The 55,308-nt window shown below is 75.1% G+C and carries 48 protein-coding genes and 1 pseudogene; 18 read left to right on the top strand and 31 right to left on the bottom strand.

Annotated features, from left to right (window positions below):
- Positions 1 to 362: 362 nt before the first annotated feature.
- Together OP18_RS51650 and OP18_RS43380 are read right to left on the bottom strand one after the other, a co-directional pair.
- A complete protein-coding gene (locus OP18_RS51650) occupies positions 363 to 3,251 on the bottom strand; it encodes a glycosyl hydrolase (RefSeq protein ID WP_245635734.1) in 2,889 nt (962 codons plus the stop codon).
- Positions 3,252 to 3,428: 177 nt separating this feature from the next.
- The gene (locus OP18_RS43380; protein ID WP_033365160.1) at positions 3,429 to 4,007 is read right to left on the bottom strand and encodes a TetR/AcrR family transcriptional regulator; all 579 of its coding nucleotides are present in this window, start codon (positions 4,005 to 4,007) and stop codon (positions 3,429 to 3,431) included.
- A 55-nt stretch (positions 4,008 to 4,062) separates the two neighbouring features.
- Between OP18_RS43380 and OP18_RS43375 the strand changes: the two genes are divergently transcribed.
- Positions 4,063 to 4,581, top strand: a complete 519-nt coding sequence (locus OP18_RS43375) for an FBP domain-containing protein (RefSeq protein ID WP_033365159.1) — start codon at positions 4,063 to 4,065, stop codon at positions 4,579 to 4,581.
- A gap of 4 nt (positions 4,582 to 4,585) precedes the next feature.
- Here OP18_RS43375 and OP18_RS43370 read toward each other — a convergent pair whose 3' ends face one another.
- From OP18_RS43370 to OP18_RS43340, 7 genes are read right to left on the bottom strand one after another with little or no spacing between them, the layout of a single operon-like run.
- Entirely contained in the window at positions 4,586 to 6,511 is a 1,926-nt protein-coding gene (locus OP18_RS43370; protein WP_033365158.1) for a response regulator, read from the bottom strand.
- Positions 6,493 to 7,539 carry a chemotaxis-specific protein-glutamate methyltransferase CheB gene (gene cheB, locus OP18_RS43365; protein WP_033365157.1) on the bottom strand — a complete coding sequence of 349 codons (1,047 nt, stop codon included), beginning with the start codon at positions 7,537 to 7,539 and terminating at the stop codon, positions 6,493 to 6,495. The genes OP18_RS43370 and cheB overlap by 19 nt, the downstream gene beginning before the upstream one ends.
- Positions 7,536 to 9,659, bottom strand: a complete 2,124-nt coding sequence (locus tag OP18_RS43360; protein WP_245635733.1) for a hybrid sensor histidine kinase/response regulator — start codon at positions 9,657 to 9,659, stop codon at positions 7,536 to 7,538. Before OP18_RS43360 ends, cheB begins: the two co-directional genes overlap by 4 nt.
- A complete protein-coding gene (locus OP18_RS43355; protein WP_033365155.1) occupies positions 9,656 to 11,134 on the bottom strand; it encodes a HAMP domain-containing methyl-accepting chemotaxis protein in 1,479 nt (492 codons plus the stop codon). The genes OP18_RS43360 and OP18_RS43355 overlap by 4 nt, the downstream gene beginning before the upstream one ends.
- Positions 11,131 to 11,724, bottom strand: coding sequence for a chemotaxis protein CheW (locus OP18_RS43350; protein ID WP_081971606.1), 594 nt, complete (start codon positions 11,722 to 11,724; stop codon positions 11,131 to 11,133). Before OP18_RS43350 ends, OP18_RS43355 begins: the two co-directional genes overlap by 4 nt.
- Positions 11,721 to 13,088: a CheR family methyltransferase gene (locus OP18_RS43345; RefSeq protein ID WP_033365154.1), complete on the bottom strand. Its 1,368-nt coding sequence runs from the start codon at positions 13,086 to 13,088 to the stop codon at positions 11,721 to 11,723. Before OP18_RS43345 ends, OP18_RS43350 begins: the two co-directional genes overlap by 4 nt.
- Complete coding sequence (locus OP18_RS43340; RefSeq protein ID WP_052388205.1) at positions 13,078 to 13,527, bottom strand: chemotaxis protein CheW; 450 nt, start codon at positions 13,525 to 13,527, stop codon at positions 13,078 to 13,080. Before OP18_RS43340 ends, OP18_RS43345 begins: the two co-directional genes overlap by 11 nt.
- A gap of 87 nt (positions 13,528 to 13,614) precedes the next feature.
- Between OP18_RS43340 and OP18_RS43335 the strand changes: the two genes are divergently transcribed.
- A complete protein-coding gene (locus tag OP18_RS43335) occupies positions 13,615 to 14,748 on the top strand; it encodes a DNA polymerase III subunit beta (protein WP_033365153.1) in 1,134 nt (377 codons plus the stop codon).
- A gap of 1,379 nt (positions 14,749 to 16,127) precedes the next feature.
- Here OP18_RS43335 and OP18_RS43330 read toward each other — a convergent pair.
- From OP18_RS43330 to OP18_RS43315, 4 genes are all read right to left on the bottom strand, one after another.
- Positions 16,128 to 16,589: a DUF4279 domain-containing protein gene (locus tag OP18_RS43330; RefSeq protein WP_033365152.1), complete on the bottom strand. Its 462-nt coding sequence runs from the start codon at positions 16,587 to 16,589 to the stop codon at positions 16,128 to 16,130.
- Between the two features lie 77 nt (positions 16,590 to 16,666).
- Positions 16,667 to 16,936, bottom strand: coding sequence for a hypothetical protein (locus OP18_RS43325; RefSeq protein ID WP_033365151.1), 270 nt, complete (start codon positions 16,934 to 16,936; stop codon positions 16,667 to 16,669).
- Between the two features lie 50 nt (positions 16,937 to 16,986).
- The gene (locus OP18_RS43320; protein WP_033365150.1) at positions 16,987 to 17,406 is read right to left on the bottom strand and encodes a CBS domain-containing protein; all 420 of its coding nucleotides are present in this window, start codon (positions 17,404 to 17,406) and stop codon (positions 16,987 to 16,989) included.
- 73 nt (positions 17,407 to 17,479) lie between these two features.
- Positions 17,480 to 18,241, bottom strand: coding sequence for a D-Ala-D-Ala carboxypeptidase family metallohydrolase (locus OP18_RS43315; RefSeq protein ID WP_052388208.1), 762 nt, complete (start codon positions 18,239 to 18,241; stop codon positions 17,480 to 17,482).
- 137 nt (positions 18,242 to 18,378) lie between these two features.
- Here OP18_RS43315 and OP18_RS43310 point away from each other — a divergent pair, with 137 nt between their 5' ends.
- The gene (locus tag OP18_RS43310) at positions 18,379 to 19,347 is read left to right on the top strand and encodes an aminoglycoside phosphotransferase family protein (protein ID WP_063745748.1); all 969 of its coding nucleotides are present in this window, start codon (positions 18,379 to 18,381) and stop codon (positions 19,345 to 19,347) included.
- Between the two features lie 3 nt (positions 19,348 to 19,350).
- Here the strand turns inward: OP18_RS43310 and OP18_RS43305 are convergent, their stop codons facing one another.
- Together OP18_RS43305 and OP18_RS43300 are read right to left on the bottom strand one after the other, a co-directional pair.
- A complete protein-coding gene (locus OP18_RS43305; RefSeq protein ID WP_033365149.1) occupies positions 19,351 to 19,923 on the bottom strand; it encodes a GNAT family N-acetyltransferase in 573 nt (190 codons plus the stop codon).
- Positions 19,923 to 20,429: a MarR family winged helix-turn-helix transcriptional regulator gene (locus OP18_RS43300; RefSeq protein WP_033365148.1), complete on the bottom strand. Its 507-nt coding sequence runs from the start codon at positions 20,427 to 20,429 to the stop codon at positions 19,923 to 19,925. The genes OP18_RS43305 and OP18_RS43300 overlap by 1 nt, the downstream gene beginning before the upstream one ends.
- A 91-nt stretch (positions 20,430 to 20,520) precedes the next feature.
- Here OP18_RS43300 and OP18_RS43295 point away from each other — a divergent pair, with 91 nt between their 5' ends.
- Positions 20,521 to 20,967 carry a response regulator gene (locus OP18_RS43295; protein WP_033365147.1) on the top strand — a complete coding sequence of 149 codons (447 nt, stop codon included), beginning with the start codon at positions 20,521 to 20,523 and terminating at the stop codon, positions 20,965 to 20,967.
- A gap of 107 nt (positions 20,968 to 21,074) precedes the next feature.
- Here the strand turns inward: OP18_RS43295 and OP18_RS43290 are convergent, their stop codons facing one another.
- Genes OP18_RS43290 through OP18_RS43280 form a run of 3 tightly spaced genes read right to left on the bottom strand, consistent with a single transcriptional unit; the run spans position 21,075 to position 23,667 of the window.
- Positions 21,075 to 21,644, bottom strand: coding sequence for a GerMN domain-containing protein (locus OP18_RS43290; RefSeq protein ID WP_245635732.1), 570 nt, complete (start codon positions 21,642 to 21,644; stop codon positions 21,075 to 21,077).
- The gene (locus OP18_RS43285) at positions 21,641 to 22,996 is read right to left on the bottom strand and encodes a HAMP domain-containing sensor histidine kinase (protein WP_033365146.1); all 1,356 of its coding nucleotides are present in this window, start codon (positions 22,994 to 22,996) and stop codon (positions 21,641 to 21,643) included. The genes OP18_RS43290 and OP18_RS43285 overlap by 4 nt, the downstream gene beginning before the upstream one ends.
- Entirely contained in the window at positions 22,993 to 23,667 is a 675-nt protein-coding gene (locus OP18_RS43280; RefSeq protein WP_033365145.1) for a response regulator transcription factor, read from the bottom strand. Before OP18_RS43280 ends, OP18_RS43285 begins: the two co-directional genes overlap by 4 nt.
- 88 nt (positions 23,668 to 23,755) lie before the next feature.
- Between OP18_RS43280 and OP18_RS43275 the strand changes: the two genes are divergently transcribed.
- From OP18_RS43275 to OP18_RS43265, 3 genes are all read left to right on the top strand, one after another.
- The gene (locus tag OP18_RS43275; protein WP_052388203.1) at positions 23,756 to 24,100 is read left to right on the top strand and encodes an STAS domain-containing protein; all 345 of its coding nucleotides are present in this window, start codon (positions 23,756 to 23,758) and stop codon (positions 24,098 to 24,100) included.
- A 37-nt stretch (positions 24,101 to 24,137) separates the two neighbouring features.
- Complete coding sequence (locus OP18_RS53905) at positions 24,138 to 24,827, top strand: STAS domain-containing protein (RefSeq protein WP_052388202.1); 690 nt, start codon at positions 24,138 to 24,140, stop codon at positions 24,825 to 24,827.
- Positions 24,828 to 24,958: 131 nt separating this feature from the next.
- Positions 24,959 to 25,888 carry a sugar phosphate isomerase/epimerase family protein gene (locus tag OP18_RS43265; RefSeq protein WP_033365169.1) on the top strand — a complete coding sequence of 310 codons (930 nt, stop codon included), beginning with the start codon at positions 24,959 to 24,961 and terminating at the stop codon, positions 25,886 to 25,888.
- Positions 25,889 to 25,906: 18 nt separating this feature from the next.
- Here the strand turns inward: OP18_RS43265 and OP18_RS43260 are convergent, their stop codons facing one another.
- Positions 25,907 to 26,647, bottom strand: a complete 741-nt coding sequence (locus OP18_RS43260) for a hypothetical protein (protein ID WP_156090189.1) — start codon at positions 26,645 to 26,647, stop codon at positions 25,907 to 25,909.
- A 112-nt stretch (positions 26,648 to 26,759) separates the two neighbouring features.
- Here OP18_RS43260 and OP18_RS62755 point away from each other — a divergent pair, with 112 nt between their 5' ends.
- Positions 26,760 to 27,227: a PadR family transcriptional regulator gene (locus OP18_RS62755; protein WP_162189906.1), complete on the top strand. Its 468-nt coding sequence runs from the start codon at positions 26,760 to 26,762 to the stop codon at positions 27,225 to 27,227.
- 2,806 nt (positions 27,228 to 30,033) lie between these two features.
- On the opposite strand, the gene OP18_RS56155 is transcribed toward OP18_RS62755, so the two are convergent.
- The gene (locus OP18_RS56155; RefSeq protein ID WP_156090188.1) at positions 30,034 to 31,218 is read right to left on the bottom strand and encodes a DUF4872 domain-containing protein; all 1,185 of its coding nucleotides are present in this window, start codon (positions 31,216 to 31,218) and stop codon (positions 30,034 to 30,036) included.
- 239 nt (positions 31,219 to 31,457) lie between these two features.
- Between OP18_RS56155 and ligD the strand changes: the two genes are divergently transcribed.
- Positions 31,458 to 32,786, top strand: a complete 1,329-nt coding sequence (gene ligD, locus OP18_RS43235; protein ID WP_245635731.1) for a non-homologous end-joining DNA ligase LigD — start codon at positions 31,458 to 31,460, stop codon at positions 32,784 to 32,786.
- A gap of 7 nt (positions 32,787 to 32,793) precedes the next feature.
- Entirely contained in the window at positions 32,794 to 33,285 is a 492-nt protein-coding gene (locus tag OP18_RS43230; RefSeq protein WP_033365140.1) for a DinB family protein, read from the top strand.
- Between the two features lie 53 nt (positions 33,286 to 33,338).
- Here the strand turns inward: OP18_RS43230 and OP18_RS43225 are convergent, their stop codons facing one another.
- The gene (locus tag OP18_RS43225; protein ID WP_033365139.1) at positions 33,339 to 34,979 is read right to left on the bottom strand and encodes an FAD-binding dehydrogenase; all 1,641 of its coding nucleotides are present in this window, start codon (positions 34,977 to 34,979) and stop codon (positions 33,339 to 33,341) included.
- A 126-nt stretch (positions 34,980 to 35,105) separates the two neighbouring features.
- On the opposite strand from OP18_RS43225, the pseudogene OP18_RS62905 reads away from it, so the two are divergent.
- A pseudogene (locus OP18_RS62905) lies at positions 35,106 to 35,552 on the top strand (RsbRD N-terminal domain-containing protein); the annotation flags it as partial.
- Between the two features lie 9 nt (positions 35,553 to 35,561).
- On the top strand, positions 35,562 to 36,275 hold the full coding sequence (locus OP18_RS62900) for a helix-turn-helix domain-containing protein (protein ID WP_483782925.1): 714 nt from the start codon (positions 35,562 to 35,564) through the stop codon (positions 36,273 to 36,275).
- Here the strand turns inward: OP18_RS62900 and OP18_RS43215 are convergent.
- The 6 genes from OP18_RS43215 to OP18_RS43190 form a co-directional block, all read right to left on the bottom strand.
- Positions 36,230 to 36,496, bottom strand: coding sequence for an acylphosphatase (locus OP18_RS43215; protein WP_211273855.1), 267 nt, complete (start codon positions 36,494 to 36,496; stop codon positions 36,230 to 36,232). The genes OP18_RS62900 and OP18_RS43215 overlap by 46 nt on opposite strands.
- A 27-nt stretch (positions 36,497 to 36,523) precedes the next feature.
- Positions 36,524 to 38,146: a cation:proton antiporter gene (locus OP18_RS43210; protein WP_052388200.1), complete on the bottom strand. Its 1,623-nt coding sequence runs from the start codon at positions 38,144 to 38,146 to the stop codon at positions 36,524 to 36,526.
- Positions 38,147 to 38,178: 32 nt separating this feature from the next.
- A complete protein-coding gene (locus OP18_RS43205) occupies positions 38,179 to 39,369 on the bottom strand; it encodes an LCP family protein (RefSeq protein ID WP_156090187.1) in 1,191 nt (396 codons plus the stop codon).
- A gap of 208 nt (positions 39,370 to 39,577) precedes the next feature.
- A complete protein-coding gene (locus tag OP18_RS43200) occupies positions 39,578 to 40,627 on the bottom strand; it encodes an Acg family FMN-binding oxidoreductase (RefSeq protein WP_052388198.1) in 1,050 nt (349 codons plus the stop codon).
- A gap of 242 nt (positions 40,628 to 40,869) precedes the next feature.
- Complete coding sequence (locus OP18_RS43195) at positions 40,870 to 41,844, bottom strand: hypothetical protein (RefSeq protein WP_033365137.1); 975 nt, start codon at positions 41,842 to 41,844, stop codon at positions 40,870 to 40,872.
- Between the two features lie 170 nt (positions 41,845 to 42,014).
- Entirely contained in the window at positions 42,015 to 42,686 is a 672-nt protein-coding gene (locus OP18_RS43190) for a hypothetical protein (protein ID WP_033365136.1), read from the bottom strand.
- Between the two features lie 26 nt (positions 42,687 to 42,712).
- On the opposite strand from OP18_RS43190, the gene OP18_RS43185 reads away from it, so the two are divergent.
- Positions 42,713 to 43,483: an SDR family NAD(P)-dependent oxidoreductase gene (locus tag OP18_RS43185; protein ID WP_033365135.1), complete on the top strand. Its 771-nt coding sequence runs from the start codon at positions 42,713 to 42,715 to the stop codon at positions 43,481 to 43,483.
- Between the two features lie 4 nt (positions 43,484 to 43,487).
- Here OP18_RS43185 and OP18_RS43180 read toward each other — a convergent pair whose 3' ends face one another.
- The 3 genes from OP18_RS43180 to OP18_RS43170 all read right to left on the bottom strand — a co-directional run bounded on the left by OP18_RS43180 (position 43,488) and on the right by OP18_RS43170 (position 48,967).
- On the bottom strand, positions 43,488 to 44,639 hold the full coding sequence (locus OP18_RS43180; RefSeq protein WP_033365134.1) for an FAD-dependent monooxygenase: 1,152 nt from the start codon (positions 44,637 to 44,639) through the stop codon (positions 43,488 to 43,490).
- Between the two features lie 79 nt (positions 44,640 to 44,718).
- Positions 44,719 to 47,877: an AfsR/SARP family transcriptional regulator gene (locus OP18_RS43175; protein ID WP_033365133.1), complete on the bottom strand. Its 3,159-nt coding sequence runs from the start codon at positions 47,875 to 47,877 to the stop codon at positions 44,719 to 44,721.
- 16 nt (positions 47,878 to 47,893) lie between these two features.
- Positions 47,894 to 48,967, bottom strand: a complete 1,074-nt coding sequence (locus OP18_RS43170) for a hypothetical protein (protein ID WP_033365132.1) — start codon at positions 48,965 to 48,967, stop codon at positions 47,894 to 47,896.
- 124 nt (positions 48,968 to 49,091) lie between these two features.
- Between OP18_RS43170 and OP18_RS43165 the strand changes: the two genes are divergently transcribed.
- The 3 genes from OP18_RS43165 to OP18_RS43155 are packed head-to-tail and all read left to right on the top strand — an operon-like array spanning position 49,092 to position 51,980.
- Complete coding sequence (locus tag OP18_RS43165; RefSeq protein WP_052388197.1) at positions 49,092 to 49,430, top strand: MerR family transcriptional regulator; 339 nt, start codon at positions 49,092 to 49,094, stop codon at positions 49,428 to 49,430.
- 2 nt (positions 49,431 to 49,432) lie between these two features.
- Positions 49,433 to 49,753, top strand: coding sequence for a thioredoxin (trxA, locus tag OP18_RS43160; protein WP_033365131.1), 321 nt, complete (start codon positions 49,433 to 49,435; stop codon positions 49,751 to 49,753).
- 46 nt (positions 49,754 to 49,799) lie between these two features.
- Positions 49,800 to 51,980 carry a putative bifunctional diguanylate cyclase/phosphodiesterase gene (locus OP18_RS43155; RefSeq protein WP_033365130.1) on the top strand — a complete coding sequence of 727 codons (2,181 nt, stop codon included), beginning with the start codon at positions 49,800 to 49,802 and terminating at the stop codon, positions 51,978 to 51,980.
- Here the strand turns inward: OP18_RS43155 and OP18_RS43150 are convergent.
- A complete protein-coding gene (locus OP18_RS43150; protein WP_033365129.1) occupies positions 51,951 to 52,823 on the bottom strand; it encodes a zinc-binding dehydrogenase in 873 nt (290 codons plus the stop codon). The genes OP18_RS43155 and OP18_RS43150 overlap by 30 nt on opposite strands.
- 107 nt (positions 52,824 to 52,930) lie before the next feature.
- Here OP18_RS43150 and OP18_RS43145 point away from each other — a divergent pair, with 107 nt between their 5' ends.
- A complete protein-coding gene (locus OP18_RS43145) occupies positions 52,931 to 53,329 on the top strand; it encodes a winged helix-turn-helix transcriptional regulator (RefSeq protein WP_033365128.1) in 399 nt (132 codons plus the stop codon).
- Between the two features lie 131 nt (positions 53,330 to 53,460).
- A complete protein-coding gene (locus OP18_RS43140) occupies positions 53,461 to 55,098 on the top strand; it encodes a sensor domain-containing diguanylate cyclase (RefSeq protein ID WP_033365127.1) in 1,638 nt (545 codons plus the stop codon).
- The last annotated feature ends 210 nt before the right edge of the window (positions 55,099 to 55,308 follow it).

Raw genomic sequence — 55,308 nt, 5'->3', positions numbered from 1 at the left:
CGACCACTCCGCCGCCGAGACCGACCACGTCTTCGCCGCCGAAGGCCAGGAGTCCTACAGCGCCACCGAGTTCAGCCAGATCGACGCCCTGCGCGCCCAACTCGACACCGCCTTCGCCTCCGCCACCCAGCTCACCGCGAACTGACAACCGCACAGCTCCACCCAGCAGCGGTGCCGGTCGGCCTGAGAGATGGCAGGCCGGCACTGACTCACGGCGGGGTGGCGGGACGCCCGGCGGCCTGAGACCGTAACCGCCAGGCAGCGCAGCCCTCGACCGGTCATGACGAGCCGGCGGGACGGCCCGCCGGACGACGAACGGGCGGGCCTCCGTGATCGGAGACCCGCCCGTCGCGTGCGAACGGTCAGACGGTGTAGGGGATGGTCAGCGTCGACTGCCGGCCGTTGGCGGCGGAGGCGTCGATGCGGACCGTGGTGTCGGCGTTGCCGATGGCGTTCCAGACCTCCACGCGCACGCAGCCGTTGCTCATCGCGGCGAGGCTGCCGCTGGACGAGGCGAGGCCGACCGCCTGCGTGTACTGCTCCGTGCCCACGACCGGGTCGGTGGCGAAGTACCGGTAGGTCTCGACCCGCCCGTAGCTGCCGCCGCCGGTGAAGTCGTACGACACCCGGACCTGGATGCCCTGCCCGACCGTGTTCGCGGCGTCGACGTGCAGCGAGAAGGCCGTCGCGGCGCCGTTCGGCGAGCCGGTGATGCCGCAGGTCCGGTAGGTGACCGGGTTGTGCGGCGTGCCGTCGTAGTTGCCGTTGGCGGCGCTGACCGTCTGGGTGCCCGCCGAGGTGCCGGCGGTCGTGCTCAGCGCCGGCCCGCTGCGCAGGTAGAACAGGTTCGATCCGACCGGCGGGTTGGACGGCGGGGGCGACGACGGCGGCTGCGAGGACGGCGGGTTGGACGTCGGCGGCTGCGACGTGGGCGGCTGCGACGTCGGCGGGTTGCTGATCCCGCCGCCACCGACCCAGGTGTAGGCGCCGGTCGTCGCGGTCTTGCCGGCGGGCACGGTCAGCGTCCGGCCGTCGGAGAACGTGACGGTCAGCGGCGAGCCGGTCAGGTTCGACGCCACGTACGTCTTCGCGCCGTTCTTGCTGAACACCGCGTACAGCGGCGTGTTCGCGGTGACCGTCGTGTCGACCTGGCCGAGCGCGGCGAGGTTGCGCAGCCAGTGGAACGTGTGGGCCTTGCTCTCGCCCTCCTCCGGGGTGTAGCCGGAGTTGGCCCGGAAGTTCGCCAGTGCGGTGTCGCCGTCGCCGAGGGCCTGGAAGGACCACAGCACGTCCTGCCAGACGGTCGGCGGACCGCCGTTGTTGGTGACCAGCTCGTTCCAGTTGGTGGTGTTGTAGGCCGGCTTGTAGCCCAGGTACAGCGAGCCGCCGGTGATCGGCAGCATGTTGATGCCCTGGATCATCTCCGGGTCGGCGGAGAACCAGGTGGCGTAGGCGCCGCCGTCACCCCAGACCATGCCGACGGTGTTGTGCGCGAACGTGCTGGGGAAGTTCTGGTTGGACGAGTCGAACCAGTACTCCTGGATCGCCTGCGCCTGCGTGGTGTAGATGAACAGGCCGGCGTCGCGGATCGCGGTGTTGCCGGTCGCCTGACCCCACTGGATCAGGGCGTTGGCGAAGTTCATGCCCTCCGACGACGACTCCTGGTTGTTGCCGGCGAAGAACGCCCCGTGCCCGGAGGCCCAGTCGTGACCCGCGTAGATGTCGAAGTCCCGCAGGAACGGGAACATCGTGTCGCTGCGGTCGGGGTTGTTGGCGTCGCGGATGAGCAGGTTCACCATGCTGCCGTAGGCGTTGCTGGCGGCCCAGGCCGGGTCGAACTTCGCCAGGGTCGCGGCGGCGGCGATGAAGTAGCCGTAGTGGAAGTGGTGGTCGTTGAGCTCGCTGTCCGAGCCGTACGAGGCGGGGTAGCCGATCAGGGTGCCCCAGTTGGCGTCGTACACGAACAGCCGGTTCGCCTCCCCGGAGCTGGCGGTGAGCCAGTTGGTGAGCCGGGTGCGGATCGCGTTGAGCAGCGCGTCGCGCTGGGCCGTGCGGCCGAGCTGGTCGGCGATCTCGGCGAGGCGGGCGGCGCGGCCGAGGCCCTTGCCGGTCCAGTAGGTGTCGTCGCCGAACGCGGCGAGCGGGTCACCGGACGCGGCCTGATCGAGGTAGCCGCCGAGGGTGGCGAGGTCGGCGCCGCTGCTGTCGGCGACGGCCGGGATCTCCGGCAGGACCCCCTGGTACTTCATACGGGTCGTGAACGACGACACGCCGGTGAGGTTCTTCATCGCGCCGCGCGCCGAGACGTAGGTCTGCGCGATCGGGGTGGCGCCGGTGAGGCTCTTCCACTGGTGCGGGTAGAGCGACACGACGGTGCCGGTGCCGCTGCCCTCACGGGCGGTGGTGGTGAACGCGTAGGTCGCGTTCACGCTGCTCGTCGCGGCGTTGTACGCCCAGCTGACCCTGGTGTTGGTCACGTGGTTGTGGGCGTAGGTGCCGTACGTGTTGGCCAGCGCGGTGCGGTCGGCGGCGGGCGTGGACGGGGTCGTCGGCAACAGCGCCACCGAGTAGTAGTCCTTGCCCGCGAGGGTCGAGGTGATGGTGCTGCCGCTGACCGTCCAGGTGGCGCCGGTCGGGGCGTAGGCGACGTAGTCGTGGCCGCGGACGGTGAAGCCGATGCGGGCGCCGCTGTTGGTCCACACGGTCGGCGGGCCGCCGAAGGTCAGCTGCGCGCTGCCGCCGCTGGTGCGGGCGTACACGAACGGCAGGCCGTGCCCGATCGTGGCGCGCAGCGTGCGGGCGCCGTCGGACCAGTACGGGGTGACGGTCCAGTCGGTCCAGCCGTCGACCTTGGTGTCGGGCGAGTTGAGACCGGTCACGCCCAGGGTGAACTCGGTGGTGTACGGGAAGTGGTACTCCCCCACGCCGGTCGCGCTGCCGGAGATCGACGCCTCGGTGGTGTAGCTGACGCCGAGGCCGTCGTTCGCCGGCTTGAAGGCCATGGGGTGCGCCACGAGCGGCTCGGAGTAGGCGCAGTTGAACTTCTTCCACAGCAGCGAGGACCACCAGTCGTTGGTGGGCACCGCGCCGGCGGGGGCGTTGGCGGTGACCCACTGGCGGGGGTTCGTGCCGATCGATCCGCAGCCGGCCGGCGGGGCCTGACCGGCGGGGCGGGTGGTGGCGTAGCTGCCGGAGCCGAGGGTGGCGGCGTCGGCGCTCTGCAGGGCGAGGAAGGTGACCGCGGTGCTCACGAGCGCGAGCGCGGCGGCACCAGCGAACCAGGGTCGGCCTCGGGTAAGGCGCATCGGGCGGGACTCCGTTCAGAAGTGGCGGCTTCCTGGGGTCCTGGTGATTTTGGCCACCCGCGCTGACCATTGTCAATGGTCAACTTCTGAGAGCGCTCTCTCGCGTGCCTTCCACCTGCGGTTTTACGCTGAGAGCGCTTCCCGCCAGCGGGACAGCAGGAGGTGCAGCGCGGCCACCGCGCACCCCCAGGAGGCCTCCACGTCGCGCGGGTCGTTGAAGCCGCCGCGCCGCTCGAGGTCGACGAAGCCGTGCAGGGTGCTGCGCAGCAGCCGCACCGCGTCGGTGGCGTCGGGCTCGTCGAGGCCGTAGCCGCGCAGCATCCCGTAGGTCAGCTCGATCCCGCGCCGCGACCCGGCGGCGCCGGCCACCACGTCAGGGTCGACCGGCTGCTGCATCGCCGCGTACCGGCCGGGGTGGGCGCGGGCGTAGCCGCGGTACGCGTCGGCGAACGCGACCAGGGCGTCGCGGCCGGACCGGCCGGCGACCGCCGGACCGAGCAGGTCGGCGAACTCGGCGGCGGCCAGCAGCGCCACCCGCGCGCGCAGGTCGGCGATGCCGCGCACGTGCGAGTAGAGGCTGGCGTCCTTGACCCCGAAGTGCCGCGCGACGGCGGACACCGTCACCGCGTCGAGGCCCACCTCGTCGGCCAGGTCCGCGGCGACCCGCGTCACGAGGTCGGCCGTCAGTCCCGCACGTCTCATGCTAGGCACAATAGTCAGTTGCCTAGGGATATTAGGCATCGGTACCGTCGGCGCCGTGAGACCTCTGAGCGAGACCGACATCCGCACGTCGTTCGTCAACTGTTCCAAGGGCGAGGCCAAGCGCCTGGCCCTGCCCCGCGACCTGGCCGAGCGGCCGTGGCCCGACCTCGACTTCCTCGGCTGGCGCGACCCGGGCGCCCCCGACCGGGCGTACCTGGTTGCCCCGTGGCCCGCCGCCGGTGGCGCGGACGGCGGCGAGGACGGCGTCGTCGGCGTGACGCTGCGGCTGGCCGCCCAGCAGCGCGGCTTCCTGCACCGCAACATGTGCTCGCTGTGCCTGACCACGCACGGCGGCAACGGCGTGTCGCTGATGACCGGCCGGCGCGCCGGGGAGGCCGGGCGGCGGGGCGACTCGGTCGGCGCGTACATCTGCACCGACCTCGCCTGCTCGCTCTACGTGCGCGGCCGCAAGACCCCCGACACCGGCACCCGCCTCAAGGAGACCCTGACGGTCGAGGAGCAGGTCGAGCGCACCCGCGACAAGCTCACCGCGTTCCTCACCCGCCTGCTGTAGCGCCTCAGGGGTCCGGCAGGGTGAAGGAAAAGGTGGCGCCGCGGCCCGGCTCGCTGTGCGCCCAGACGCGGCCGCCGTGGCGGTCCACGATGCGCTGCACGGTGGTCAGGCCGATGCCGGTGCCGGGGAAGTCGCTGTTGTCGTGCAGCCGGCCGAACGGGCGGAACAGCTGGTCGGCGCGCTCGGTGGGGAAGCCCGCGCCGTTGTCGCGGACGTAGAACGCCGAGCGCGACCGGCCGATCTCGATCCGCGGCGACGCGGCGCGGCCGGTGAACTTCCAGGCGTTGCCGACCAGGTTGATCAGCACCGCGCGGACCAGCTCCCCGTCGCACCGCGCCCGCATCCCGGCCTCGACGGCGACCTCCACGTCCCGGTCCGGGTCCCGCTGGCGCAGCTCGTCGACGACGTCGGCGGCGAGCGCGGAGAGGTCCACCTCGGTGCGCTGGATCTGGCCGCGGTTCGCCCCGGCCAGCTGCAGCAGCGCGTCGATGAGCGCGTTCATCCGCTGCGCCGCCTTGTGGATGCGCAGCACCAGGTCCACGGGCTCCCGGTCGGTCCGCTCCTCCAGCAGCAGCTCGCTGAAGCTGAGGATGGTCTGCAACGGCGAGCGCAGGTCGTGGGAGACGGAGCCGCTGAACGCCTCCAGCTCCCGGTTGCGCCACTCCAGCTCCTCGACGAGCTCGGCGCGGGCCTCGGCGATCTGCCGGGCGGCCCGCTCCTCGGCCGCCTCCAGCTCCCGGCGCATCAGCTCGTCGCGGATGCGCCGGTTCTGCTCGTGCAGCTGCTGGCGGCGGAGGTGGGCGCGGAGATGGGCGCGCAGGGTGCTGACGCCGTCGTCGCGGCGCACGTAGTCGTCGGCGCCCGCGGCGAGGCAGTCCAGCAGCGTGTCGCCGGTGCCGAGGCCGATGACCGGCATGTCCCGCAGACCGGGCACCGACCGGATCCGTGAGCACAGCGCGAAGCCGTCCACGCCGGGGGTGTCGACGGCGAGCACGACACAGCCGGCCGGCTGCACGGCCAGCATGGCGAGGGCGTCGTCGGCGTCGGGCGCGGCGACCGGCTCGTACCCTTCCTCGCGCAGCTGCTCCGCCGCCCGGTCCAGGTACCCCCGGTCCGGGTCGACGAGCAGCACCTTGACCTGGCCGTGGAACGGGCCGGCGGCCGGCAGCGGCACGCCGGCGCTCTTGCGCAGCACCGCGGCGAGCTTCGCCAGCACCACGGCGAGGCTCTCCTGCTTGCGCACGAAGGCGTCCGCGCCGGCGTCGAGGATCTGCAGCTCGGTCGCGTAGTCGTCGGCCGCGGTGAGCAGCAGGCACGGCACGTTGCGCAGGGTCGCGTCGAGCCGGACCCGGCGGATCACGGTCGCGCCGTCGATGCCGGGCAGCACCCCGTCGACGATGATGGCGCTCGGCGGGCGGGCGGCGGCGGCCCGCAGCCCCTCCTCGCCGCTGGCGGCGGTGTGCACCTCGTAGCCGGCGGCGTTGAGCAGGCCGCGCAGCTCCTCGCGGAACGTGAGGCTGTCGTCGATGACCAGCACCGAGCGTTCCGCGGGCGTCTCGGCGCCCTGCCGCAGCAGCTCCCGGCTGCGGGCCACCACGGCGTGCGCGTCGTAGGGCTTGCCGACGTAGTCGTCGGCGCCGTGCCGCAGTCCCCGCAGCCGGTCGCTGACCTCCGCCTCGCTGGACAGCAGCAGCGCCACCACCCCGGCGTGGCGCGGGTGGGTGCGCAGCTCGCGCAGCAGCTCGACCCCGTCGGCGTCGGGCAGCAGCACGTCGAAGAGCGCGACGTCGAACTGTTCGGCGTCGAACGCGGCGCGCGCCTCGGCGCCGCCGGCGCACAGCACCGTGCGGAACCCGCCCTCCTCGAACGCCTCGTGGAGGTCCATCCGCACGGTCAGGCTGTCGTCGACGATCAGGACAGTGCTCGCCATCCGACCTTCCCCGTCAGGCTCGCCGCGATCTGGTCCGGTGGCAGGACCTCCACCGCCGCGTGCAGCGTCACCGCCTCCTTCGGCATGCCGTACACGACACAGCTGGCTTGATCCTGCGCGTACGTGTGGGCGCCGGCCCGGCGCATCGCCAGCAGCCCCTCGGCGCCGTCGCGGCCCATGCCGGTCAGCAGGACACCGGTGGCGCCCGCGCCGACCTCCGCGGCGACCGACTCGAACAGCACGTCGACCGACGGCCGGCAGGAGTGCCGCGGCGGGCCGGCGTTCAGGTGCAGGTGGCCGCCGCGGACCGTCAGGTGCCGGTCCGGCGGTGCCATGACGACCTTCCCGGCGACGGACTGCAGGCTCTCCCCGCCGCGGGCGTACCGCACGTCGTGCCCGGTCTGCTCGGCGAGCCAGCCGGTGAACGCCTGCGCGAAGGACTCGTTCGTGGACAGGTGCTGCACGTACAGCAGCGGCACCATGAACCCTGCCGGGACGCCGCGCAGCAGCGTGACGATGGCACCGGGGCCGCCGGTCGAGGCGCCGATCGCGACGAGGTGCCGCGGCGGGTGCCGCACCCGGGCGGCCGGCGCGACCGGCGCGGCACCGGCGGCGGCCGGGCGGTGCCGGGTCACCACCTTGATCCGGGACACCACCTTGACCGCGGTGCGCAGCCGCGCGGCCCACGTGTCGTCGGAGGCGTCGCCGCGCGGCTTCTCCAGCACGTCGACGGCGCCGGCGGCGAGCGCGTCGTAGGTGGTGAACAGCTCCTGCCGGGACGCGGAGCACACCACGAGGATCGGCGTCGGCTGCGCCGCCATGATCCGCTCGGTGGCGTCCAGGCCGCTCATCACCGGCAGCACCACGTCCATGGTGATCACGTCGGGCCGCAGCCGCCGGCACAGCTCGACCGCCTGCGCCCCGTCGACGGCCTCGCCGACGATCTCGAAGCCGTGCCGGTCGGTGAGCGCCTCGCGCAGGCACTGCCGCACCGTCGCGGAGTCCTCGACCACCAGGACCCTGATCACGGCGCCCCCACCAGCTCGCGGATGTGACCGAGCAGCTCCTCCTGGTCGAACTCGGACTTCACCATGTACGCGCTGGCCCCGGCCTCCGCTCCGCGCCGGCGGTCCTCGGCGGACGCCCGGGAGCTGACCAGGATCGCAGGTGTCCCGCGCAGCACGGGGTCCGCGCGGGTGACGGTGACGAACGTGAAGCCGTCCATGCCGGGCATGTCGATGTCGACCAGGAACAGCGCGTACCGGCGCGACTTCACCCGCTCCAGGGCCTCCTCCGCGGAGGCGGCGAGCTCCACCTGGTAGCCCGCCGACTCCAGGATGCTGCGCTCCAGCATCCGGGTCGTGAGCGAGTCGTCGACGACGAGGATCGGGTCCCGGGCCGGGGCGCTCGCTTCGGTGCCGTCGCCCTCGGCGCCGCCGCCGGCGACCCGGCCGGCCGCGGCGGCCAGCCCGTGCGGGTCGAGCACGATGCGCGGGTTGCCCTCCGCGTCGATGGACAGCCCGCTGACGACGGCACCGGCCGGTGCGAGGTCCGGCAGCGGCCGCACGACCAGCGCCGACGTGCCAAGCAGCCGGTCGACACCGACGGCGACGGTGCGCTCGCCCGCGGTGAGGATGACGGCGACCGCGCCGCCGGCCGCGGCCTGCCGCTGCGCCGGGACGAGCACCCTGGCCAGCGGCAGGTACGCGATGACCTGCCCGTCGTGGGCCAGCGCACCCGCGGCCACGGCGGCCGCCGCCTCCACCGCGCCGAGCAGCACGCACGTGCGTACCGTGTCCAACGGCAGCGACGCGAGGGTGCCGGCGGCCTCCACGACCAGCCCCGACAGCGACACCAGCGACAGCGGCACGACCAGCTCGACGGTGGTGCCGCGGCCCGGGTCGGTGCTGACGCTGACCTCGCCGCCGAGCTGCTCGGCGACGTCGCGGACCGCGTCCAGGCCGATGCCGCGCCCGGAGATGCCGGTGACCTCGCCGGCGGTGCTGATCCCGCCGTGCATGAGCAGCCGCATCAGCTCCCGCACGTCGGCCTCCGCGCCGGAGGTGACCAGTCCCCGGGCCTCCGCCTGCGCGCGCACGGCGCCCAGGTCGAACCCGCGGCCGTCGTCGCGGCACCGGAACGCGGCGTTCGTGCCGCGGCGGTGGACCTCGACGCTGACGCGCCCGGCGGCCGGTTTGCCGGCGGCGAGCCGCTCGGGCTCGGTCTCCACCCCGTGCGAGACGGCGTTGCGCACCACGTGCAGCAGCGCGCCGGCGGCGAGGCTCAGCACGTGCGGGTCCAGCCGCAGGTCGCCGCCGCCGCTGTCGAAGACGACCTTCTTGCCCTCGGCGGCCGCGGCGTCGTACACGGCGCGGTGCAGGGTGGTCAGCACCGTCACCACCGGCACCAGCCGGAGCCGTTCGGCGCGGCCACGGATGTCGTCGAGCTCCCGCTCCACCTGCTCGACGGTCTCGGTCAGCTGCCGGCCGAGGGCGGTCAGGTCGGCGGCGAGCCGGGTCACCATGGCGGCGCTCCGCCCGTCGGCGCCGTCGTGCCCGCCGCGGATCCGCAGCTGCTCGGTGATCGCGTCGGCGGCCCGGCGGGCCCGGTCGACGGTCGCCACCTGCCGGCGCAGCGGCGCGAACCTGGCGTGGGCCTCACCGACCGCGTCGAGCAGCTCGTCGATGTCGGCGCTGTCGCCGCGGACCGGCGCCGCGGGGGCCGACTCGGCGGCGGCCGCCGGCGCGGGCGCCTCCGGGGCCTGCGGCGCGTCCATCCCCGGGGCCTGCGGCGCGTCCGCCCCCGGGGGCCGCAGGGCACCGACCAGGATCGTCAGCCGGTCGGTCAGGGTGAGCAGCGCGCCGACCGTCTCCGGCGGGACCGGCACGGCGCCGTCGCGGTGCGCGACGAGCAGCTCCTCCACCTCGTGCGCGGCGTCGGCGATGTCGCGCTGCCGCACGACCCGGGCCGCACCCTTGAGGGTGTGCGCGTGCCGCAGCAGCCGGGCGACCGGCTCGCGGTCCGCGCCGTCCCCACCGTCGCCGGTCAGGTCGAGCACGCCCTGGCTGAGCTGGTCGACCAGCTCGCGGGCCTCGATCCGGAAGTACCGCAGCGGGTCCCTGGCCACCGCGGGGGTCGGCGCGGTCAATGGCGTCCGGCGCCCGCGGCGACCAGCTTGAGCAGCTCACTGGACAGCCCGGCGAGGTGGGTCGCGGTCTGGCGGGTCTGCACGGCGCTGGACTCGCTCTCCTGCGTGACCCGGGCCGTGTCCGTCACCGCGACGTTGACCTGCTCGACCGCGGTCGTCTGCTGCTTGGTGGACAGCTCGATCTCCCGCGCCGACTCGGTCGTGGTGGCGACCAGGTCCGCGATCTGCTGGAACGACGCGGTGACCGCGTTGAACTGCCTGGTGCCCGCGTCGACCGCCTTCGCGCCGGTCTCGGTCGCCATCACCGTGGTGTTCACCGCACCGCGCACGTCGTCGATGAGGGCCCTGATCTCCTTGGCGGATCCGGCGGTACGGTCGGCGAGCTTGCGGATCTCGTCGGCGACCACGGCGAAGCGGCGGCCCCACTCCCCCGCGCCGGACGCCTCGATGGTGGCGTTGATGGCCAGGATGTTGGTCTGCTCGGCGAGCTCGGAGACCAGGTCGACGACGCCGCCGATCTGCTGCGAGCGTTGCCCGAGCTCCAGCATGTGCTGCACGATCAGGTCGACCTGCCGGCGGATCGCGGTGATCGAGTCGCGGGCCTGCTCGATGGTCGCGTCGCCGGAGCTCGCGGCCGTCGCGGTCTCCTCGGCGATCTTCGCGACCCGCTGCGAGCCCTCGGCGATCTGCCGGGACGTGATGAGCAGCTCCTCGATCGTCGTGGTGATCTCGCTCATCGCGGTGGCCTGTTCGCGGGCGCCCGTCGCCTGCTGGCTGGCGGCGGCCTCCAGCTGCGCCGAGGAGCTCTGGATGTGCCCGACGGTGCCGGCGACCTGCCGCCCGAGCGTGCGGATGAGCAGCACGGCGATCACGAGGCCGGCCGCGACCGCGAGGACCGCGATCACGATCACCGTGATGATCGCCGTGCGGGCCGTGCCGGAGGAGGCGTCCCGCTGCCGCAGCAGGTCCTGGCGCAGCAGCGCGGCGAGCGCGGCGATGTGCTGGTTGAGCGCCTCGCGCTGCGGGACCACGGTGTCCTCGAACGCCTCGGAGATGCGCTGCGCGGGCACCGACGGGTCCTGCCGCAGCGTCATGACCGCCTGCAGTGCCGTCTCGTGCCCCTGCTCGGCCTGCACGGCGAGGGCGAGCAGGTCACGCTCGCGCTGGGTGGCGGAGACGTCGCGCAGCACCTGCACCGCCCGGTTGAAGTCGGCCCGGGCGGCGGTGATCTCGGTGACGAACCGGCTGTCGCCGGTCAGCAGGTACCCGCGTGAGGCGCTGCTCTTCGTCTCGACCGCGACCCGCAGCTGCTGCGCCTCGACCAGCCCCTGCACGCCGATGTCGATGACGTGATCCTTGCCGGATACCACGGTGTCCAGCGCGCCGACCGTCACGCCCCCGGTCAGCAGCGTCAGCAGCACGACGGCTGCGAAGCCGCCGACGAGCTTGCGGCCGAACGTCAGTTGTCGCCTCATCGTTCCCCGTCTCCCGCGGTGGTGCCGGTCAGTCGTCGGATCGCGGCCCGCACCGCCGGGACGTCCACGATCGGCCGGGCGCCGCCGTCCAGCGGGACGATGCCACGCAGGCAGCCCCGGGGACCGTGGCCGGTCGACTCCTCGACGATGGCGTCGCTCGGTACGCGCAGGTGCCCGTCCAGCTCCTCGAAGGCGAGCGCGACGGGCGGCTCGCCGGCGGCGAGGACCAGCCAGCGGGCGGTCTCGGGGACGGGGTGGCCGAAGACGGCGCCGAGGTCGTAGACGGGCACGATCGAGCCGCGGAAGCTCGCCACGCCGCGCAGGGCCGGCAGGGGGCCGGGCAGCCGGGTCACCGGCCGGTCCGGGAAAAGGCCGGCGGCCTGGGTGAGGCGCAGCGCGTACCGGTGGCCGCCGACGCGGACCGCCAGCAGGTCGTCGAAGCCGGTGACCTGCTCGCGGTGCGGGTCGGCGAAGGAGCGGTCGAACGAGTCGCGCAGCTGCGCCAGGCGCTGCCGCAGGTCGGCTTTCCCGGCGGCCTGCTGGTCGGGCTTCGCGGTGACCTCGCGGGTCGCGGCGTCGGTGGTGCTCATCGGGCGGCGGCCAGTTCAGCGTGGCACAGGGCGATGAGGGCGCCCCGGCCGAAGCCGCCGCCGAACAGCAGGATGCGCTCGTCGCTCTCGTGCCGCAGCAGGGTCACGGCGCGGTCGAGCTCGCGCTCGGCGGTGCCCAGGTCGCCGCGGCGGCGGGCGATCAGCCCCAGCCGCAGCCGCGGCATGGCGAAGCCGGCGTCGAGGTGCGCGGCCATCCGGTGGTGCTCCAGCGCCGTGGCGGTCTCGCCGTCGCCTTCGAGGCACTCGGCGAGCAGGTGGTGCGCGTCCGGGTTGAGCGCGTCGCGGTCCAGCAGCCGGCGGCACACCGCCGCGGCCCGTCCGGTGTCGCCGAGGTGGGCCAGGACCGCGCCGCGCACGAGCATGACGTCGGGGCGGTCGGCTTCGGCGGTACCGATGCCGTCGAGGGCCGCGAGGGCGTCGCCGAAGCGCTCCTCCTGGACCAGGTGCAGGACGTGGTCGCGCTGGCGGGGCTGGTGGTGGACGCGCCGGCGGACGGGCTGCGCGGGCCGCGGTTCCGGGGGCTGCTGGTGTCGTACGCCCTTCTGGTAGTAGAACGTGCCGTGGCTGTGCTGGACCGTCAGGGCCGGCGGCCGGCTGCCGAGCGTGTCGGTGTGGCCGAGGAACAGGTAGCCGCCGGGTGCGAGGGCGCGGGTGGTCCGGGCGACCAGGGCGGCGGCCGTGGCCGGGGTCAGGTACATCAGCAGGTTTCGGCAGAACACGACGTCGTACGTGTCGGGGGCGAACAGCAGCGGGTCGTCGTTGGCGGCGTTGTACTCCAGGAACCGCACCCGGCCGCGGAGCCGCTCGTCGATCTCGACGCCCTCGGCGACGGTGCGGAACCAGCGGTGCTGCGCGGCGGCCGGGGTCTCCCGCAGCGACCACCGCGAGTACCGGCCCGCCGCGGCGACCCGCAGCGCGCCGCGGTTCACGTCGAGCCCGGTGATCGACACGTCCCAGCGGGGGTCGACGCGCTCGGCCGTGACCATCGCCAGGGTGTACGCCTCTTCGCCGGTGGAGCAGCCGACCGACAGCAGCCGCAGCACCCGCTCGGCGGACCGGGCGCGGACCCGCTCCGGCAGGACGACCTCCGCCAGTACGTTGAACTGTTCGACGTTGCGGAAGAAGTACGTCTCGTTGATGGTGACCGCCTCGGCGAGCGCGGCCAGCTCGTTGCTCCAGGCGGTGCCGAGCCGGTCGAGGTAGCCGCGGCCGGACAGGCCGTGCTGGGTGGCGCGGGCGTGCAGGATCTCGGCGAGCTGCGGGTCGCGCGTGTCGTCGAACGTCATGCCGAGCCGCTGCGCCAGCAGCCCGCGCAGGCGCGTGATGGTGTCGTCACGCCGCATCGGGGGCCGCCCTGAGCTCGGTCGCCGGTCCTGCGCCGCGCAGGAACAGCAGTGGCCTGGAGTCCAGCACGCCGACCGCGGCCACGAGCCGGGTCGCGGCGGCGGCGAGCATCGGCGGTGGCGGCCGGCCGGGGTCTGGTTCGACCGGCAGGACACCGCGGACGGGCCCGGTGGCGTACGCGAGCGGACCCTGCTCGGTGCGGGTCGTCACGAACCGGCACGGTGCCTCCGCCGCCGCCCCGAGCAGGCGGGCGGTGTCCACGACCGGGACGGCCAGCCCGCGGATCACGCTGACGCCGAGCAGGACGTCGGCGGTGCCGGCGAGCGGCTGCACCGGCAGCGGCCGGATCGTCTCCACCACGTCGCGCAGTGCGAGGGCACACAACAGGTCGCCGACGCCGAAGACCAGCGACAGCCCCGTGACAGCGGTGTTCGCCACGCGATCATGATATGCGGCAAAGGTCGGTTTTTTACCGCTATCGGGTGAGGCGGTTTTTTGTCGTACCCTGGCGGTAGGTTGCGCGGCATGGACGTCACCGCATCGGGGCTCGCCGCGGCCGCCGCACTGATGACCCGGCTGCTCACCGCCAGGACCCTGCACCCCGCCCACGCCGGTGCCCTGCTGCGCGCCGACGACACGGGCCTGCACCTGCTCGCCACCGACGGCGAGGTGACCGTCCACCTGCGCGTGCCCGCCACCGTCCACACCCCGGGCGAGGTCATCGTGCCGCGCCGCGGGCTGGCCGACACCCTGACCGCCCTCGACCCGGCCGACGCGCGCCTCACCGTGCAGGGCGGCCGCCTGGCCATCCGCGTGCCGGGCGCCCGGTTCGCCCTGCCCAGCCTCCCCGACGCCGTCCCGCCCGCCGCCGATCTGCCCCCGCTCCTCGGCTCGGTCCCGGGCGAGGTCCTGCGCGCCGCCGCGGTCCCCGTCGCGGGCGCCGCGTCCCGCGAGCACGCCCTGCCGATGTTCACCGGCGTCCGCCTGCGCACCCACGCTGACGCCCTGACGTTGTTCGCGACGGACCGCTTCCGCCTGGCCACCGCCGCCATCCCGTGGCAGCCCGCGCCCCCCGACTCCGCCGGGCGCGGCGCGGCCAGCACGTCAAGGGTCGAAGCCCTCATCCCCGCCGCCGTGCTGACCCGCGCCGCCCAGCACCTCGGTCGCGTCACCACGGTCCACATCCACGCCGACGACGACCTGTTCGCCCTGTCCTGGGACGGCGGCAGCATCATCACCGCCACCATCGGCGGCGGCTATCCCGACGCCCAGCTGTCCCGCCTGCTCGACGTCACCGCGGTCTGCACCGTCGAGGTCGACGCCGACACCCTCGCCCAAGCCGTCGACCGCGCCGCCACCTACGGCGGCCCCCACGGCCGCGTCACCCTCCAGCCCATCGAGGGCGCCCTGCTCATCCGCGCCGAAGATCCCTTGACCGGCGAGTCGGAGCAGACCATCAAGGCCACCGTCGACGGCAGCCCCACCACCCGCTCGTTCCAGGCCCGCCTGCTCACCGACGCCCTGCGCGCCTTCCCCCGCCACCCGGTCCAGCTCCGCTTCCAGGAGGCCATGCGAGCCACCGCCGTCACGGCCACCGCCCCCTCGTCCCCAGACCTGCACTACCTCGTCGTCCCGCTCCGCACCCCACCCGCCCCCTGACCTAGCCGCCCGTGGCCCACGCGCCTGCCGATCCGTGCGCCTGCCGATCTATCCACCCGCCGACCGATCCGCCAACACGCCCACGCCCTGACCAACCCGCCCGCAGATTGATCCGCCCACCGACCCATCCACGCCGTGATCCATCCACGCCGTGACCCGCCCGCGCCGTGACCCGCCCGCGCCGTGACCCGCCCGCGCCGTGACCTGCCTGGGCCGTGACCTGCCTGGGCCGTGACCTGCCTGGGCCGTGACCCGCCCGGGCCGTGACCTGCCTGGGCCGTGACCTGCCTGGGCCGTGACCCGCCCGCGCCGTGACCCGCCCGCGCCGTGACCCGCCTGGGCCGTGACCCGCCCGCGCCGTCCACCGCCCGCGCCGTGACCCGCCCGCGCCGTGATCCGCCCGCCAATCGACCCGCCGTCCGATCCGCCCACTCGTCCACGCCCCAACACGCCCACGCCCTGGCCCGCCCACCCGCAGATTGATCCGCCCACCGACCCATCCACGGCGTGACCCATCCACGCCCTGACCGGCCCCTGCCGCAGGCTGTTCCGACGGCCATCGATTGACGGACCCGACCACGCTCCGACCGGACGACATCCTGGCCTAGCGACAGCGAGCCGGTGACGGCCCCGACCACACCGCGCCCCGGCCACACCCCGTCCCGACCACACCCGGTCTGCACGACGGCGAGCGGACGACGGACCCGATCACACCGCGCCCCAGCCAGACCGCGGGTCCACGCGACAGCGAGCGGGTGACAGGCCCGACCACGCGCCGACCCGACCATAGCGCGGCCTGCGCAACGGCGGTGGAGAGGCGGCCTCGGCCACAACGCGCCCCCACCATGCCCGGGTCCATCCCCGACCGGGGTGCCACGCGGTCGAAGCACCGCCTCGGCCGGACCCCGCCACGACCAGGCGGCACACCACAACCAGGCCACCACGATCAGGCTCACCATGGCTCCCAACCACGACCAGGCACCACCACGATAAGGCTTCACACGATCAGGCCTCACCACGATCAGGCTCACCACGATCAGGCTTCACCACGGCCTCCACCGCAACCAGCGCACCGGCCCCAGCCAGCTCGCCATTGCCGGAGGCCGTCCCGACTAGCACAATCCGACCAGCCCGACACGGCCACGCCGCGGTGCGGTCGGGCCTGGGGCGGCCGCCTGTGATACCCATCGACCGCCGGCGCGACGTCTCGTGAAGTGCCTGCCCGCGCTGCCCTCGGGTCGCGGTTCGCATGGTCGCGGTCGCGGTCGTCGCCATCGCTCGGCGTGGCCGGCGCGTGGAGGGCTGCGTCTCGACGGTGCCGGCTCGATCGCGCCAGCGGCGAGTCCCGGTCGGCGGCGAGTCCCAGCCGGTGGCGAGAGTCAGTCGGTGACGGGGGCCGGAATCATGTCGTACTCGTCGACGTCCAGAACCGCTCCGGTGGCGTGGAGGAAGTCGAGGACCTCGCGGTCGAGGTGCCAGCCAAACAGGTCCGGCGCCGCGGTGAAGGCGTCGCCGCCGCCCTCGCCATTGAAGTATCGCACGACCTCCAGGACCGCGCCGCAGCCTTCGCCCTCCGTGACCAAGCGGTTCGCCAGGGTGGCGATCGCCTGGGTGTGAGGTGCGAGACGGTGCACGATGTGGGCGATCTGCTCGTCGACGCACAGTCCCGGTTCGCGGCAGACGACCTTCCACGCGTGCCGGACCGGGACGGCCTTGGGCTCGGGGATGCGGCTGCCGCGGACCGTGGTCTCGTCGGGTTCGAGTCCGAGGACGGCGGCCATCGCTGCCGCCGGCGTGCTGCGGCCGAACAGCGCGAAGTAGGCGTACTGACTGACGTGCACGGGTGGAGGGTAGGCGCCGCCCTCGGCGTGGGCGCGGCATTGTTCGGTCCGGCCAGGGGCGGTACTTGGTGGTCGGGTCAGGTGTCGCCGCCCTCGCCGTGTTCGGTGGCGATCTGGGGGCCATGGGCGGGGTCGCTCGAGTCGGGTTTGTGGTCGAACGGCAGGCCGGGTGCGTCGGCCTGGCCGCCGAGGCCGAGCGGGGTCGCGGCGCCGGCGGTGGAGCCGTTCGGGCGGTCCGGGTCGTCGATGGCGTCGGCGCCTGAGGTGCCCGGGGTGGCGGTGGTGCCCATGGTGGCGTTCTCGTCGGTGGTTTCGTCGGTGGTTTCGTCGGTGGTTTCGTGGCTCATACGGGACCGGTACCCATCCGGCCGCGGTCTGCCACACGCCGACGCGGAAATCAGTGGTTGGGGGCCTGGGCGCTGATGTCGGCGAGGGCGGACGTCGCGTCGCGTTCGATGGCGAGGTCGCCGAGGGAGACGATGCCGACGAGGCGTTCGCCGTCGAGGACGGGGAGGCGGCGCAGGGCGTTGGTACGCATCAGCTCGACCGCGGTGTCCAGGTCGTCCTGGGGCGAGACGGCGACGAGGTCCGGGGCAACGACGTCGCCGACGGCGGTGGTGGCCGGGTCGCAGCCGGCGGCGACCACGCGGACGGTGACGTCGCGGTCGGTCAGGATGCCGCGGACGCCGCTGGTGTCGGTGACGACGAGCGCGCCGACGTCGGCCTCGCGCATGAGCTCGGCCGCGGCGGCCACGGACTCGCTGACGTCGATGGTGACCGGGCCGCTGGTCATGATGTCTTTCACCTGCTCGTTCATGCGGGTAGGACTACCCACCGGCGGGCGGGGCAACCAATGCCGGTCGCCCGCCGGAGTGGCAGTACCAGGGGCGCTAGTTGTCGCCCAAGGGGTCGAGGCCGCCGGTGAGGCTGGCGACGCCGCAGTTGGGAGCGGACCAGAAGCGGCTCGGGCGGCCGTCGACGTGCGTGTGGTCGTTGTGGTCGGGGTAGCCGGGGCCGAGGATGCCGGCGAAGCCGTGGTTGCGGGCCGCCTGGGCGAGGGTGCACAGGGAGTGCGAGCCGGCGCCGAGGTCGGCGGCGTCGCCGTACAGGTGGCGGCTGGACGAGGCGCCGCCCACCGCGTTGTTGCACGACACGCTGCGGAAGCCGCTGGTGACCCGGATGGGCTGGTCGCCGAGGGCGTGCCGGAGCGCCTGCAGCTTCCACATGGTGACGAGGGCGTTGGCCTTGGCGGTCGCGGCGGAGACGTTGCCGCCGGCCCAGGTGCTGTTGCAGTTGTTGAGCTCGGCGTAGCTGAAGTTGACCGGGGTGCAGTCGTCGTCCTGCAGGGCGTAGAGCTTGGCGAACGTGGCGGACCCCGCGACGCCGTCGGCGGTGAGGCCGTACGCCGCCTGGAAGCGGGCCACCGCCGCCTTCGTCGCGGGCCCGTACTGGCCGTCGAGTCCGAGGACCGCGCCTGCGCCGGGATAGCCGGACACGCGGATCTGCAGCTGCCGGACCGCTTCTCCCGACGATCCCTGGGCCAGGACGCCGCTCCAGGTGTAGCAGGCGTCCGCGTGTGCCGGTGCGGCGGTCACCAGGACCGCCCCGGCCGATGCACCGACCGTGAGCAGTGCTGCTGCGAGCAAACGCATCAACTTTCGCATAGACGCATGGAACTGTGTAGATGAAAGGAAGTCAATGGATGTCCGGCGGTACATTCTGACCGGGGCGCCCGGCGCCGGGAAGACCACCGTGCCGCGGCCATCACCACGATCGAGGAGCGGCTCCGATGATGCGTGACGGCGACGCGCCGACCTCCGTCGAGCTGGTGCGGCGCCTCGTGGCCGGGCAGTTTCCACAGTGGACGGACCGGCCGGTGGCACCGGTCGGCACGCCGGGCACCGACAACGCCATGTACCGCCTCGGCGACGACCTCGTCGTGCGGCTGCCGCGCCGGGCCGGCGGCGTGGCGCAGATCGAGCGGGACCGGCGCTGGCTGCCGCTGCTCGCGCCCCGGCTGCCGCTGCCGGTCCCGGCGCCGGTCGCGGTCGGCGGGCCGGCGCACGGGTACCCGTTCCCGTGGACCGTCGGGCGGTGGCTGCCCGGCTCGACCGGCGAGGCGTTCAGGGACCGGCGCGCCGCGCTCGACCTCGCCGGGTTCGTCACCGCGCTGCGGGCCGTCGACCCCACCGGCGCGCCGCGCGGCTACCGCGGTGGGGCGCTCGCCGAGCGGGACCCGGCGGTCCGCGCCGCGATCGAGCAGCTGCACGGCGAGCTGGACACCGCCGCCGCGACCCGGTTGTGGCAGGCCGCGCTCGCCGCACCCGCCTGGGAGGGGCCGCCGGTGTGGAGCCACGGCGACCTGCACGCGGGCAACGTGCTGGCCGACGGCGGGCGGGTCAGCGGCGTCATCGACTTCGGCTGCGCCGGGGTCGGCGACCCGGCCTGCGACGTCATGCCCGCCTGGACGCTGCTGGGCGCCGAGCACCGCGGCACGTTCCGCGACGCCGTCGGCGCCGACGACGCGATGTGGGCGCGGGCGCGCGGCTGGGTGCTGTGCATGGGGCTGGTCGCGCTGCCGTACTACCGCGAGCGCGACCCGGCCTTCGCCGGCCTCGCCCGGCGCATGCTCAACGAGGCCCTGCTCGACGAGACCATGCTCGACGAGACCATGCGCGACGAGACCCTGCTCGACGAGACCATGCGCGACGAGACCATGCGCGACGAGGCCAAGCTCGACGAGGCCCTGGGCGACTGACGGTCACGGTCCCTCGAGGTCGGACGGGATCATGCTGTACATGACGAGGTCGTGACGGCCGGTGCGGGAGACCGCGACGTTGCGCAGCACCCCCTCGGCCTGGAAGCCGGCCCGCTGGGCCACGTGCCGGGACGCGGTGTTGCCCGGCGCCGCCTGCAGTGCGATGCGGGCGAAGCCCTGCTCGGTCAGCGCCCACCGGGCCACCGCCGCGGCCGCCTCCGCCGCGACGCCGCGGCCGCGCGCCCAGGGCGCCGTCCAGTAGTGCATCTCGGCCGTCATCGCGGTCCAGTCGGCGCTGAACAGCGAGACGTGCCCGACCAGGCGGCCGCCGTCGCGGGGCACGACCGCGAAGCCGATGCCCTTGCCGGTGCGGCGGCGCTCCTCGATGCCGCTGCCGCACCAGGCGAGGGCGGTGTCGAAGTCGGCGCCGGCGTAGGCGTAGCCCAGCGGCGCGGAGTCGATGAACCTGGCGTCCTGCCAGACCGCGTGGACGTCCGCGGCGTCGGCGGGGACGAACGGGCGCAGCACGAACCGTGGCGTGTGCAGCGTGGCCGCGGGCAGCACCGGGTCGCGCATCAGGGCAGCGTCACGCTGTCGACCGGGTCCGCCGAGACCTCCCAGCGGTCCCACCACAGCCCGTCGGGCAGCTCGCCGGACGCCTCGACGATGCGGTCGAGCAGGTCCAGGCACTCCTGCGACGCGTCGAGCCCAGCCTGCTGGACGAGCGCCGACAGCTCCCGCTGCCGCTCGCGCATCACCACGCCGACCAGGTCGCGGCCGGCGGGGGTGAGCGCCAGCCAGGTCGAGCGGCGGTCGTTGTCGCGGTGGAAGCGCCGCACCAGCAGCTTGCGTTCGAGCCGGTCGCACATGCGGGTCAGCGTCGACGGCGCCACGTCGAGCTCCTTGGCCAGGCCGGCGCTGCGCTGCGGGCCGGCCGTGGCGAGCAGCACCAGCGTCCGGTACTGCGGCAGCGTCACGTCCGCCTCCATCGCCGCCAGGTTGCGCACCGCGAGCGCCACCATGCTCCGGCTGACCGCCAGCAGCGCCCGAACCAGCGCCTCGTTTCCCCCCGGGGTGGTCATCGGGACATCGTTGCACGGTGGATACCGTCGCCGGCGTGCACTATCGTGTGGCGAGAACATTGCAGTACTGCAACATTCTGGAGGGAGGCCAATGAACGGGGACGGGCCACCCGAGCTCGCTCGCATCCTCTTCGTCGAGGACGACAGCGGCGACGTGGCGTTCACCCTCGACGAGTTCCGCGAGCACCGGCTGCGCAACGAGGTGACGGTGATCGGCGACGGCCTCGCCGCGATCGACTACCTCGAGCGGCGCGGCGAGCACGCGCAGGCGCCGACGCCCGACATCGTCCTGCTCGACCTGAACCTGCCCGGCGTCGACGGCCGGGTGGTGCTCGACCGGATCCTCAACAACCCCCGCCTCACCGATCTCACCGTCGTGGTGCTGACCAGCTCGCCCCTCGAGGAGCAGATGCTGCGCGACTTCGGCGTGCCCACCGAGCACTTCTTCCGCAAGCCCGTCGACTTCGCCCAGCTCGCCAAGCTGATCAACGGCATCGACCGCTACTACCTGGTGATCGACCGCCTGACCGAGGAGTGAGCCCGGCCCCACCAGCACGTCGGGCCGGCCCGCCGGCCGCTGAGGGCCGGCCGTGAGCCGGTAGAGCCGGCCACCGGCCGGTAGAGCCGGCGCGTGAGACCGGACGCTCACCGCTCAGCGATGAGCGTCCGGTAGTCCGCGACCGTCAGCGGCAGCTCCGTGAGCGAGCCGTCGGCGCGGGGGACCTTGAGCACCTGGCCGTCGAGCAGGAAGCGCACGGTGTCCACGTCGGTGCGGGCGTCCAGGGTGCACACGATCTGCCCGATCGCGAGGATGTCGTCGGTACGCCCACCCGACTGCGGCCGGAACGACACCTCCGCCGTGCCGTCGACGAGCCGGACACCCGCGATGAGGTCGGTGCCGGTCAGCGCGCTGGACAGCCCTTCGTCGCGCTCCGCCTCGGTGGGGCCGGCGACCAGGTCACCGAGCAGGGCCGCCACGTCCGCGGTCGAGCCGACCCGCCGCTCGACCGCCACGAGCTGATCGTCGCGCACCAGGTACAGCCGCTCGACGACGGCACCGGCCGGGTTGCTGGGGGCCTGCGCCGGCGGGCTGCCGATGATCAGCGACGGTTCGATCGGCCGCGGGCTGTCCTCGTCGGGCACCCCGCAGCCCGCCAGCCCGACCAGCCCGGCGAGCACGGACCCGGCGAGCAGCAGGACGGCGGCGCGCCTCACGGGACGGCCCCGGGCAGCTCGACCCGGAAGCGGGCCCCGCCGCCGGGGCGGTCCAGGACCACGACCCGGCCGCCGTGCGCCGCCGCGTGCCGCGCGACGAGGGACAGGCCGAGGCCGGTGCCGTCGCCGCCGCCGCGGGCGCCGGCCGACCGACCCCGCACGAACCGGTCGAAGATGACCAGCCGGTCGTCGGGGCGGACCCCCGGGCCCTCGTCGTCGACCTCGACCCGGCCGGTCCCGCCCACGCTGGTGAGCCGGACCGCGACCGGACCGCCGCCGTGGCGGACCGCGTTGTCCAGCAGGTTGGCCAGGATCTGCTCGACGCGCCGCCGGTCGACCAGCCACCGGACCCCGTCCTCGGCGGCCGGCTCGACCAGGCCGGCGTCGAGGCCCTGGCCCTCCACGACCCGGCGGGCCAGGTCGTGCGGGTCGACGGGCGCCCGGCGGGCCGGCTGGTCGCTGCGGGCCAGCTCGAGCAGGTCGTCGACGAGCTGCTGGAACCGGCCGATCTCCTCGACGACCAGACCGGCCGCGAGCGCGGTCCGCTCGTCGAGGTGGGCCCGGCGCCGGTGCAGGACGCTGGCGGAGGCGGCGAGGGTCTGCAGCGGGGAGCGCAGCTCGTGGCTGACGTCGGCGGCGAAGCGGCGGTCCCGCTCGTGCCGGCGGGCCAGCTGGTCGACCATGCCGTTGAACGACTCGGTCAGCCGGGCCAGGTCGGGCTCCGTCGCCGGGTCGAGGCGGGCGCTGAGGTCACCGTCGGTGATCCCCTGCGCGGCGTCGGCGACCGAGCGGAGCGGGCGCAGCACGTACCGGGTGGCGTACCAGCCGAGGCCCGCGCCGGCCGCCGCGACCGCGGCCGCGACGAGACCCAGCACCCAGGCGAGGGTCCGCAGGGTCTGGTCCAGCTCGCGCAGGTAGTCGATCTCGTAGAGGGCCGTCGTGGGCGACAGCGACACCCCGATGACGAGGGCCGGCACGCCGTCGACCCGCACCCACTGCGCGCCCTGGCCGCCCTGCTCGACGAGGCGCTGCAGCCCGGCCGGCACCGCGTCGGCCGCGCCGGGGTCGGCGTTGCGGGTGTACCAGCCGCCGTCGCGGCGCAGCAGGGTGCGCCGGTTGCCGCCGGTGTCCAGGGACTTGAGCACGGCCACGACGTCGGGGCGCTCACCGTCCAGGCCGGCCGTGATGATCCGCGCGTCGTAGGCGGTGGCCCGGATCATGGCCCGCTCCCGGCCGGCGAGCAGCGAGCCGCGGGTCAGCTCGTACGAGATGAACGCCATGGACGCCGAGAGCGCCAGGGCACCCGCGGCGAACCCCGCGACGACCCGTGTGCGCAGCCCCGCCTTCTTCATCGCTGCAGCTTGTAACCCATGCCGCGGACCGTGACCAGGCGCCGGGGCGCCCGGGAGTCGTCCTCGATCTTCTGCCGCAACCGTCCCACGTGGACGTCGACCAGGCGCTCGTCGCCGACGTCGTACTCCCATACCCGCTGCAGCAGCTGCTGGCGGGACAGCACCAGCCCGGGGTGCTCGGCGAGCTCGCACAGCAGCCGGAACTCGGTGCGGGTCAGCGCCACCGGCTCGCCGGCGACCCGCACCTCGCCGGCCTCGGGCAGGATCTCCAGGTCGCCGAAGACGAGCGTCGACACCGGCGACAGCACGGTGCGCCCCCGCCGGCGCAGCGCGCGCAGGCGCGCCGACAGCTCCTTCACCGCCACCGGCTTCACCAGGTAGTCGTCGGCACCGGCCTCCAGGGCCGCGACGATGTCGTGGGTGTCGTCGCGGGCGCTGACCACGACGATCGGCACGTCGTCGTCGCGGCGCAGCTGGCGGATGCACTCGAAGCCGTCGACGCCGGGCAGCATCAGATCGACCAGCACCGTGTCGGCGGGCTCCGCCCGCTGCGCCACGAGGCCGTCCTCAGCGCTGGACACGCCGCGCACCGTGTAGCCCTCGTCCTCCAGCGCGAGCATCAGCGACAGCCGGATCCGATCGTCGTCCTCGATGACCAGTACACCCGCCACCACTGCATCATGCCAGGCCGGACGCGTTGTCATACAACTGTCATAGTTCCGCGGAACGGCCGCCACATGTGCGACGGAGGCTCGGTCCATGCGCACCGGCATCGACGCCCCTGGAACGCCGCTCGTCGAGATCATGGTCACCGAGGAGCTGGACGCCGGATCCGAGCCACGCGTGCGGGCCCTGCTGGAGGACGCGCTGACGCTGCATCCCGAACAGCTGATCATCGATCTGGCCGGCTGCCCGTTTATCGACGCCACTGCCATCGGCATGCTCCTGGACATCCACCGGCAGGTCTGGACGTCGGGAGGAAGACTCACATTGCGGGCGCCGTCACCCCGTGTACGGCGAACGTTGCAAATCGCGCATGTAAATCACGTGTTACGAATGGTCCCGGAGGCCGACGGACAAGACATGATGGCGAAGACCCAGTGAACTGATCGGACTCAGCTCAGTGAGAGGAGCGGCGACCGTGACCGCGGCGACGACATCTGACGGCACCGACTTCACCTTGATCTGCGACGCCTGCGGCCAGAGCGTGACCGGGCTCGGCGCGACCATGCACAACTGGGACCTCGTCTGGAGCCTGTTCCGCCGGCACGGCTGGACCGGTGCCCGCCTCGCGACCGGACCGCACAGCTGCGGGCGCTGCTCACGGGTGCCCCTGGCCTCCGCCGACGCCGATCCGGTCGGCTGGCTCGCCGGGGACGCCCCGTCGACGCCGAGCGCGGCCGAGGTCGACGCCGAGCCCGCCCCGGCGGTGCCGACCGACCCGCGGGTCAGCGCGACCGTCGTCGACGAGGCGCTGGTGGTGGCCCTCAGCGGAGACCTCGACATCGAGGTCGGTCCGGCGCTGCGCGCCGCGCTGTCGCCCGCGGGGTACCGCCCCGGCCACCTGATCCTCGACCTGAGCCGGGTCGACACGCTCGACTCCTCCGTGCTGGGGCTGCTGGTCGCCGCCCGCCACCGCGCCGCGCAGGCCGGTGGCCACACCTGCCTGGTCGGGCTGGCGCCGTTCATGCGGCGGATGATGCACACCCTGTGCCTGCTGCACCTGTTCGTGGTGCTGCCCGACCGCGCGACGGCAATCGGCTGGCTGCGCGGCGACGGCGCGGACCTGCCGCGCCAGCGCGACCTGCGCGGCGAGACCACGCCGGCCTGATCCTCCGAGCGCAAGCAGGGCACCCCCCCGGGGTGCCCTTTTCGCTGTCCGGGCGTGACAAGCGTCGGATCCAAATATAGAAAGGTTCAGATGTACGAAAGTCCGTGACGTACCGGAGGGAAGTGCACCGCATGCCCAGCTCCCCCGTCAGCCGGCGCAACCTGCTCGGCGCCGCAGCCGCCGCCCCGCTGCTCGCCGCACCGCTCCTGGCCACCCCGGCCGCCGCCGCCCCCGACACCGCCGCCGGCGGGCACCGCCTCTCCCGGGTGCCGCTCGACCGGATCAGCGTCCAGCTCTACACGCTGCGCGACCAGCTCGGCCTCGACCTCGCCGCCAGCCTCGCCGAGCTGCGGGCCATCGGGTACACCCGGGTCGAGCACGCCGGGTTCGTCGGCCGCACCGCCGCCCAGTTCCGCGCCGCGCTGGACGCCGCCGGCCTCAAGGCCACCTCCGGGCACGTCGCGGTCCCGCAGCCGTGGGACGCCTCGGCGTGGCAGCGGGCGCTCGACGACGCCAACATCGTCGGCAACCGCTTCGTCGTGCACCCGTTCTTCGGCATCGACGCCAGCACCGGCCAGCCGATCCGCGACGGCGCCAAGTATCACGCCCTGGCCCGCGACCTCAACCGGGCCGGCGCCCTGGCCAAGCGGGCCGGCCTGGACTTCGGCTACCACAACCACCAGCTGGAGTTCGTCCGGCAGGACGGCGGGCCGCGCACCGGTTACGACATCCTCACCGCCGAGACCGACCCCGACCTCGTGCACCTGGAGGTCGACCTGTTCTGGGCGTGGCGGGGCACCGCCGACCCGGTCGACCTCATCCAGCGGCACCGGGGCCGCATCCGCCAGGTCCACGTGAAGGACATGGACACCGCCGCGGCGTTCAGCGACCCCGGCGCCGGCCTGATCGACTTCGGCCGGATCTTCCAGCACGCGCGGGAGGCCGGCCTGGTCGAGTACATCGTCGAGCGCGACGACGCCGGCACCCCGCCGCGCACCCCGGCCGACGCGCTGACCACGGCCCGCAACGGCTACCGGTACCTGGCGGACCTGCGCTTCTGATCGCGGCCGGCGCCCCGGTCACCACTCGTGCGGCAGGCTGTAGCGCCAGTTCGCCGCGATGCACGTCCCCGCCGGGGTCCGGTAGCACGGCCACCCGCCCGCACCGGACCTCGGCAGGACGCGGCGCACCCGGCGGGCCGCGGCGCCGGCCGGCCTCGTCTCCACGTACCGCCGGCCCGGGCCGACCGCCGGGACCGCCACGCCGGCCGGCCAGCGTCCGCACCCGGCGGGCCCGGCGTCCAGGTGCACCGCCGCCAGCAGCAGCGCGTCCGGGTGCCAGGGCTCACCGCTGGCGCGCACGGTCCCGCGCAGGACCTGGACGTGGTCGTACAGCTCGTGCAGCGGCGGCGGGAAGTCGCCGGGCCGGTCGCCGTCGCCCCAGCCGTCGAGGTGCGCGGTCAGGTAGTGGCCGTCGGCGGTGCGGACCCGCACCCGGTCCCATGGGGCGTCGCGCGGCGGGTCCCGGTCCGGCAACCGGCGGGTGCCGCCCCGCAGCCGCAGCACCCGCACCGCGTGGTCCCGCAGCGCCTCGGCGTCGCGCGCCGGCAGGTACCGGTGGGCGGCCGCATCGGCGTAGGCCTCGCCGTCGCCGTACACCGCCAGCAGCGGCGGCACCGTCACACCGGCACCGGGCGCGACGGCACCGCCCTGTCGCTCCCACTCGAACATCGGCCACCGCACCACGGCGTGCGCGGCCCGCCCCCCGAGCAACGACCCGGCGAAGGCCCCGCCGGCCACCAGCAACGCCCTGCGATCCATGCTCAGCAGCCTATTTCAGACATTTCTCTTTTTTCGTGTTTTTTGCCGGTGTACGACTGACGCCTGGCGGCCTATGTAGAGAAACGGCTCAGCCCTATGTAGAGTGTCGACTGTGGTGACATCAGTGCGGATGACGGTGGCGGTGGCGAAGGTGGTGTCGGCGTTCCTGGCCGACCCGGCCGCCGACCGGTATGGCCTGGACCTCATGCGGGTCACCGGGCACCCGAGCGGCACGCTGTATCCGATCCTGCTGCGCCTGCAGCGGGCCGGCTGGGTGGCGGCGCACTGGGAGGACGTCGACCCGGTCGCCGCCGGGCGCCCTGCCCGGCGGTATTACCGGCTGACCTCCGACGGCGCGGTGCTCGCGCGGACCGCCGTGGCGCAGCTGCGGGCCGGGTTGGCCGACGGCGGCCCGATCGCGGGGACACCTGGGTCACCCGGGTCACCTGGGTCGTCCGGCTCGTCCGGCTCGTCTGGGTCGTCCGGCTCGTCCGGCGCTTCGGGTGTGCCTGGCTCCGCGGGCCTGCCCGGGTTGGCGGCCGCGCCGGTCACCCCGAGGATCGCGGCGGGGCCGGCGTGACCGCCGCGGACCGGCTCGCCGACGCGCTGCTGCGGCTGGCGGCCCGGCGCTGGCCCGCCGAGGTGCGCGCGGAGCAGGCCCGGGAGTGGGCCGCCGAGCTGCACGTGCTGCGCACCGAGCCGGGCAGCGCCGGCCGGCGGGTCCTCGCACAGCTGCGGTTCGCGTTCAGCCTGGCCGCCGCGCCACCGGTCGAGGACGAGGACGGGGTGCCCCGCGGCTGGCGGGAGGGCCTGCCAGCGGTGGGCCCCGCGGTGCAGCCGATCGCGGTCCTGGTGCTGTTCGGCGTCCTGGCGGTCGGTCCGGCCGGCACCGCCCTGCGCGGCGCCGCCGAGTGGCTGCTGGGTCTGACCGGCACGCGGGTCACGTGGCCGGCCGGCACCGCCGTCACCGTCGCCACCTCGGTGCCGCCGCTGCTGGGCATCACCGCCGCCGCCTGGTGGCTCGGCCGGCGGATGCCGGTGCGCTGGGCCCGGCTGCGGCGCCTCGGCGCAGCCGCCCCGGCCGCCGCCGCTCCCGCCGCCCTGGCGGTGTCGTTCGCGGTGCTGGTGGTCGGCACGCAGGGGCTCGTCGGCCCGGACGGCGGCGCCCTCACCGCCAGCCTGTGCGCCGGCGCGGTCGCCTGGACGCTGCTCGCCACGGCGCTCGCCGTCGCCGTCGTGCGGCTCGCCGCCCCGCGGCCCACCCTTTCCCCGCCGCCGGTCTCATCCAGGCCGCTTGCTCCTGCCGCGCCTTCCACGCCGCCGGCTCCTGCCGCGCCTTCCACGCCGCCGGTTTCCTCGGCACCGCCGAGCGCATCTCCGCCGCCCGCCATGTCCCCGCCGCCCACCACTGCGACGCCGCTGGTGGCCGCCGCTCGGCGTGCTCCTTCCGCGCGGCGGGTGGCGGGTCGCGTGCTGGCGGCGGTGCTCGCCGTCGTGGGGACGCCGCTGGTCGTGGAGCTGGCGGTCACCGCTGCCGCGCTGCCGTCGATGCTCGCGTCCGGGGGCGGCGTGGAAGCGGCGCTCGGCTGGGGGCCGGCGCTCGTGTCCGGGGCAGCGTGGACCGGCACGTCGTGGACGCCGACGCCGGACGGCGTCGCGCTGCTCAACGCGACCAACGCGTTCCCGTCGCACCTGCTGCTGCTGACCGGCCTCGCGGTCGGGTACGGTCTCGGCGCCGCCCGCCCCCGCGCGCCCCGGGCCGCCGCGATCCCCGCCGGCACCCCCGTGCCGCTGCGGATGAGCGGCCCCGCCACCGTCGCCGGCGCGGCGGCGCTGGCGGCCGGGCTGCTGGCGTGGGCGTACACCCTGGCGGTCCTGAGCCCCGCGATGCCGCTGGTCGGCCAGACGGCGCCGATGCCCGGCGGTGACGGCGAGCTGTACATGTGGGTCGCCGAGCTGCGCTGGGCGGGTATCGCCCTGGCGGCGTTCGGACTGCTGCTCGCCGCCGCCGACCGGCGGGCCGTGGCCCTCGCCGCGGCCGTGCAGACCCTGCTGCTCCTGGCTGCCGACGGGGTCCTCGCCCGCGCCGGCGTCACCGGCCCGGGCGGGTTGCGCACCGCCCTCGCCGCGGCGGCGGTCGCGGCGGCGCTGTCGTGGCGGGTCGCGGGCCGCCGCCGCGGGGGCGACCCGCTGGTGGCCCGGCGCCGCCTCGGCTGGACGGCGCTGACCGCCGCCTGCTGCGGGCCGATCCTGTTCGGCCAGGGCACCCCGGCGGTCAACCACCCGTTCCTGCCGGCCGGGCTCGCCGGCACGACCGCGGTCCTGGCGGCGATGTTCGCGGTCGTCGCGGTGCACGCCGCGGCCGCGGCCCGCCGGACCCCGCTCAGCCGCCCCCGGCTGACCGCCGCCACTCTCGCCCCGGCCCTGCTGCTCGGCGCCGGCGGCGTCGCGACCGGCGCCGGCGTGCCCAACGAGGTGACCGCCATCGGCGTGCTGCTCGCCGCGCCGATGATGGTGCTGGCGACCGCGATCCTGCGCGGCCCGCGTCCAGGCCCGGGCCTCAACGCAGGCGCAGGCGCGGACCTTGACGCCGGCGCAGGCGCGGACCCCGACGCAGGCGCAGGCGCGCGCCTCAACGCAGGCGCGGACCCCGACGCAGGCGCAGGCGCGCGCCTCAACGCAGGCGCAGGCGCGGACCCTGATGCCGGCGCAGGCGCGGACGCAGGCGCGGACCCAGGCGCGGACCCAGGCGCGGCCCCAGGCGCGGCCCCCGACGCCGGCGCGGGCGCAGGCGCGGGCGCAGGCGCGGCCCCAGGCGCGGCCCCAGGCGCGGCCCCAGGCGCGGACCCAGGCGCGGACCCAGGCGCGGACCCCGACGCCGGCGCGGGCGCAGGCGCGGGCGCAGGCGCGGGCGCAGGCGCGGGCGCGGGCGCGGGCGCGGGCGCGGGCCTCGACGCCGGCCCGGGCGCGGGCGGCGGCTCGGCGCGGAGGCGGCGCCGGGCCGGCACCGTCGGGTGGGTGGCACTGGTGGCCGCGTCGCCGGTGCTGAGCGTCCCGGTCGTGGCCGGTTCGCTGATGCTGTCCATCTTCGTGGCGAACGTGCTGTTCGCCGTCGCCGGCAGCAGCTGGGCCGCCGACGGGCTCGCCCTGCTGCCGGGCGCGGTCGTGCTGGCCGCGGTCGCCGGTGCGGCGGTCGCCCGGCTGGTCGTCCACCCCGCCGGACCACCGCCTGGCCCCGCCGTCCCGCCAGTCCACCCCGCCGGACCACCCCCGGGCCCCGCCGTCCCGCCAGTCCACCCCGCCGGACCACCCCCGGGCCCCGCCGCTCCACCGGCCCGGCCCACCGGCCCGCATCCAGGCGCCCCGGACCTGGAACGCGGCGCCGGTCAGGGGCGCAGCAGCCCGACCGCGGCCTCCTCGATGACACGGGCCTCGTCCAGCAGGTCGGCGAGCGCGGCGAACACGGCCGCCGGCGCCGACCCGGCGGACTCCCTCGCCGTCGCCGCCATCGCCGACCACACCGCCCCGGAGGCGCGCAACGCCGTGGCCGCCTCGGCGAGCCGGGGGCGGCCGGTCAGCCCGGCCGCCTCGTCGAGGAAGTCGGCGTAGATCGGGCGGGTGGCGCCGGGGGCGGTGTGCTGCTCCTCGAGGCACTCGTGGACGCGGCGGAGCAGGAAGGCGTACGCGTCGGGAGCGGCGAACCGCCGGGCGAACCCGGTCCTGGTCGTCGTGTCGCGCAGCTGGGCGGCGAGGCGGGTCATGCCGGCGAACCCGAAGTTGGCGTCGAACGCGGTGCCGAGCACCGGGCCGGTCAGGTGCGCGGCCGTCTCCTCGACAGCGGCCGTGACGGCGGTGGCGAGGTCGGTGGACGGGGTCGCGCCGGTGACGACGAGCCGGTGGTGACGGCCCTTGCGGTGGGCCGACCACGCGTCGGCGAACGCCTCGACCGGCAGCCGGTGCGGCCCGGCGTCGTGGACGGTGACGCCGCCGGGGTCCTCGGCGGTGACCAGGACCCCGTGCGGGTCGGCGTCGGTGAAGGTGGTCGCGGCACCCGGGCCGGAGTCGGTCCGGGTCCGCCACGGCAGGCGGCCGGCGGCGACGGTGCAGTACACGGGAAGGCCGTCGGCGAGGCGGGCGCGCAACGCCTGCAGCGCGGCCGCCGGGGTGGTGCTGTGCGACTCGGCGAACGCGATCCCGAGCCGGCGCAGCACCGTGGGCGCCCACGGTGCGGGGTGGTGCTGGGCGACGAGGGTGAGGATCGGGGGCCGGCCCCGGTACTCGAACACGGCCGTCATGAAGCCGATGCCGCCGCCGAGGCCGCACACCATGGGCTCGCTCAGCTCGGTGCCGGCCGCGTGCAACAGCCGCCGCACCACGTCGCTCGGCTGATGCCGCACGAGCGGAACCGCCGCACCCGGCGAAACCGGCACGTCCACCGCGCCCGGTGAAACCGGCACGTCCACCGCGCCCGGCGCGGTGGCCAGCACGTGCCGGCGGGCGGTGGTGTACGACTCCCCGGTGCGGGCGCTGCGGGCCCGGACGAGTCGCTTGAGATGCTTGTGGTCGGTCATCACGGCTGCCTCACCGACGGTCGGGCCGCTGCGCCTGCCCACGCGGCGGAGTCGGCGACCGTCGTGCGGGTCGGACGGGTGGACCGGCCTTCGGACGACACGACCGCGATGGCAGCGGACCACCTTCTCCCCCGCGCCGCCGGTGGGCGTGGGCCACCGGTCAAGGGGTACGGCGCGCGGCGGCGCCACCGGGCATCGTACCCGACCCGAGGACCGCCGCGGTGTGTTTGACTGGGTTCGTGGCTGGTGAGCGGCGCTTCGTGGTGCAGCGGCACCGCGCGACCCGGCTGCACTACGACTTCCGGCTCGAGATCGACGGGGTGCTCGTCAGCTGGGCCGTGCCGAAGGGGCCGACGCTCGACCCGAAGGTGCGGCGGGCCGCGTTCCACGTCGAGGACCACCCGATGGACTACGTGGACTTCGAGGGGGTCATTCCCGCCGGTGGGTACGGCGGCGGCGACGTCATCGTGTGGGACGCCGGGACGTGGGAGCCGTACAAGGACCCGGATCCGGCGGCGGCGGTCGCCAACGGGGAGCTGCACGCGCGGCTGCACGGCGAGAAGCTGCGGGGCACGTTCGTGCTGATCCGCACGAACCGGCCGGGGTCGGGCAAGGACGGCTGGCTGATGCTGCACAAGCGGGACGAGCACGCCGTCGACGGCTGGGACCCGGAGGACCACCCGCGCTCCGTCCTCAGTGGACGCACGAGCGAGGAGGTGCTCGCCGACCCCGACCGGCTCTGGGACCCGCACAGCGGCGCCCGGCCGTTGAAGGCGGGCCGGGAGGAGCTGCGCGCGCTCGACGCGCTCGGCGACGGCGACACCTGGCACGTGTTCGGCCGTGACCTTCGGGTCGCGGCGCCGGACGCGGTGCTGTTCCCGGGGCGGCCGCCGGTGACGAGGCGGGAGCTGCTGCGGTACGCCGCCCGCATCGCACCCACCCTGCTGCCCCATGTCGCCGGCCGCGCCCTCAACCTGCGCCGCTTCCCGCGCGGGGCGGGCACCGCCGGGTCCTGGCAGCGCCGGCCGCCGCGGCACGCCCCGGCGTGGCTCACCTCGCTGACGATCACCGAACCCGCCGCGCTGGTGTGGGCGGCGGCCGCCGGCGCCCTGGAATGGCACGTGCCCGCGACCGGGGTCGCGGTGATCGGGCTGGACGGCGCCTGGCAGGACCAGCTGGCGCTGGCCCGGCTGTACCGCACGGCCTTCGAACACCTCGGGGTGGCCGCGGGCGTCAAGGTGTCCGGCGGGCACGGCATCGAGCTGTGGGTGCCGGCGGCCGGCGACACGACCGGGTGGGTCGGGTCGCTGACGCGCTCGGTCGCGGCGGTCGTGCCCGACCTCGCCCACCACGGGGCGCCGGCCGGGCCGCTGGTGCTCGCGCCGTACAGCCCGCTCGCCGCGCCCGGGGCGCCGGTGTCCGCGCCGGTCGGCTGGGACGAGCTCGACGACCCGGCGCTGCGCCCGGACGCGTTCACCGTCCGCACGGTCCCGGAGCGGCTCGCCGAGCGCGGCGACCTGTTCGCCGCCGTGCTGGGCCCGGCGCGCCCCCTGCCACCTTTGGTATAGATGGTCGATGGCCGAGACACAACGACGACCGGTGCCGCGCGACGACGGCGGCGAGCTGGACACGACCCTGGCGTTCCTCACGTTCGCCCGCGAGTCGGTGCTCATCAAGACCGAAGGGCTCGACGACGAGCAGCTGCGCCGGGTCCTGGTGGAGACCGGCACGACGCTGCTGGGCCTGGTGCGGCACCTGACGGTGGCCGAGCGGTACTGGTTCGAGCACCACCTCGCCGGGGGCCCCGACGAGGAGTGGGACTTCGGTATGGACGTGCCCGCCGAGGTGGGCAGCGCGGAGGTCCTGGACGCCTACCGGGCGGCGATCCGGCGCAGCGACGAGATCGTCCGCGGGATCGGCGACCCGCAGGCGCGGTGCGCGCGGGACATCGAGGGCACGCACCTGTCGCTGCGCTGGCTGCTGGCGCACATGCTCACCGAGACGACCCGCCACGCCGGGCACGCCGACATCATCCGGGAGCAGCTGGACGGCACCACGGGCCGCTGAGCCCGGGCGGCCGCCGCCGCGGCGCGTCGAGCACCGCGACGGCGGCCGGGCGGCTACGCGACGGCGGCCGCCGCGGCGCGGCCCGCGACCCGGCCGGAGAACAGGCAGCCGCCGAGGAACGTGCCTTCCAGGGAGTTGTAGCCGTGCATGCCGCCCCCGCCGAAGCCGGCCGCCTCGCCGGCCGCGTAGACGCCGGGCAGCGGGGTGCCGTCGGCCCGCAGTACCCGCGCGGACAGGTCGGTGTGCAGGCCGCCGAGCGTCTTGCGGGTCAGGATGTTGAGGCGCACCGCGATCAGGGGGCCGGCCTTGGGGTCGAGCAGCCGGTGCGGGGTGGCGACCCGGATGAGCTTGTCGCCGCGGTACGCCCGGGCCCCCCGGACGGCGGTGATCTGCGCGTCCTTGGCGAACGGGTTGGTCAGCTGCCGGTCCCGGGCCTCGATGACGGCCCGCACGTCCGGCGCGGACAGCAGGGAGGAGCCGGCGAGCTCGTTCATGCCGGCGACGAGCTGCTCGACGGTCGGGGCGACCACGAAGTCGGCGCCCTTGCGCTTGAACGCCTCGACGGGCGCGGGCGCGCCGGGGCGGACCCGCTGCAGCACCTGCCGGACGCTGCGGTTGGTCAGGTCCGGGTTCTGCTCCGAGCCCGACAGCGCGAACTCCTTCTCGATGATCTTCTGGGTGAGGACGAACCAGCTGTAGTCGTGGCCCGTGGCCATGAGGTGCTTGAGGGTGCCGAGGGTGTCGAAGCCCGGGTAGCAGGGCGCCGGCAGGCGCTTGCCGGTGGCGTCCAGCCACAGCGACGACGGGCCCGGCAGGATGCGGATGCCGTGGTTGGGCCAGACCGGGTCCCAGTTCTGCAGGCCCTCGGTGTAGTGCCACATCCGGTCGGGGTTGATGACCTGCCCGCCGGCGGCCTCGGTGATGCCGAGCATCCGGCCGTCGACGTGCGCCGGGACGCCGGCGACCATGCGCTGCGGCGGTGCGCCGAGCCGCGCCGGCCACGCCTTGCGCACCAGGTCGTGGTCGCCGCCGATGCCGCCGGAGGTGACGATGACGGCCTGCGCGGACAGCTCGAACGCGCCGGTCACCGTGCGGGAGCTGGGCTGGCCGCGCAGGATGTCGCTGGGCTCCAGGACCGACCCGCTGACCCCGGTGACGGTGCCACCGTCCTGCATCAGGGCGTCGACCCGGTGCCGGAAGCGGATCTCGACCAGCGGGCTGGCCTGCACCCGGCGGGCGAACGGCTCGACGACGCCCGGGCCGGTGCCCCACGTGATGTGGAAGCGGGGCACGGAGTTGCCGTGCCCGTGGGCGGGGCCGCCGCCGCGCTCGGCCCAGCCGACGACGGGGAACAGCCGGTGTCCCATGGCGCGCAGCCAGGAGCGCTTCTCGCCGGCGGCGAACTGCACGTACGCCTCGGCCCAGCGGCGCGGCCACAGGTCCTCGTCCCGGTCGAACGCGGCGCTGCCCAGCCAGTCCTGCCAGGCGAGGTCGGCGGAGTCCTTGATCCCCATGCGGCGCTGCTCCGGCGAGTCGACCAGGAACAGCCCGCCGAACGACCACCACGCCTGCCCGCCGAGGCTCTGCGGCGGCTCCTGCTCCAGCAGGATCACGCGCTTGCCGGCGTCGGCGACCTCGGCCGCCGCGACCAGCCCGGCGAGGCCGGCCCCGACCACGATCACATCTGCGTCCACGCCATCAGACTAGGCATCGGCATGCGAGAATCGTGGCGCCGGGAGCAGAATCTCGGCGCCGTTTTGTCATCGCGGTGACAATTTCGCCGGAGGTGTACGGTCGACCTCACGCCCACCGTCCGCGAGCGCCTGCGCGGGCTGCGCGGCCGGCTGCACGAGCAGACCCTGGCGACGGTCAGCGCGGCGATGCTCGCCCAGGGCCGGTCACTGTCCGGCGGGCAGGGCCGCGGCCTCACCCTCGGCGTCGAGACCGCCGTCGACGCGTTCCTCGACACGTTCGTCGCCGGCGGTGACCTGACCCGCACCCGCGCGGTCTTCCATGAGCTGGGCCGCACCGAGCACCGCGAGGGCCACCACATCGACGCGCTGCGCTCGGTGCTCACCGTCGGCGCCCGGGCGATCTGGTCCGCGGTCAGCGACCCGGCCGCCGACCTGGACCGCGCCGACCTGTCCGCCGTGGCGCACGCCCTGTTCGGCTACGTGGACGTGCTCGCCGGCGCGGCCGCCGAGGGGTACCTGGACGAGCAGCAGGACGCCGCGCACGACTGGGCCCTGGTCCGGCGGCGGCTCATCACGCTGCTGGTGCAGCCAGACCCGCCCGCCGACACCGCGCTGCACGCCGCGGCCGAGGCGGCGCGCTGGCCGCTGCCGGCGGCGGTGACCGTCGTCAGCGTCGAGGGCACCGACGCCGAGCACCTCGCCCGTGCCGTCGGCGGCGGCGCCATCGCCACCGTCATCGACGGCGCCACCAGCATCGTCGTGCCCTCCCCCGGCCGGCTGCCCGACGCGCCCGCCGCGGCGGGGCCGGCGGCGGTCGCCCGCGGGCTCACCGGGCGGCGCGCGGCGGTGGGGCCGGAGCTCGAGCTGCGGCGGGCCCGCACCTCACACCGGCTGTCCCGGCGCGCCCTGCAGCTGCAGCAGGCCGGCACCCTGCCCGACGGGGTCATCGGCTGCGACGAGCACCTGGTCACCCTGCTCACCGCCTGGGAGCCGGGCGTCGCCGACCGGCTCGCCGCCCGCGCCCTCGCGCCCCTCGCCGCGGCCACCCCGGCGTCCCGGGAGGTCCTCGCCGAGACGCTCCTGGCCTGGCTGCGCTGCCAGGGGCAGGTCATCGCGACCGCCGAGGCGCTGCACACGCACCCGCAGACGGTCCGCTACCGGCTGCGCAAGCTCCGCGACGCCTACGGCGCCCGGCTCGACGACCCCGACGAGCGGCTGGCCCTGCACCTCGGCCTGCTGGGGCCGGCCGGTCACCGCACGGCGAAGACGGCCAGGCCCTCCGGGGTCTCCTCGTAGACCTCGACCGCGGTGACGCTCGCCCCGGCGGGGCCGTCCCACGCCCAGGCGACGAGCCGCTCGACCGCCTCCACGGGCCCCTCGAACACCGCCTCGACCCGGCCGTCGGCCAGGTTGCGGACCCAGCCGCCGACGCCCGCGCCGGTCGCCACCCGCCGGCACGTGTCGCGGTAGTAGACGCCCTGGACCCGTCCGGACACCAGCACCCGCCTGCGCTCCATCCTGCGACGGTACCGCCGCCGCCCGGGTCACTTCCGCCGGTCGGGCAGCAGCCGCTCCTCGTGGTCCAGCTCCCGCTCCAGGACGCGCAGGCCCTCGTCCGGCAGGGTGCCGGAGTCACGCCACCGCAGCAGCTCCTCCCGCTGGGCCTCCATCGCGACGCGGCGGATGCGCACGCCCGCCTCGTACTGCGGCGACACCGGCATCTCCGGCGACTCGGCGCTCTGCAGCAGGTCGATGCGGCCCTGGTAGCGGGCCAGGCGCTGGTTGAGCAGGTCGCGCATGGCGTCGGTCGCCTCGGCGTCGGCGGCGTCCAGATCGGCGTCGCGGTGCCCGGGGTCCTCGCGCCGCTCCCGGTCGAGGTCGTCGAGCCGGTCCAGGGCGGCACGGACCGACGCGGCGCGCGCCTCGTTGCGCAGGCGGGCCTCGTCGACCTGGTCGGCGCGCAGGCCGAGCAGGCGCACCAGCGGCGCGAACGTGAGCCCCTGCCCGACCAGCGTCACCAGCACCACGGCGAACGTGCAGAACAGCAGCAGGTCCCGGTCGGGGGTGATCCGGGGCAGGGTGAACACCGCCGCCAGGCTGATCACGCCCCGGGTGCCGGCCCAGCTCAGGACGGTCACCTCCCGCCCGCTGAGCCGGCCCTCGTGCTGGCCCGTGCCGAGGCGCGAGTGCAGCGACCGGGGCAGCGACTGGGTCAGCAGCAGCCACAGCGGCCGGATGAGCAGCACCGACCCGACGGACACGGCGACCGCGGTGACGACGGTGGAGGTCCCGTACTGGCGCAGCCCCCGGATCACCGCCGGCAGCTGCTGGCCGATCAGCAGGAACACGAACCCCTCGAGCAGGAAGTCGACGAGCCGCCACACGGCGCTGGTCTGCAGCCGGCTGGCGCCGGACGCGGTGCGCGGCGCATGGTGGCCCACGACGAGCCCGGTGACGACGACCGCGAGCACGCCGGAGACGTGCAGGTGCTCGCCGAGCAGGTACGCGCCGAACGGCGTGGCGAGCGACACCGCGTTGGCGGACATCGGGTCCCGGGTGAGCGGGCGCAGCAGCCGCAGGGCGTAGGCGACCGCGGCGCCGACGGCCGCCCCGCCCGCGGCGGCGACGACGAACCGGCCGGCCGCGGCCGGTGCGGAGAAGCCCTCGCCGAGCACCGCCGCGGCGGCGAAGCTGAGGATGGTGAGCGCGGTGGCGTCGTTGAGCAGGCCCTCACCCTGGATGATGGTGACGAGGCGGGGCGGCAGGCCGACCCGGCGCCCGACGGCGAGCGCCGCGACCGGGTCGGGCGGGGCGACGGTGGCGCCGACGGCGATCCCGGCGGCGAGGGTGGCACCCGCGACCAGGAAGTGGAAGCCGTAGCCGATGACGAGCGCGGTGATGAACACCAGCAGCACCGACAGGCTCACCACGATGCGCAGGTTGCGCCGGATCGCCAGCAGCGAGGCGTCCAGCGCCGCGCTGTACAGCAGCGGGGGCAGCACGAAGGTCAGCACGATGTCCGGATCGAGCGTCAGGTTCTGCCCCGGCAGCAGCGCGTAGACGATGCCGATGACCGGCAGGATCGCCGCGGCGGGCAGCCCCGTGCGCCCGGCGAACCACCGCACCGCGACGATGACCGCGACGGCGGCGAGCACGAACAGCAACATCGTCTCGGCAGGCACGCCCCCATTGTCAGGGTTTACCGGGTGGATGCCTTGACGGTTGGTGACTTCGTCGGCGTGGCGCCGGGCGCCGTGGCGGCCTGGTCGGCGTTGTTGTTCACCATCTCCGGGTGCGCGGCGACGAACGGGCCGACCTCGTCGCGCACGATCGCGGCGAGCAGCTCCTTCGCGGTGTCGTCGAGGACCTCGTACGACTTGCCGCCGACCGTCTCGGAGTGGAAGTCCCCGTTGTTCACCTTCAACGTCACCATCTGGTCCGCGTTGAGGCCCTTGAGCGTGAAGATCCAGTCGGTGAGCGGGATGTTGTTGTTGTAGAAGGAGACCGCGTCGCCCATCTTGTTGAGCATCTCGGTGACCTTGATCGGGTTGGTGATGACGCCAGCGCTGGTCGCCTTCTTCACCATCGCCTTGATGAACTGCTGCTGGTGGCGCTGCCGGCCGTAGTCGCCGTCGTTGTTGGCCAGCTTGTCGCGCTGCCGCACGTAGTCCAGCGCCTCCCAGGCCTCCATGTCGTAGCAGCCGACCTCGTAGATCTGCGGGCGCATGTTGGGCCTGAGGGTGGTCGGCAGGTCGTTGGCGAAGTTGTAGGGCGGGCCCTCCTTGCCGGTCTTGGTGTTCCAGCCGGTGTGGATGGAGATGACCCGCTCGTCGACGCACATGTGCACGCCGCCCATCGCGTCGACGAGGCCCTTGAAGCCGTCGAAGTTGACGATCGCGGCGCCGTTGAACTTCAGGCCGCCGGCCAGGCCGCTGACCGTCTCGGCGAGCAGCTCCAGGCCGCCCTTGCGGCCGCCGCCGTTCTGGAAGCCGCCCTGGAACGCGGCGTTGATCTTGTCGGTGCCGCCGTCGTACCGCGTCTTCGGGTGCGCCGGGATCCTGACCTTCGTGTCGCGCGGGATCGACGTGAGGTACACGGCGTCGTGGCTGGCCGGCACGTGCGCGATGATGATCGAGTCGGCGCGCACGCCCATCTCGGCGTTGTCGACCCGCTCGTCGATGCCGACCAGCAGCAGGTTGATCGGCCCGTCGATGGTGTTGCCCTCGGCGGCGGCCTGGCCCAGCCCGCCCTCGTGGGTGATCTGGTCGCTGTAGTGGTCCAGCAGCAGCTTGCCGCCGATCAGCCCGCCGCCGCTGATGACGAGCAGCAGCGCGCCGAACACGAGCAGCAACTTCGCCCACAGGGGGTCTTTGCGCTTCCTGCCCACCACACGCCCTTCCCGACCGTCGAACTCATGCTGAAGACGGAACCGGGGCGTGCAACGTTGCGTCTCGCTTCTCGGGTCGGCCGCCTCCGACGATAGCGCCGACGAGTTTCCACTGTTCGCCGCGCGTTCACCTGGATCGCGGTGCGCGAGTGTGGCGATGCTCACGGGCCGCCGCCGCCGTCACCGGCGGTCGGTGCGGGCGGCGACGGCGTCAGCGGTCCGGGGACGGTTCGGCGACGACCTCGACGGTCGACACGGACCGTCGCCGGGGCGTGACCGGTGGCGCGTCGAGCTTGGCGAGCACGCCGATCCGCACGGCCATCGCCGGGTGGCCGACGTCGCCGAGCATCCGGCGCAGCATCGCGCGGGCCGCCGGGACCTCCACGACGTCGCTCATCGGCGAGGCGGCCAGCCCGTCGCCGACGGCGGTGAGCAGCACCGCGGACAGCGCCTCCCCCGCCGCGATCCAGTCCCGCGGCAGGTCGCCCCGGGTCACCAGCACCGCGTAGCGGGCGTGACGGTCGGCGACCTCGCCGCCGGCGTACACGCTGACCTGGTCGGCGGCGGTGCCGGTGAAGTCGCGGATCGGCACCGGGCGCGGGCCGGGCGCCGCGGCGGTCCCCGGCGGCACCCCGTCCTCGGCGCCGGCCCGGACCCAGGCGGCGAGCTCGGCCCGGTACGCCGGGTCCGCCCGCTCGACGTCCGCGGCGTGACCGGCGGCGACGGCGACGTCCACGAGGTCCTGCGGGCGCACCACGTGCAGGTCGGCGCCGGCGGCGGTGGCGGCGGCCCGCAGCCGGTCCAGGGCCGCCTCGGGCACGTCCAGGTCGGCGAACGGCCGCCGGTCGGTGCGCCGGATGCCCATCGCCCGGCGCAGCCGCTGCGGCTCCGCGGTGACCGTCGTGCCGGCGCGGGCGGCCGGGCCGGCGTGGCGCACGGTGGCGAGCAGGTCGGGATCGTCGTCGTCGGGCAGGTACGCCACCTCGGCGGCCACCCCGTCGGCGGCGAGCGCGACCCGGGCGTGGTGCAGCGCGGCGCCGCAGCTGAGCGTCAGCAGCCGCCCGTCGGGGTCGATGGTGGCCAGCTGGCGGCCGCGGTCGGCGCGCAGCTGCGCGGTGTCGCCGTCGATGCGCCAGTGCCACGGCTGGGTGTTGAGGATCGACGGCGCGCCGAGTGCGGCCAGGACGGCCTGGGTCAGGGCCCGGCCGGCCGGCGTGACCCGCACTGCGGTGCCGCGGTCGGTGTACTGGATGGCGGCCATGACGAGCTCCCTCGGTGTAGCTGACGGTCCACTCCACGGTGGCGCGCCGGGGCGGGTGGCCGGCAGTGCGGAGATGCCCGCATCGGCGGGACCTTCGTCCCGTCCGGCCCGGGACCCCGGGCAGCGGGACCGGACCGCCGCACGGCACTGACCCGGCACGGCACGGACCCGCACGGCACGGACCCCGGACCGCCGGGGTGCCGGCCGTCCGGGGTCTGTGGGGAGCCCGCGGGTGAGCGGGGTCAGGCGGTCGCCGGCACCTCGGCGTGCGGGCGGCGCAGGCGGGGCAGCCAGCGCACCTCCTCCGCGGTACCCGGGTCCGAGCCGTACGCGAGCAGGGTCAGGAACACCCCGTAGACGGGCAGGTGGCCGAGCAGCTCCGGGGCGCCGAAGATGAGCAGCGTCGCGTTGAACGGCACCGCGGCGACCAGCATCGCCAGCTGCGGCATCGCACCGGACAGCACCAGCAGGCCGAAGAGCAGCTCGGTCGCGCCGGCGACCAGGATGAACGTGTCGGCGGGCACGTGCAGGCCGACGTAGGAGAAGACGTCCAGCTGCGGGTAGTGCGCCAGGGTGGCCCGGGCCATCGCCGGGTTGGCCAGCTTCTCGGAGAACGCGAGGGTGACCAGGGCGGTGGCGACGCCGACCCGCAGCGCGAGCAGCGCCCGGCGCAGGGTCCGCGGGTCCGCCTCGACGGCACCGTGCCGGTCGCCGGACGGCGGCAGGAACGCGAGGAACCCGGCGATGCCGAGCAGGTCCGCGGCCTCCAGGAGGCTGACCGGCCCGGTGGCGGCGAGCGCGACCGGCCCGACGACGACGAGCGCCAGGGCGGCGGGCCGCAGCCGGTACCCGGTGATGAACCAGACGCCGAGCGCGCCCTCGACGACGGCGAGCAGCGCCGGCGCCGGCAGCTCGTGCAGCTCCAGGTCGGCGGCGAGGAAGTAGCCGCGGGCGGCCAGGGTGAGCAGGCTGACGCCGAGGTGGATGGCGAGCAGCCGCGGCAGGTACGGCGTGATCCGGCCGAGCGGCCGCAGGACCGTCAGCTCCGGGGTGCCGACCCGCCGGGCGACGGCCCGCCACGCGACGGTGGCCGCGACCACCAGCGCGAGCACCGCGAGGGTCACCGGCCGGGTCGCGAACCCCCAGTCCGGCGTGTACGCCGAAGGGTCCTGCAGGAACCACTTCTCGTGCGCCAGTACCGAGTCCTGCAGTTGCATGGGGGTCGCCTCCAACGTCCGCCGTTCGCTTTCGCCATCAGCATCGGCAGCGGCGCGGGCGGTCCTCAGGGCCGAAGGTCCCGAAACCAGCAGGACAACGGCTCGACCGCGCAAGGCTCAACCGCTCACGGCCGCACGGCGCAACGGCTCAGCGGTCCACGGCGAAACGCTCAGCGGTCCACGGCGATCCAGGTCGCGCGGGCGCGGGCCAGCACGTCGCCGCCCGGGCCGTACAGGGTGGACAGGACCGTCGCCTTGCGCCCCTCGGAGGCGACGTGCCGGCCGGTGATCACGCACTGCGCGCCCGGCTCCGGCACCGCGTCGAGCCGGGCGGCGATGCGGCCCAGCACGTACGGGCGGTCCTCGGTCAGCACGGACCAGCCGCCGGGGCAGTCCAGCGCCGCCCACACCAGCACCGGCGACACGTCCGGCGGGACCTGCCAGGGAGTGGCGGTGCGCCCGTCCGGCAGCGGCCCCGGGAACAGCCCCAGCCCGTCGCCGCGGTCGGGGCCGCACACGAAACAGGTCGGGAACGGGTGGGCGGTGAACCCCCGATACCCCCGCGACGCCGCGACCGCGTCGGCGAACGGCACCGCCGGCACCGCCTCGGGCGGCTCGCCGGGGTCGGTGCGGGCCGACGCGACCAGGGCCTCACCGTCGTGCACCTGCACCGTCCCGCCGGTGGCGTCCTGCCCGGCGGTGACGGTGAGCGGCGTGTCCAGCGGCGGCGGCCGGCGCAGCGTCACCTCGACCGGCCCGGTGAGGTGCGCCGCGACGAGCCCCGCCGTGTAGCCGCCGTTGCCGGAGCCGGGTGGGCCGTTGAACCGCGCCGCGATGATCATCGTGTCCCTTCACGTACGCTGCCCGCATGGACGGCTTTCCGCGTTTCGACGTGCCGGGGCGGGTGGCCCTGGTGACCGGGGCCGCACGGGGCCTCGGCCGCGCGATCGCCCTCACCCTCGCACACGCCGGCGCCGACGTCGCGCTCGGGTTGCGCGACGTGGACGCCGACGCGGGTCTCGCGGCGGAGGTCGCCGCGCTCGGCCGGCGCGTGCTGCCGCTGCAGATGGACGTCACCGACGTCGGGCAGGTCCGGGCCGCCGTCGACCGGGTCGTCGAGCACTTCGGCCGGCTGGACATCCTGGTCAACAACGCCGGCATCGCCCCGGAGAACCTCGCCGAGGACGTCGTCGAGGAGGACTTCGACCGCACGCTCGCGGTCAACCTCAAGGGCACCTTCTTCGCCAGCCAGGCCGCCGGCCGCGTCATGATCCGGCAGCGGTACGGCCGCATCGTCAACATCGGCTCGCAGGCCGGCGCGGTGGCCCTGCCGGGCGAGGCCGTCTACTGCATGACCAAGGCCGCGATCGCCCACCTGACCCGGTGCCTCGCCGTCGAGTGGGGCGGGCACGGCATCACGGTCAACGCGGTGGCCCCCACGTTCATCCACACCCCCGGCACCGAGGCGTACCTCGCCGACCCGGACCACCGCCGCGACGTCGTCGAGCGCATCGCCGCCCTGCACCGCATCGGCGAACCCGTCGAGGTCTCCGGTGCGGTGCTGTTCCTCGTCTCCCCCGCCGCGTCCCTCATCACCGGCGAGACCCTCCTCGTCGACGGCGGCTGGACCGCCCGCTGACCGGTCATCTGGCCAGGGCCGGGTAGTCCTGCAGGTCGATGCCGGTGGCGAACCTGTCGGTGACCTTCAGCAGCAGCCGCAGCAGTCGCGGGCTGCGGAACATCCAGTTGCGCATCGCCAGGCGGGGGCGGCTGGCCGGGGCGAGGAACGGGCCGGCGTTGCCCTGCCTGGAGACCTTGGCGTAGTCGCGGAAGGCGGCCTCGTACCGCGGGAACGCGACCCGGTGGTCGCCGCCGGCGGTGGCCAGCTCGCCGGCGAGGACGTAGGCGCCGACGACGGCCAGGCCGGTGCCGAAGCCGCCGAGGGTGTTGCCGTACGCCGAGTCGCCGAGCAGGACGACGCGGCCGCGGGAGTACGCGGGGACCTCGACGCGGCTGATCGAGTCGAGGTAGAAGTCGGCCGCGGCCGGCACGCGGGCCATCAGCTCGGGGATGCGCCACCCGCCGCCGCGGTAGGCGTCGACGAGGATGCGCTGCTGCTGTCCGACGTCCTGGCGGTCGTACCGCAGCTGCGGGGAGGCGAACACGAAGAACGCCGGGGCCTTCGGGCCGCCGAGGGCGGCCATGCGGCCGGGTTCGTTGTACATCACCGGGTCACCGTCGACGCCGAGGTCGGCCAGGGCGTAGTAGTGGCCGAGGAACCGCACGTGGTCGGACTCGGGGCCGAAGGCGAGGCGCCGCACGGTGGAGTGGATGCCGTCGGCCCCGACGACCAGGTCGAAGGTGCGTGGCGCGGCGCGTTCGAAGGTGACGTGGACGCCGGTGCCGGTGTCGGTGAGCGAGGTGACCGTGTCGCCGAAGAGGTACTCGCAGTGGGCTTCGGTGCGCCCGTAGAGCAGCCGCGACAGGTCGCCGCGGCGGATCTCGAGGTCGCCGCCGCTGAACTCGCCCGGGATGACGGCGAGGGGCCGGCCGCCGGCGTCGATGATCGTCTGGTCCTGGCCGCCGGTCTGCAGCCGCCGGACGTCGTCGAGCAGGCCCATGCGGGCCAGGACGGTGCGGTGGGTCTCGCCCTTGAAGTCGACGGCCTGGCCGCCGGTGCGCAGGGCAGGGGCGCGTTCGACGACGGTGACGGTGCAGCCGTTGCGGCTCAGCCAGTACGCGAGGGCGGGGCCGGCGATGCTGGCGCCGCAGATGAGGACCGTGGTGTGCTTCATGCCGGGAAGCGTCGCGGGCGGCGCTGACAGTTCACGGCCGTTGCGCTGACAGTTCTCCGGTCCACCCCGCCGCGGGCTGTCAGCGCTCGGGTGGCGCCGCCGCGTCCAGGGTGGTCAGGGCCTGGTCGCGGGTCATGGCGGCGCCGCGGGCGTACGCGGCCGCGAACGCCTCGGGGCCGAGCGCCGCCCGGGCGGCCGCCGCCGTGCGGGCCACGTCCACGTCGCCGGTGACCGCCGTGCCCCGCAGCGCGACCGCCGCGCCGAGCAGCACCGCACCGCGCTCGGCGCCGGCCCGGCCGGCCGTGCGGCACGCGTGCCCGGCCAGGCCCTCGGCGACGGCGGCGAGGGTGGCGGCCAGGGGCATCTGGCGGGCGGCGGCGAGGGCCTCCCGGTGCCGCCGGGCGGCCTCGTCGACCCGTCCGGCCGTCTCGGCGGCACGGGCGAGCGCGGTCAGGATCGGCGCCGTCGTGTACGCGGCACCCGGCTCGCCGGCCGCGGCGCCGGCCAGGGCCCGCTCCAACCGCCGGGCCGCCTCGATCAGGTCGCCGGCATGCCGGGCGACCTCGCCGAGCCCGAGCGCGACCAGCGACGTGTCGGGCCGGCCCGCGGCCGCGCTGAGCCCGGCGGCGCGGCGCAGGTCGGCGGCGGCCGCGGCGAGGTCGCCCTGCCGGCGGTGCGCCTCGGCCCGGCGGCACAGCACGTCGGCGGACTCCAGCCCGGCGCCGAGCTCGTCGAGCAGCGCCAGCGCCTCCCGCCACAGCTCGTGGGCGCGGGCCCATTCGCCGCGCCAGGCCGCCACGCCGGCGAGCCCGTCGAGCGCCTGCGCGGTGCCCCACCGTTCACCGACGGTACGGAAGCTCGCGAGGACCGCGCGCAGCTCGGCCTCGCCGTCGCCGGTGCGCCCGTCGAGGACGGCGAGCATCGCGAACCCGAGGCGGCCGAGGGCGACGTTCCACGGGTCGTCGCCGAGCAGCCGCGCCGACGGGGTCCGGGTGGCGTGCTCCGAGGTGGTGGTCATGCCCCACACCGCGGCGCCGAACGGGTGCCGCAGCGGGCCGCGCATCGTGCGCATGATGTCGTCGGCGCGGCGGCGGTGCCCGGCGCCGGCGCGTGCCTCGGCGTGCACGACGCAGCTGACGTACTCCTCGTCGAGGCCGTCGGGCACGTCGTCGAGCAGCTCGGCGGCCAGGTCACCGACCCCGGTCCGGCGGCCGCCCAGCCACCAGTACGCGGCGAGCGCGGCGACCAGCCGCATCGCGGTCGGGCGGTCCTCGCGCACCGCCCAGCGCAGCGCGGCCATGAGGTTCTCGTGCTCGGCCGACAGCACCGCCAGCCACTCGAGCTGTTCGGCGCGGCGCAGGAACGGGTCCGCCCGCCGGGCGAGCGCGAGCTGGTGCCGGGCGTGGGCGCGGCGCAGCGCGGGTTCCTCACCGGCCTCGGCGAGCCGTTCCCGGCAGTACAGGTGGATGGTGCCGAGCATGGTGCACCGCCCGTCGCGGACGCTGACCAGCGAGCGGTCCACGAGGTCGGCGAGCACCTCCGCGGCGTCGGGCACCCCGCACACGGCCTCGACCGCGTCGAGCGGCGCGCCGCCGGTGAACACGGCGAGCCGGCGGGCCAGCGCCTGCTCCTCGGGGCGCAGCAGCTGCCAGCTCCAGTCGACGACGGCCCGCAGCGTCCGGTGGCGTTCGGCAGCGGTACGGTCGCCGCGCGACAGCAGCCGGAAGTGGTCGTCCCCGGTGAGCCGGTCCGCGATCCCGGCCACGTCGAGGTGGCGCAGCCGGGCCGCGGCCAGCTCGATGGCGAGGGGCAGCCCGTCGAGCGCGGCGCAGATCCCGGCGACCTGCCCGGCGGTGCCGGGGGTGAGCGCGAAGCCGGGGCGCGCGGCGGCCGCCCGGTCGGCGAACAGCCGCACCGCGGGCGCCACCACCGCGGACCGGCCGGCGGGCGGCGCGGTGTCCAGTGGCGCGAGGGGCAGCAGGGTCTCGCCGGTGAGGCCGAGCGGCTCCCGGCTCGTGGCGAGGACGGTCAGCCCGGGGCAGGCGGTGAGCAGGGTCCGGGCGAGGTTGGCGGCCGCGTCGAGGACCTGCTCGCAGTTGTCCAGCACGAGCAGCAGGCCGGTGTCGCGCAGCGCGCCCGTCAGCAGCCGGACGGGGTCGGCGGCCGGCGCCGGGAAGCCGGCCTCGCGCAGGCCGAGCGCGCCGAGGACCGCGGCCGGCACCTGGGCGCCGCTGTCGAGCCGGGACAGGTCGGCGAAGCAGGTGCCGCGCGAGGCGCGGCCGGCCGCCTCGACGGCGAGGCGGGTCTTGCCGATCCCGCCGGGCCCGGTGACGGTGACCAGCCGGGCGCCGCCGCCCGGCGCGATGTGGCGGGCGAGGGCGGCCAGTTCGCGGTCGCGGCCGACGAAGGAGGTCAGCTGCGCGGGCGGCCCCTGCCGGGCCGGCACCGCGATCCCCCCGGCGGCAAGAGCGGCGTCGGCAGCGGGCCCGGCAGCAGCGGGAGCGGGCCCGGTGAGGGCGCCCGGAGCGGCGGAAGCGGCGGCGGGCGGCTGGGCGCGCAGGATGGCGAGGTGGATCGCGGCCAGGTCCGGCGACGGGTCGGCGCCCAGCTCGTCGGCGAGCAGCCGGCGGACCCGGTCGTACTCGGCGAGCGCCGCCGCGGTCCGCCCGGCCGCGTGCAGCGCCCGCATGAGCTGCCCGGCCAGCCGCTCCCGGAACGGGTGCTCGGCGACCAGGCCGCGCAGGTCGGCGACGCAGGTGCCGGCCGGCGTGGCGAGCTCGGCCTCGACGAGGTCCTCGACCGCCGTCAGCCGCAGCTCGTCCAGCCGGGCCCGCTGGGCGCCGGCGTCGGGCAGGTCGGCGAGGGCGGGGCCACGCCACAGGGCGAGCGCCTCGCGCAGCGCCGGCACCGCCCGTGGCGCGGCGCCCGCGGCCAGCAGCCGGCGGCCTTCGCGGGCCAGCCGCTCGAAGCGGTGCACGTCCACGTCGTCCGGGTCGACCGCCAGGCGGTACCCGCCGCCGGTGAACTCGACCAGGCCGGCCGGCAGGCACCGGCGCAGCCGCGACACCTGCGCCTGGACGGCGTTGGCGCTGCCGGCGGCGAACCGGTCCGCGGCGACGACCTGACCGGCGTTGAGCAGCAGCACGGTGAGCAGCGCCCGCGGTTTCGGCCCGCCGACGGCGACCGGCTCGCCGCCGTCGGCGCGGACCTCCAGCGGGCCCAGGATCCCGAACCACATACCCCGATCCTGCCGCTCACGGCCGGGCGGCGCGGCGGCGGGAGACGGACCAGGCGCGGACCGCGACGATCGGCAGCAGGATCGCCGGGGTGACCAGGTAGAGGAACGCGGCGGCGCCGCCGCGGCGCACGGCGACGGTGTACCCGTCGGCCTCCAGCAGCCGCGTCATGCCGGTGTCCAGCAGGTGCGTCGCGGCGACCACGGCGAGCGCGATCCAGCCGACCGCGGCCGCGGCGGCGAACGTGGCGACGCCCCGCAACCACTTCGGCAGGAACGGGATCGCGGCGACGAGCGCGGCCAGGCCGACGATGACGGCCGGCCACACCAGGGCCGGTCCACCGAGGTCGAACACCGAGTAGCGCACCCGCTGCACGGTGCCGCCGCGCAGCGCCCAGAAGTCGTCGTCGATCAGGGTCGGCGCGGTGAGCATGGTGAACCCGGCGGTCAGGGCGACGAGCACCTCCAGGTCGTGCGGCCGGGTGAACAGCAGCACGAGGACCAGGGTCAGCAGCGCCACGCCGAGCACCCCCATGACCCAGCCGGCCTGCGGGTAGGCGCCGACGGAGCCGTCGCTGGCCTCGGCCGTCGGCGCCACGCCCGGCAGGTGCCGCTCGGCGAGGCGCGTGTCGAGCCGGTCGATCCTCGCCTTCAGCCCCACCAGCAGCAGGAGCATCAGCACCGCGGTCAGCGCCGCCGGCGGACCGACGACCCGGCCCAGCGTGGCCGGCGACTTGAGCAGCGTGCCGACCAGCACGACGAGGAGCCCGCCGCCGATGAGGTACGCCATCCAGTACACCGGTGCCCGCATGCCGTGCAGCTCGACCAGGGTCGCGGAGCCGCCGCCCGGGTGGGTGTCGACGAACGGGAGCCGGCCGCCGAAGTACAGCAGGACCGACGCGACGACCGTGACGAACGCGAGCCCGCGCGTGGGACGGGACGGTGCCCCCGCCGGGGCGGCGGACGGAGCCGGGCGGCGCCGGCGGTGCAGGACGGCGAGCGTGCCGAGCAGCCCGAGCACCGCCAGCACACCCGCGCCGGTCAGCACCGTGACGACGGTCACCTCGGCCGGCGACGGCGCCAGTCCATCCATGTGTGTTCTCCCCCGAGTCGAGCGCCGATCGTAGAGGAGTCGCCGGTGCGCCGGGGTCCCGGCCGCGGACGGTGCCGGATTCGGGCTGGCGTTGACATCACTGTCAAGGTTTACCGTTGGTCGCATGCGGATCGGTGAGCTGGCGGAGCAGGCCGGCACGAGCGCGCGGGCGCTGCGCTACTACGAGCAGCAGGGCCTGCTCAGCGCCCGGCGGAGCGCGAACGGGTACCGGGACTACGACGAGGAGGACCTGCGGCTGGTGCGGGAGATCCGCGCCCTGCTGGAGATCGGTTTCAACCTCGAGGACACCCGGCCGTTCGTGGAGTGCATCCGTGAGGGGCACAGCTCCGGCGCCGAGTGCCCGGCGTCGGTCGAGGTGCTCACCCGCCGGCTCGCCGAGATCGACGACTACATCGCGCGGCTGCGGCGGATCCGGGCCACGATCGTGAAGGAGCTGGGCTGAACATGCTGAACGTCACCGATGCCACGTTCGCCGAGGAGGTCCTGGGCAGCGACCTGCCGGTGCTGGTGGACTTCTGGGCCGAGTGGTGCCCGCCGTGCCACCGGCTGTCGCCGGTGCTCGACGAGCTGGCGGCCGAGTACGAGGGCCGGGCCAGGATCGTGAAGATCGACTCGGACACCAACCCGGAGACGGTGCGGGCGTACGGGGTGATGTCGATGCCGACGCTGAGCATGTTCCGCGGCGGGGAGCTGGTGTCGCAGGTGGTCGGGGCGCGGCCGCGCGCGCAGCTGCGGGCGCAGATCGACGGGGCGCTCACGACGTGATCTGAGGCACCCTCATGCCGGCCCCGCGGCGGCCGATGCTGCCTGCATGCGGGGAACGCTGCGGGAGCGCGTGTGGATGTGGTGGACGGTCGCCGGCCTGCTGGCGACCGTCGGCTATTTCACGCTGCCCACCGGTTCCCTCGCCGGCAGCCTGATCTACGACGGGCTGGCCGCCGGCGCCGCGCTGGTGATGCTCGCCGTGGCCCGGGGCCGGCTGGCGTGGTGGCTGTTCGCGGGCGGCACGCTGCTGTGGGCCGGCGGCGACGCCGTCTACAGCTACTACGTGCACGGCCTGCACCAGGACCCGTTCCCGTCGCCGGCGGACGGGCTGTACCTCGCCGCGTACCCGGTGCTCGCCGCCGGGGTGTTCGTGCTGGTCCGGCAGCGCGCCGGGCGGAACCGGGCCGCGGTCCTGGACGCCTCGATCGTGGCGACCGGCGCGGGCCTGATGCTGTGGACGTTCGTCATGCAACCGATCGCGGACGACGGCAGCGTCGGGGTCGGCGCGCGGATGGTGGCGCTGGCGTACCCGGCGTTCGACGCGCTGCTGCTGGCCATGCTCGCCCGGCTGCTGGTGTCCGGCGCGGTGCGCGACACCGGGATCCGCCTGCTGGCCGCCTCGCTCGTCATGCTGACCTGCGCCGACGTCGCGTACTCGACGGTCACCGCGTACACCTCCTACGACGGCGGGCTGTTCGACGCCGGGTGGCTGCTGTCGTACGTGCTGTGGGCCGCCGCCGCGCTGCACCCGTCGTCGCGGCGGGCGGCCCGGGCGGCCGACGCCGGCGAGGACGCGCTGCGCTTCGGCTGGCCCCGCCTGCTGACGCTGGCCAGCTCGTCGCTGCTGGCGCCCGGGGTGCTGCTGGTGCAGGGCGTCACCCGCCCCCACGAGATCGACTGGCTGCCCGTCGGTGCCTGCGCCGTCGTGCTGTTCCTGCTCGTCGGGGTCCGCATGGCCGGGCTGGTCCGGCAGGTGCGGCAGCTGGCCATGCGCGACGACCTGACCGGCCTGGCCAACCGGCGGGAGCTGGAGCTGCGCATCCGGGCGGCGCTGGGTTCGCCGGCCGCGGTCGCGCTGATCGACCTCGACGACTTCAAGGCCATCAACGACCGGCTCGGCCACGGCGTCGGCGACCGGCTGCTCGTCGCCGTCGCCGAGCGGCTGCGCTCGGTGGCCCGACCCGGCGACACGGTGGCCCGGCTCGGCGGCGACGAGTTCGCACTGCTGCTGCCGTCCGGCGACGTGCGCGCGTACGCCGAGGCGCTGGAGCGGCCGTTCGTCGCCGGGCCGCACCGGCTGCTGGTGCGGGCCAGCATCGGGGTCGCCGGCTGCGGCGGCACCGCCGACGCGTTCGAGCCGCTGCGCCGCGCCGACGTCGCGATGTACGCGGCCAAGGTCACCGGCGGCCGGCAGCAGCACTACGACCCGGCCCTGGACGCCCGGGCCTCGCAGCACGCCGAGCTGGGCGCCGAGCTGCGCACCGGCCTCGACGAGTCGCAGTTCTTCATGGTGTACCAGCCGATCGTCGCCCTGCCGTCCGGCGACACGGTCGCGGTGGAGGCGCTGGTGCGCTGGCGGCACCCGCAGCGCGGACTGGTCAGCCCCGCCGACTTCATCCCCATCGCCGAGCACAACGGCCTCATCGTCGAGCTCGGCGCGTGGATCCTGCGCGAGGCGTGCACCCGGATGGCGCACTGGCGCGACACGCTCGGCGCGCGGGCGCCGCAGCGGGTCAGCGTCAACGCCTCGGCCCGGCAGCTGTCGGAGCCGGACTTCGCCGGGACGGTCGCCGCGGTGCTCGCCGACACCGGCCTGCCGCCCCGCTGCCTCGTCGTCGAGGTCACCGAGACGGCCGTCTTCGACAGCGACACCGCCCTGGACACGCTGCGCGCGGTGCGGGCCCTCGGGGTCCGCATCGCGCTGGACGACTTCGGCACCGGGCACTCGTCCCTCGGCCTGCTGCAGACCGCGCCCGTCGACATCCTCAAGGTCGACAAGTCCTTCGTCGACCACGTCGGTACCCCCGGCCGGCAGGCCGTCATCGCGCGGGCGCTCATCGACGTGAGCAACCACCTGGAGCTGACCGCGATCGCCGAGGGTGTCGAGACCGCGGCGCAGGCCGACGAGCTGTACCGGCTGGGCTACCGCTACGTCCAGGGGTACCACTTCGGCCGGCCCGCGCCGGATCCGATGTTCTCAGGCAGTCAGCACGAGCTTGCCGCGTAGGCCGCCGGCCTCCAGGCGGCGGTGCGCCTCGGCGGCCTCCTCCAGGGGCAGGGTCCCGGCGACCCGGGTGACCAGCCCCGCACCGAGCAGCTCGGCGAGCAGCTCCCGGTCCGGGGTCACGTGCACCGTGGCGACCCGCACGCCCCGCTCGGGCCGCGGCGCCGACGGGTCGGTCACCGCCACGAACACGCCGCCGTCGCGGACCGCGGCGATCGCCGCCGGCACCGACGCCGCGTTGAGCACCCCGTCGAACGACCCCGCCACCGGGGTGGCGGTGCGCGGCAGCACCGTCTTCGCGCCGAGCTCGGCCACGTACGCCTCGTCGCCGGTGGAGGCGACCGCGGTCACGTCCAGCCCGGCGACCACCGCGAGCTGCACCGCGAACCCGCCGACGCCGCCGCTCGCCCCCGTGACGAGCAGTGACTGACCGGCGGTGAGCCCGGCCAGGCGCAGGGCCTGGGCCGCGGTGACCGCGTTCAACGGCACGGTCGACACCGTGACCAGGTCGGCCGCCGCCGGCACCGGCGCGAACCAGGCCGGGTCCGCCAGCAGCACCGACGCGTACGCGCCGACCCGGCCGCCCTGCTCGAACCACGGCACGAACCCGGCGACGGGCCGCCCGTCGTCGGTGACCCCGGCGAAGTCCCACCCGGGCACGAACGGCCCGGTGAGGTCCGGCGCCAGCGCCGCCATGTACCCGGCGCGGGTCGCCACGTCGACCGGGTTGACCGCGGCGGCGGCGACCCGTACCCGCACCAGGCCGCCGGCCGGCTCCGGCGCCGGCCGCCGCGCCACCCGCAGCGCGTCGGCCCCGCCGTACCGCTGCACCTCGACCACTCGCATGACGTTCCCCCTCGTGTTCCGTGGAGCTGACGGGAACCAGCCTGGCCGAGGAAGGTACTGTTGGAAACCAGGTACCTAAAAGTGCCCTAGGAACCCGGGGGATCGTCATGACGAAGACAGCCGAGCAGCAGCGGGCCGAGGCGAAGGTCCTGTACGACGCCTACATGGCCGCCTGCCCGACCCGCGAGGTGTTCGCCACGATCGCCGACAAGTGGGCGGGCCTGCTGGTCAACGCGCTCGCCGACGGCCCGCGCCGGCACAGCGAGCTGCGCCGGCGCATCGCCGGGGCCAGCCAGAAGATGCTGACCCAGACGCTGCGCGCCCTGGAGCGCGACGGCCTCGTCAAGCGCACCGTCACCGCGTCGGTGCCGGTCCGCGTGGACTACGAGCTGACCCCGCTCGGCCGCTCCCTCGCGCCGCTCCTCGGCGCCCTCAAGACCTGGGCGGAAACCAACATCGAGCACATCATGGCCGCCCGCGACGCCTACGAGCCGCAGCCGCGGTAGCCGCCGCTCTCGGCGGGGAGCCGCGGGTCACGGCGACGAGCTGGGTGACGGGCGGCACGCGACGTTCCCCGCACCGGCGATCCCGGCCGGGAAGGGCTTCAGCGCCGGGCCGACCGGCCGATGACGTCGGCATGGCCGGACCGACGATGGACATCGACGCGCGCGACGCGATCTTCGCCGCGCTGCTGGCGGAGCACCCGGACGCGTTCGTCAGCGCGGTCACCGCCCAGGGCCTGTTCGCGTCCCTGCCGGAGGAGCTGCGCCGCACCGGGCTGCGCCCCCTGGAGGGGCCGTCCTCGGCGCTCGATCTGGTGGTCGGCGACGACCACACCGCCGTCGTGGACGCCTGGCTCCAGGCGATCGCCGTGGGCGCGGCCAGCTGCGTGGTCCACCCGCAGGCCGCGCCCGGCGCGACCGCCCGGATGCACTTCGTTGACACGACGCACCGCTTCGGCCTGTACACCTGCTGCGTCACGGGACTGGAGGGCCAGCCCGACGCGCTCGGCATGGACCCGGTCCGGCCGCGGCTGGTGACCGTCCGCAAGGACCAGCGGGCGGTCATCACCGACGCCGATCCCGGCATCGCGCGGCTGCTCGGCTGGACCGCCGAGGAGCTCGTCGGCCGCCGCGCCATCGACCTCGTGCACCCCGACGACCACCAGCGGGCCATCGCCAGCTGGATGGACCTGCTCACCGTGCCGGCCGGCGAGGCCCGCCGGGTCCGGCTGCGGCACCTGCACCGCGACGGCCGCGCCATCTGGTTCGAGATCACCAACCACAGCTTCCTCGGCGCGCCGGAGCACCCGCACGTGCTGGGCGAGATGCTCGACATCACCGACGAGATGGCCGCGGAGGAGGCGCTGCGCGCCAGCGAGCAGCTGCTGCGCCGGCTCACCGAGGCGCTGCCGATGAGCATCGTGCAGATCGACGCCGACCGGCGCATCGTGTACCAGAACGCGCGCGTCGCCAGCACGATCGGCACCACCGAGGGCGAGATCCTGGGCGACGCCCACCTCGCCGCCGGCGTCATCCCCGGCGACCTGCCGATGGTGACCGCCGCCCTCGACGGCGCCCTGCGCGACGGCACCGACGTCGATCTGGAGTACGGCTTCCGCCACCCCGGGACCGGCCTGCGCCGCATCGACGCGAAGGTCCGTGCCCTGGCCGCCCCCGACGGCCAGATCACCGGCGCCATCATCTGCCTCATGGACGTCACCGACGCCGTGCGCATGCGCGAGGAGCTGCACCGGCAGGCCACGTACGACGCGCTCACCGGCTGCCGCAGCCGCGCCGCCACCCTCACCACCCTCGACGGGTCGCTGGCCACCCCGGCCACCAACCGCGGTGTCGCGGTCGTCTTCGTGGACCTCAACGAGTTCAAGGCGGTCAACGACCGGCACGGCCACGCCGCCGGCGACCGCCTGCTCACCCACGTCGGCTCGCTGCTGCGCGCCGGCGTCCGCGACGGCGACGTGGTCGGCCGCTTCGGCGGCGACGAGTTCGTCGTCGTCTGCCGCGACGTCGCCGGCCAGCCGCAGGCCCGGCGGATCGCGGAGACCCTCGCCGCCGCCCTGGCCGCCGACACCGCCGCCCTGCACTTCGACTCCGACGCGGGCCCGGTGCAGATCCTGCCGCGGGCCAGCATCGGGGTCAGCTGGGGCCGCCCCGGCACGGTCGACGCCGACGCCCTCATCGCCCGCGCGGACGCCGCCATGTACGCCGCGAAGAAGACCCGCGCCGGCCGCGTCGCCATGCAGATCGCCCCCTGACCCGGGCGACCGACGGCCACGGTGCGGTCGCGGTCGAGCCGGGTGATGGCTGCGCGTTCCGCCAGGTGGGGATCCTGTCCGGTCTAGCTTGGTTTTTAACCTTGGGGTCGCCGTGGTCGACCCCGTCGGTCGTGGAAACAGCCCCTGGGTGATCATCTTCTTGTCGAGGGAAGAAGATCAATACCAGGGGCTGTTGCATGATCAGTGTGC

It is taken from the genome of Dactylosporangium aurantiacum (assembly GCF_000716715.1).
GTDB classification, from domain to species: Bacteria; Actinomycetota; Actinomycetes; order Mycobacteriales; family Micromonosporaceae; genus Dactylosporangium; species Dactylosporangium aurantiacum.
Note: the sequence above shows the minus strand (reverse complement) of the source record. Positions and strands in the feature narration are given on the sequence as shown.

Excerpts from the sequence above, each read along its gene's own strand:
- OP18_RS43335 (WP_033365153.1), top strand. The coding sequence starts at position 13,615 with ATGGACGTCACCGCATCGGGGCTCGCCGCGGCCGCCGCACTGATGACC.
- OP18_RS43180 (WP_033365134.1), bottom strand. The coding sequence starts at position 44,639 with ATGAAGCACACCACGGTCCTCATCTGCGGCGCCAGCATCGCCGGCCCC.
- OP18_RS43325 (WP_033365151.1), bottom strand. The coding sequence starts at position 16,936 with ATGAGCCACGAAACCACCGACGAAACCACCGACGAAACCACCGACGAG.
- OP18_RS43185 (WP_033365135.1), top strand. The coding sequence starts at position 42,713 with ATGGACGGCTTTCCGCGTTTCGACGTGCCGGGGCGGGTGGCCCTGGTG.
- OP18_RS43310 (WP_063745748.1), top strand. The coding sequence starts at position 18,379 with ATGATGCGTGACGGCGACGCGCCGACCTCCGTCGAGCTGGTGCGGCGC.
- OP18_RS43285 (WP_033365146.1), bottom strand. The coding sequence starts at position 22,996 with ATGAAGAAGGCGGGGCTGCGCACACGGGTCGTCGCGGGGTTCGCCGCG.
- OP18_RS43145 (WP_033365128.1), top strand. The coding sequence starts at position 52,931 with ATGACGAAGACAGCCGAGCAGCAGCGGGCCGAGGCGAAGGTCCTGTAC.
- OP18_RS43355 (WP_033365155.1), bottom strand. The coding sequence starts at position 11,134 with ATGAGGCGACAACTGACGTTCGGCCGCAAGCTCGTCGGCGGCTTCGCA.
- OP18_RS43320 (WP_033365150.1), bottom strand. The coding sequence starts at position 17,406 with ATGAACGAGCAGGTGAAAGACATCATGACCAGCGGCCCGGTCACCATC.
- OP18_RS43140 (WP_033365127.1), top strand. The coding sequence starts at position 53,461 with ATGGCCGGACCGACGATGGACATCGACGCGCGCGACGCGATCTTCGCC.
- OP18_RS43305 (WP_033365149.1), bottom strand. The coding sequence starts at position 19,923 with ATGCGCGACCCGGTGCTGCCCGCGGCCACGCTGCACACGCCACGGTTC.
- OP18_RS43150 (WP_033365129.1), bottom strand. The coding sequence starts at position 52,823 with ATGCGAGTGGTCGAGGTGCAGCGGTACGGCGGGGCCGACGCGCTGCGG.
- OP18_RS43265 (WP_033365169.1), top strand. The coding sequence starts at position 24,959 with ATGCCCAGCTCCCCCGTCAGCCGGCGCAACCTGCTCGGCGCCGCAGCC.
- OP18_RS43370 (WP_033365158.1), bottom strand. The coding sequence starts at position 6,511 with ATGGCGAGCACTGTCCTGATCGTCGACGACAGCCTGACCGTGCGGATG.
- OP18_RS43315 (WP_052388208.1), bottom strand. The coding sequence starts at position 18,241 with ATGCGTTTGCTCGCAGCAGCACTGCTCACGGTCGGTGCATCGGCCGGG.
- OP18_RS43300 (WP_033365148.1), bottom strand. The coding sequence starts at position 20,429 with ATGACCACCCCGGGGGGAAACGAGGCGCTGGTTCGGGCGCTGCTGGCG.
- OP18_RS43350 (WP_081971606.1), bottom strand. The coding sequence starts at position 11,724 with ATGAGCACCACCGACGCCGCGACCCGCGAGGTCACCGCGAAGCCCGAC.
- OP18_RS43165 (WP_052388197.1), top strand. The coding sequence starts at position 49,092 with ATGCGGATCGGTGAGCTGGCGGAGCAGGCCGGCACGAGCGCGCGGGCG.
- OP18_RS43200 (WP_052388198.1), bottom strand. The coding sequence starts at position 40,627 with ATGGCCGCCATCCAGTACACCGACCGCGGCACCGCAGTGCGGGTCACG.
- OP18_RS43190 (WP_033365136.1), bottom strand. The coding sequence starts at position 42,686 with ATGATCATCGCGGCGCGGTTCAACGGCCCACCCGGCTCCGGCAACGGC.
- OP18_RS43260 (WP_156090189.1), bottom strand. The coding sequence starts at position 26,647 with ATGGATCGCAGGGCGTTGCTGGTGGCCGGCGGGGCCTTCGCCGGGTCG.
- OP18_RS56155 (WP_156090188.1), bottom strand. The coding sequence starts at position 31,218 with ATGACCGACCACAAGCATCTCAAGCGACTCGTCCGGGCCCGCAGCGCC.
- OP18_RS43275 (WP_052388203.1), top strand. The coding sequence starts at position 23,756 with ATGCGCACCGGCATCGACGCCCCTGGAACGCCGCTCGTCGAGATCATG.
- OP18_RS43380 (WP_033365160.1), bottom strand. The coding sequence starts at position 4,007 with ATGAGACGTGCGGGACTGACGGCCGACCTCGTGACGCGGGTCGCCGCG.
- OP18_RS43155 (WP_033365130.1), top strand. The coding sequence starts at position 49,800 with ATGCGGGGAACGCTGCGGGAGCGCGTGTGGATGTGGTGGACGGTCGCC.
- OP18_RS43210 (WP_052388200.1), bottom strand. The coding sequence starts at position 38,146 with ATGTTGCTGTTCGTGCTCGCCGCCGTCGCGGTCATCGTCGCGGTGCGG.
- OP18_RS43170 (WP_033365132.1), bottom strand. The coding sequence starts at position 48,967 with ATGGATGGACTGGCGCCGTCGCCGGCCGAGGTGACCGTCGTCACGGTG.
- OP18_RS43175 (WP_033365133.1), bottom strand. The coding sequence starts at position 47,877 with ATGTGGTTCGGGATCCTGGGCCCGCTGGAGGTCCGCGCCGACGGCGGC.
- OP18_RS43215 (WP_211273855.1), bottom strand. The coding sequence starts at position 36,496 with ATGGAGCGCAGGCGGGTGCTGGTGTCCGGACGGGTCCAGGGCGTCTAC.
- OP18_RS43345 (WP_033365154.1), bottom strand. The coding sequence starts at position 13,088 with ATGCGGCGTGACGACACCATCACGCGCCTGCGCGGGCTGCTGGCGCAG.
- OP18_RS43230 (WP_033365140.1), top strand. The coding sequence starts at position 32,794 with ATGGCCGAGACACAACGACGACCGGTGCCGCGCGACGACGGCGGCGAG.
- OP18_RS43295 (WP_033365147.1), top strand. The coding sequence starts at position 20,521 with ATGAACGGGGACGGGCCACCCGAGCTCGCTCGCATCCTCTTCGTCGAG.
- trxA (WP_033365131.1), top strand. The coding sequence starts at position 49,433 with ATGCTGAACGTCACCGATGCCACGTTCGCCGAGGAGGTCCTGGGCAGC.
- OP18_RS43195 (WP_033365137.1), bottom strand. The coding sequence starts at position 41,844 with ATGCAACTGCAGGACTCGGTACTGGCGCACGAGAAGTGGTTCCTGCAG.